General features: G+C 46.6%; 45 protein-coding genes and 1 pseudogene (1 of these 46 running past the window's edge). 33 read left to right on the forward strand and 13 right to left on the reverse strand.

Features of this window, described 5'->3' with window-relative positions; genetic code table 11:
• Positions 1-179: 179 nt before the first annotated feature.
• The 8 genes from ACESPU_RS17265 (at position 180) to leuB (ending at position 15,194) form a co-directional block, all read left to right on the forward strand.
• Positions 180-4,712, forward strand: coding sequence for a T9SS type A sorting domain-containing protein (locus tag ACESPU_RS17265; protein ID WP_373133564.1), 4,533 nt, complete (start codon positions 180-182; stop codon positions 4,710-4,712).
• 3 nt (positions 4,713-4,715) lie between these two features.
• Positions 4,716-8,198 (forward strand): hypothetical protein, encoded by a 3,483-nt coding sequence (locus ACESPU_RS17270; protein WP_373133566.1) that lies wholly within the window; start codon positions 4,716-4,718, stop codon positions 8,196-8,198.
• Positions 8,199-8,607: 409 nt separating this feature from the next.
• On the forward strand, positions 8,608-10,110 hold the full coding sequence (locus tag ACESPU_RS17275) for a 2-isopropylmalate synthase (protein ID WP_022192773.1): 1,503 nt from the start codon (positions 8,608-8,610) through the stop codon (positions 10,108-10,110).
• A gap of 14 nt (positions 10,111-10,124) precedes the next feature.
• Positions 10,125-11,522: a 3-isopropylmalate dehydratase large subunit gene (gene leuC, locus ACESPU_RS17280; protein ID WP_005864399.1), complete on the forward strand. Its 1,398-nt coding sequence runs from the start codon at positions 10,125-10,127 to the stop codon at positions 11,520-11,522.
• A gap of 26 nt (positions 11,523-11,548) precedes the next feature.
• Complete coding sequence (gene leuD / locus ACESPU_RS17285) at positions 11,549-12,136, forward strand: 3-isopropylmalate dehydratase small subunit (RefSeq protein WP_005854475.1); 588 nt, start codon at positions 11,549-11,551, stop codon at positions 12,134-12,136.
• 2 nt (positions 12,137-12,138) lie between these two features.
• Positions 12,139-13,653 (forward strand): alpha-isopropylmalate synthase regulatory domain-containing protein, encoded by a 1,515-nt coding sequence (locus ACESPU_RS17290; RefSeq protein WP_057326665.1) that lies wholly within the window; start codon positions 12,139-12,141, stop codon positions 13,651-13,653.
• Positions 13,654-13,673: 20 nt separating this feature from the next.
• On the forward strand, positions 13,674-14,117 hold the full coding sequence (locus ACESPU_RS17295) for a methylglyoxal synthase (protein WP_005854477.1): 444 nt from the start codon (positions 13,674-13,676) through the stop codon (positions 14,115-14,117).
• 15 nt (positions 14,118-14,132) lie between these two features.
• Positions 14,133-15,194: a 3-isopropylmalate dehydrogenase gene (gene leuB / locus ACESPU_RS17300; protein ID WP_122114769.1), complete on the forward strand. Its 1,062-nt coding sequence runs from the start codon at positions 14,133-14,135 to the stop codon at positions 15,192-15,194.
• 132 nt (positions 15,195-15,326) lie between these two features.
• Here the strand turns inward: leuB and ACESPU_RS17305 are convergent, their stop codons facing one another.
• Positions 15,327-16,148, reverse strand: a complete 822-nt coding sequence (locus tag ACESPU_RS17305) for a tetratricopeptide repeat protein (RefSeq protein ID WP_008780061.1) — start codon at positions 16,146-16,148, stop codon at positions 15,327-15,329.
• Between the two features lie 158 nt (positions 16,149-16,306).
• Here ACESPU_RS17305 and ACESPU_RS17310 point away from each other — a divergent pair, with 158 nt between their 5' ends.
• The 3 genes from ACESPU_RS17310 (at position 16,307) to ACESPU_RS17320 (ending at position 20,895) form a co-directional block, all read left to right on the forward strand.
• Positions 16,307-17,152 carry a mechanosensitive ion channel family protein gene (locus tag ACESPU_RS17310; RefSeq protein WP_005854480.1) on the forward strand — a complete coding sequence of 282 codons (846 nt, stop codon included), beginning with the start codon at positions 16,307-16,309 and terminating at the stop codon, positions 17,150-17,152.
• A gap of 492 nt (positions 17,153-17,644) precedes the next feature.
• Positions 17,645-17,974 (forward strand): hypothetical protein, encoded by a 330-nt coding sequence (locus ACESPU_RS17315; RefSeq protein ID WP_005854481.1) that lies wholly within the window; start codon positions 17,645-17,647, stop codon positions 17,972-17,974.
• A gap of 266 nt (positions 17,975-18,240) precedes the next feature.
• Positions 18,241-20,895 (forward strand): DUF6383 domain-containing protein, encoded by a 2,655-nt coding sequence (locus ACESPU_RS17320; RefSeq protein WP_373133567.1) that lies wholly within the window; start codon positions 18,241-18,243, stop codon positions 20,893-20,895.
• A gap of 108 nt (positions 20,896-21,003) precedes the next feature.
• Here ACESPU_RS17320 and ACESPU_RS17325 read toward each other — a convergent pair whose 3' ends face one another.
• A complete protein-coding gene (locus tag ACESPU_RS17325; protein ID WP_011966674.1) occupies positions 21,004-21,828 on the reverse strand; it encodes a hypothetical protein in 825 nt (274 codons plus the stop codon).
• Positions 21,829-21,916: 88 nt separating this feature from the next.
• Between ACESPU_RS17325 and ACESPU_RS17330 the strand changes: the two genes are divergently transcribed.
• Positions 21,917-23,347 (forward strand): CCA tRNA nucleotidyltransferase, encoded by a 1,431-nt coding sequence (locus tag ACESPU_RS17330; protein WP_005854484.1) that lies wholly within the window; start codon positions 21,917-21,919, stop codon positions 23,345-23,347.
• A 129-nt stretch (positions 23,348-23,476) separates the two neighbouring features.
• Here the strand turns inward: ACESPU_RS17330 and ACESPU_RS17335 are convergent, their stop codons facing one another.
• Positions 23,477-25,690, reverse strand: a complete 2,214-nt coding sequence (locus ACESPU_RS17335) for a bifunctional (p)ppGpp synthetase/guanosine-3',5'-bis(diphosphate) 3'-pyrophosphohydrolase (protein WP_008780065.1) — start codon at positions 25,688-25,690, stop codon at positions 23,477-23,479.
• A 176-nt stretch (positions 25,691-25,866) separates the two neighbouring features.
• Between ACESPU_RS17335 and ACESPU_RS17340 the strand changes: the two genes are divergently transcribed.
• On the forward strand, positions 25,867-27,387 hold the full coding sequence (locus tag ACESPU_RS17340) for a DUF4301 family protein (RefSeq protein WP_121962833.1): 1,521 nt from the start codon (positions 25,867-25,869) through the stop codon (positions 27,385-27,387).
• Positions 27,388-27,435: 48 nt separating this feature from the next.
• Here ACESPU_RS17340 and ACESPU_RS17345 read toward each other — a convergent pair whose 3' ends face one another.
• Complete coding sequence (locus ACESPU_RS17345) at positions 27,436-28,749, reverse strand: Gfo/Idh/MocA family protein (protein WP_011966673.1); 1,314 nt, start codon at positions 28,747-28,749, stop codon at positions 27,436-27,438.
• 310 nt (positions 28,750-29,059) lie between these two features.
• Here ACESPU_RS17345 and ACESPU_RS17350 point away from each other — a divergent pair, with 310 nt between their 5' ends.
• From ACESPU_RS17350 to ACESPU_RS17375, 6 genes are all read left to right on the forward strand, one after another.
• Entirely contained in the window at positions 29,060-30,154 is a 1,095-nt protein-coding gene (locus ACESPU_RS17350) for a PCMD domain-containing protein (RefSeq protein ID WP_005854489.1), read from the forward strand.
• 13 nt (positions 30,155-30,167) lie between these two features.
• The gene (locus ACESPU_RS17355; protein WP_036613222.1) at positions 30,168-30,950 is read left to right on the forward strand and encodes a porin family protein; all 783 of its coding nucleotides are present in this window, start codon (positions 30,168-30,170) and stop codon (positions 30,948-30,950) included.
• Between the two features lie 150 nt (positions 30,951-31,100).
• Positions 31,101-32,549, forward strand: coding sequence for a Gfo/Idh/MocA family protein (locus tag ACESPU_RS17360; protein WP_122368770.1), 1,449 nt, complete (start codon positions 31,101-31,103; stop codon positions 32,547-32,549).
• 23 nt (positions 32,550-32,572) lie between these two features.
• On the forward strand, positions 32,573-33,577 hold the full coding sequence (locus tag ACESPU_RS17365) for a sugar phosphate isomerase/epimerase (protein ID WP_057326947.1): 1,005 nt from the start codon (positions 32,573-32,575) through the stop codon (positions 33,575-33,577).
• A 131-nt stretch (positions 33,578-33,708) separates the two neighbouring features.
• The gene (locus tag ACESPU_RS17370; protein ID WP_057326946.1) at positions 33,709-36,948 is read left to right on the forward strand and encodes a hypothetical protein; all 3,240 of its coding nucleotides are present in this window, start codon (positions 33,709-33,711) and stop codon (positions 36,946-36,948) included.
• 3 nt (positions 36,949-36,951) lie between these two features.
• Positions 36,952-37,212: a GNAT family N-acetyltransferase gene (locus tag ACESPU_RS17375; RefSeq protein ID WP_005864416.1), complete on the forward strand. Its 261-nt coding sequence runs from the start codon at positions 36,952-36,954 to the stop codon at positions 37,210-37,212.
• On the opposite strand, the gene ACESPU_RS17380 is transcribed toward ACESPU_RS17375, so the two are convergent.
• On the reverse strand, positions 37,209-37,859 hold the full coding sequence (locus ACESPU_RS17380) for a pentapeptide repeat-containing protein (RefSeq protein ID WP_057326945.1): 651 nt from the start codon (positions 37,857-37,859) through the stop codon (positions 37,209-37,211). The two genes, ACESPU_RS17375 and ACESPU_RS17380, sit on opposite strands and share 4 nt — an antisense overlap.
• A 147-nt stretch (positions 37,860-38,006) precedes the next feature.
• On the opposite strand from ACESPU_RS17380, the gene ACESPU_RS17385 reads away from it, so the two are divergent.
• Positions 38,007-38,864 carry a GyrI-like domain-containing protein gene (locus ACESPU_RS17385; RefSeq protein ID WP_057326944.1) on the forward strand — a complete coding sequence of 286 codons (858 nt, stop codon included), beginning with the start codon at positions 38,007-38,009 and terminating at the stop codon, positions 38,862-38,864.
• A gap of 116 nt (positions 38,865-38,980) precedes the next feature.
• Here ACESPU_RS17385 and ACESPU_RS17390 read toward each other — a convergent pair whose 3' ends face one another.
• The 5 genes and pseudogenes from ACESPU_RS17390 to ACESPU_RS17410 form a co-directional block, all read right to left on the reverse strand.
• Positions 38,981-39,397: a pyridoxamine 5'-phosphate oxidase family protein gene (locus ACESPU_RS17390; RefSeq protein ID WP_227154481.1), complete on the reverse strand. Its 417-nt coding sequence runs from the start codon at positions 39,395-39,397 to the stop codon at positions 38,981-38,983.
• Positions 39,398-39,412: 15 nt separating this feature from the next.
• Positions 39,413-39,850: pseudogene (locus ACESPU_RS17395) on the reverse strand (GyrI-like domain-containing protein); the annotation flags it as partial.
• 110 nt (positions 39,851-39,960) lie between these two features.
• Positions 39,961-40,770 carry a helix-turn-helix domain-containing protein gene (locus ACESPU_RS17400; RefSeq protein ID WP_036613207.1) on the reverse strand — a complete coding sequence of 270 codons (810 nt, stop codon included), beginning with the start codon at positions 40,768-40,770 and terminating at the stop codon, positions 39,961-39,963.
• A gap of 36 nt (positions 40,771-40,806) precedes the next feature.
• On the reverse strand, positions 40,807-41,898 hold the full coding sequence (gene msrB, locus ACESPU_RS17405) for a peptide-methionine (R)-S-oxide reductase MsrB (protein WP_048927587.1): 1,092 nt from the start codon (positions 41,896-41,898) through the stop codon (positions 40,807-40,809).
• A gap of 93 nt (positions 41,899-41,991) precedes the next feature.
• Complete coding sequence (locus ACESPU_RS17410; protein ID WP_048927588.1) at positions 41,992-42,990, reverse strand: aldo/keto reductase; 999 nt, start codon at positions 42,988-42,990, stop codon at positions 41,992-41,994.
• A gap of 180 nt (positions 42,991-43,170) precedes the next feature.
• Between ACESPU_RS17410 and ACESPU_RS17415 the strand changes: the two genes are divergently transcribed.
• The 5 genes from ACESPU_RS17415 (at position 43,171) to ACESPU_RS17435 (ending at position 47,918) form a co-directional block, all read left to right on the forward strand.
• Positions 43,171-44,205, forward strand: coding sequence for an alpha/beta hydrolase (locus tag ACESPU_RS17415; RefSeq protein WP_057326942.1), 1,035 nt, complete (start codon positions 43,171-43,173; stop codon positions 44,203-44,205).
• A 36-nt stretch (positions 44,206-44,241) separates the two neighbouring features.
• On the forward strand, positions 44,242-45,051 hold the full coding sequence (locus ACESPU_RS17420; protein ID WP_373133569.1) for an AraC family transcriptional regulator: 810 nt from the start codon (positions 44,242-44,244) through the stop codon (positions 45,049-45,051).
• A gap of 180 nt (positions 45,052-45,231) precedes the next feature.
• Entirely contained in the window at positions 45,232-45,684 is a 453-nt protein-coding gene (locus ACESPU_RS17425) for a nuclear transport factor 2 family protein (protein WP_227154470.1), read from the forward strand.
• Positions 45,685-45,696: 12 nt separating this feature from the next.
• On the forward strand, positions 45,697-46,848 hold the full coding sequence (locus ACESPU_RS17430; RefSeq protein ID WP_121961226.1) for a carboxymuconolactone decarboxylase family protein: 1,152 nt from the start codon (positions 45,697-45,699) through the stop codon (positions 46,846-46,848).
• An 11-nt stretch (positions 46,849-46,859) separates the two neighbouring features.
• On the forward strand, positions 46,860-47,918 hold the full coding sequence (locus ACESPU_RS17435; RefSeq protein ID WP_121961240.1) for an alpha/beta fold hydrolase: 1,059 nt from the start codon (positions 46,860-46,862) through the stop codon (positions 47,916-47,918).
• Positions 47,919-47,970: 52 nt separating this feature from the next.
• On the opposite strand, the gene ACESPU_RS17440 is transcribed toward ACESPU_RS17435, so the two are convergent.
• Genes ACESPU_RS17440 through ung form a run of 3 tightly spaced genes read right to left on the reverse strand, consistent with a single transcriptional unit; the run spans position 47,971 to position 49,675 of the window.
• On the reverse strand, positions 47,971-48,282 hold the full coding sequence (locus ACESPU_RS17440; RefSeq protein ID WP_005864435.1) for an MGMT family protein: 312 nt from the start codon (positions 48,280-48,282) through the stop codon (positions 47,971-47,973).
• On the reverse strand, positions 48,272-48,985 hold the full coding sequence (locus ACESPU_RS17445; RefSeq protein WP_195205499.1) for a DUF169 domain-containing protein: 714 nt from the start codon (positions 48,983-48,985) through the stop codon (positions 48,272-48,274). Before ACESPU_RS17445 ends, ACESPU_RS17440 begins: the two co-directional genes overlap by 11 nt.
• Positions 48,986-49,012: 27 nt before the next feature.
• Positions 49,013-49,675, reverse strand: coding sequence for a uracil-DNA glycosylase (ung, locus tag ACESPU_RS17450; RefSeq protein WP_373133571.1), 663 nt, complete (start codon positions 49,673-49,675; stop codon positions 49,013-49,015).
• Between the two features lie 99 nt (positions 49,676-49,774).
• Between ung and ACESPU_RS17455 the strand changes: the two genes are divergently transcribed.
• The 8 genes from ACESPU_RS17455 to ACESPU_RS17490 form a co-directional block, all read left to right on the forward strand.
• Entirely contained in the window at positions 49,775-51,658 is a 1,884-nt protein-coding gene (locus ACESPU_RS17455) for an ABC-F family ATP-binding cassette domain-containing protein (RefSeq protein WP_158532264.1), read from the forward strand.
• A 13-nt stretch (positions 51,659-51,671) separates the two neighbouring features.
• Complete coding sequence (locus ACESPU_RS17460) at positions 51,672-52,847, forward strand: MFS transporter (RefSeq protein WP_008780086.1); 1,176 nt, start codon at positions 51,672-51,674, stop codon at positions 52,845-52,847.
• Positions 52,848-52,991: 144 nt separating this feature from the next.
• Positions 52,992-53,375, forward strand: coding sequence for a hypothetical protein (locus tag ACESPU_RS17465; protein ID WP_008773491.1), 384 nt, complete (start codon positions 52,992-52,994; stop codon positions 53,373-53,375).
• A 456-nt stretch (positions 53,376-53,831) separates the two neighbouring features.
• A complete protein-coding gene (locus tag ACESPU_RS17470) occupies positions 53,832-54,215 on the forward strand; it encodes a hypothetical protein (protein WP_005854530.1) in 384 nt (127 codons plus the stop codon).
• A 74-nt stretch (positions 54,216-54,289) separates the two neighbouring features.
• Positions 54,290-54,682 (forward strand): hypothetical protein, encoded by a 393-nt coding sequence (locus ACESPU_RS17475; RefSeq protein ID WP_373133572.1) that lies wholly within the window; start codon positions 54,290-54,292, stop codon positions 54,680-54,682.
• Positions 54,683-54,824: 142 nt separating this feature from the next.
• Complete coding sequence (locus ACESPU_RS17480) at positions 54,825-55,724, forward strand: YitT family protein (RefSeq protein WP_005864449.1); 900 nt, start codon at positions 54,825-54,827, stop codon at positions 55,722-55,724.
• Positions 55,725-55,775: 51 nt separating this feature from the next.
• Complete coding sequence (locus ACESPU_RS17485; RefSeq protein WP_005854538.1) at positions 55,776-56,975, forward strand: pyridoxal phosphate-dependent aminotransferase; 1,200 nt, start codon at positions 55,776-55,778, stop codon at positions 56,973-56,975.
• Positions 56,976-57,671 carry the 5' portion of an ABC transporter permease gene (locus tag ACESPU_RS17490; RefSeq protein ID WP_122382502.1) on the forward strand. 549 nt of this gene lie beyond the right edge of the window, so 696 of the gene's 1,245 nt are visible here — the first part of the coding sequence; it begins with the start codon at positions 56,976-56,978; its stop codon lies off the right edge, out of view.

Raw genomic sequence — 57,671 nt, forward strand, 5'->3', positions numbered from 1 at the left:
CCCCCCCCCCCCCCCCCCCCCCCCCCCCCCCCCCCCCCCCCCCCCCCCCCCCCCGGCGTGTTTGCGCTCGGCGCATGGGAAAAAGGCCATCCTACGAATACGACACGCTAAGTCGGGAATGGTGAGAGATACCGATACGTATTATGAATACAAAACACCTATTTATAAATTTATTGCTTATGAAAACAATTTTACGAGGAATTAGTATGAGGTTGTCGCTCATCGCGATGGTCTTGTGTTTATGCGCCGCATGGCCGGGGCATGGACTGGCTTGGGGTATGGCCGGGTCGGCGAGCCTGGCGGGGATGACACCCGGGGCTCCGCAGAGCCAGGCGGAAGGGGAGGTACGGTTTACCAGTACTCTGGATCCTGTAGCTTATTGCTTTATCTACGAGTGGAATCCGGTGGCTACTTGGAGCTTAAATTTCAATATCGAGAACTTCACGAAAGGCATGGCTATACGTGTACAGCTGGTGAACACCGCTAATCCGGACGGGGTAGAGTTCCGCTTTGAGGATTCTGAGCCGGCGCAAACGTTAGACAATGGCGGCTTTTGGATACCAGACGAGAAGTTGACGGACTATGGATATAGCGTTGGGCTTCGTCTGCAAATGAATAGCTCGAAGGGGTGCGAGGCTGGCTATACCGTGAAAGTGTACAGCTCGCAAGACATAAGCACGGCTGCTTTGGCCTCTACCGGGCAGACGATACGGTTTATGCTGAGTGATAAGGCTCCTGCTATGGGGGAGTTGTCGCGTACATCCGGCGATCTGAACGAGGATATCCCTTTTGCGATCAACGTGACGAAGGCGGGTTTCCTGCAGGGGCAACACGCTAAGATGAAGATTTATCTGAATGGCCCTTCTGAAGGCTTGACCCTTTCCGGGCAGAACCTAAGTAAAGAGACAGGTCTATATAATGAGCCCATATACGTATTAGATATCCCTTCCTTCTCCGCTACGCAATTCACGTTGATGGCTCACGCCACGGAGGAATGGAACGGAACGGTTCAAGTGGATATTTGTGATGCGGACGGCAATAGGATAGTATATGGCGGCCAAGCACCGTTCGTTTTTCCGGCCAATAACTCACAGGACGATATAGCCGCTTTGAAAGCGATCGCCGAGGCCAATCCGCTGAACTCGGACTTGCAGAACTTCATCTCCAACAAGGATTACTTGAAAGACAGGGGATCGAACGATGGCTACAACGTGGGCGTGACATGGAACACCGAGTCCACGAGCCGGGTGAAAAGCTTCTTCATCGATGATGGTAGGACACAGACGGTCACTACCATGGATGTATCGGCGTTGTCCGGGTTAGAGCAGTTGGACTTGCAGAATACCCGGTTGAAATCCTTGGATTTGTCCACTTTGACAAAACTTCGGAGCTTGAGTTTGTATGGTAATGATTCGCTTACTTGGTTTACGGTGAAGCTCCCGAACTCGTTACCGGAGAATTTCTGGATGAATGGTTATACTACGATCATGGCCGGTACTCCGGTAGATGGCAATAACGCTTACGCCGCAGCAGGCACGGAGATCGATCTATCCGCTTACGCTACGGTGGGTGGCGTGAAATCGGTATATCAATGGTACCTTATTGATCGGGCTACTGGTAAACGGACGAAAGCGACTATGCAGGCGGTATCTGGCAAGGACGGTGCTTTCATATTTGAAGGAAAGCCGGGCGAATATTATAAGTGCGAGATCACAAACAATAATTACAGAGATTGGTGTATGGAGACACCAAGGATCAAGGTTGCTCGTGGCTCTGCAGACTACTCCCCTGCGGACATCGCCGGATTGAAGAAGTTGGCTGCCGATAACCCGAATATCACCCAATTGAAGGAGTTCGTGGATAGCAAGGGCTGGGAGCGCGAGAATTGGAACTCTTATCAAGACAATATCCGCACGGACTGGAGCACGGGTGAGGTAGGCCGGTTGACACATTTATATATCTGGTTCGAGTGGAACTCTACGGATACGATCTCTCAATTAGACCTAAGCGCTTTCACCGAGTTGAGGCATTTCGAGTGCGAGAATCACATGAATATCTCGAAACTGGATGTATCGAAGAACACGAAGCTGGAGCACTTGCATATATATAGTAAGAATCTGTCTTCTATTGACCTATCCAAATGTCCGGAACTGCGATATTTTAGATTCGGTACGAATCGCACGTTGGAGGGACGGTACCAAGATACGAAGCTGGCGACACTGAACCTTACCGGTTGTTCGAAGCTGACGGAGCTTTACCTTGAGCATTCGCCCTTGGCTTCGCTGGATATCTCATCCTTCAAGCAATTGAGCCGTCTGGAGATCGAGTACTGCCCGAACTTGAAGTTGCAAGGTTTCGATAAGGCTACGAGCTTGACCTATTTGGCCTTGCCGCATACAGAACAGTTCGCGGATCTGGTAAAGAACCTGCCGGCGTTTATCCGTCATCTATATCTGCAAAATACGGAGTATGAGCTTCCTTCCGCACAAGTGGGAAAGAATCTGGAGTCGTTGGGATTGCCGGGATACGTGGAGAGTCTCGATCTGGCTCAGTACCCGAACTTGAGTAACTTGAATGCGGATGGATCTCTTTTGAGATATTCTACGGTGAAGAACTACCGGCAGATAAATTATAACGGTTTGGGGCACATAACGCTTACTTCCCCCTCTCATCCGGGAGATCCATACTGGTTCGAGAACGGCGATACGATCGATCTCTCCTCGGAGGCCGTGATCGATGGCATAGAGACCGTATTCCTATGGGTAAACGCCAAATATAGGACAGAGGAGAAAGAGGCATTGAAGCCGGTGCCAAACCGTCCGGGCGTATTCGTGCTGGACAGCAAGGAGGAAAAGTATGGAGACTACTATTGTAAGCTGATGAACCCGAAGTTCTGTAAGATCTCGGAGATTAATGTACGTGACGGCTGGCAGATCGAGACCTCACGCATCCATGTGGAAACCACCGTTCCCCAAGTATTCGCCGAGAGTGACGTGGCTACCTTGGCACGTATCGTAGACGCTTCCAACAACAAGGCATTGAGCGAGTGGTGGAGCAGCGGTGCATGGCAGACGGACGAGAACTCTTCGAACGCACAAGCCGTTTGGAACGACGAGAACCCGCGGCGTTTGATCCATTTATATATGTATGAGATGGGCGAAAGCTTTACGAAGAAGGTAGATCTCGCTGCCTTGGATAAGCTGGAGATCTTGTCGTTGACAGGCAATAGGGTGGAGGAACTGACCTTGCCGAAGAACAATACGGTATTGCGTTCTTTGATGCTGGGTGGAAACTATTCTTTGAAATCTTTGATCGTATCCGAGTATCCATCGCTGGAGTATCTGGATGTGTCTAGTACGGACTTGACGGCTCTCGACTTGTCTAAGAACAAAAACTTGAAGGAGTTGTTCTTGAATTGGACGATGCTTGACGGGGTAGAGAACAGCGCTTCGGCTTCGGGCCTTGCCGCTCAATTAACCGCATATGGCTTGCCTATACCCACTACCCGGATCGATTTGGCGGACTTCTCGGCCTTGATGTCTTTCAATGCCGATGGTTCGTGCTTGGAGTTCGCTAACGTGGAGAACCCGCGGCAATTGGAGGCTGCCTTCGGTGTTGTTAGGTTGCCGGTAGGTGAGGTTCGTCCGGGAGGTTTCGTGGCTTATGGGGAGACAATCGATCTTTCCTCACAAAAGATGGTAGGTACATCCGCCTCTCGCTTTACTTGGGTATTCGACGGCGATACGATCGACCATACGGACAGCCGCTATACGATTACCGAAGACTTGACCCCGAATTATCAAATTGCTGGTCTTGTAACCAATCCATTATTCCCCGGCTGGACGGTTCAGTACGATGCGTGGGTTTACACCTGCGATGGCGATGCGAACCTCGACATGCTGGTAAACGTACAAGACGTGACCGCTACCGTAAGCTACATCTTGCGGGACAAGGATAACATGATCCCCAACTTCGGTTTTGCCGAGGCGGATGTGAACTATAATAATAATGTAGAGATCGCTGACGTAATCGGTATCGTCAACCTCATCCACGGCAAGCCGGTTACCAAGGCCAGTGCACTGCGTTCTGAGGCCGAGGTTCCCGTACAAATGGAGCTCGACGCTGATAACTTCTTGACGATGAATAGCCAAGTACCGGTAGCCGGTATCTATCTGGAGTTGGTGGGAGCCATTGACGAGATCCCGTTGCTGGGCGATGCCGCCAAGTTCCTGCAGGCTTCCAGCTTGAACGGGGATACCTTGCGTGTGATAGCTTATAGCTTGGATGGCCGCACGATTCCTTCGGGCAAGAGCCGTATCCTGCGTATGCCGGCGGGCGTTACCTTGGTAGGGGCCTCCTTCTCCGACGCGAAGGCCAACAGCTTGAGGTCCGGTGGCGATGCGATCGTGACTTCCAACGCCCCGATCGAGGCGATCAGCCAATTGGCAGCCGTGTCCAACTATCCGAACCCGTTCCGTGGCAGCACGACCTTCCGTTATCAGTTGACGGAGGCGGCCGAATCCGTGACGATCCACGTATTCTCTGCGAATGGCGCTTTGGCCGCGGTATTGAACGGTCTGCCCGGCGAGGTGGGCGATAACCAATATTCGGCCACGCTAACCTTACCGGCGGGCGTTTACTACTACCGCTTGACGGCGAAGACAGGCCATGGTGTGAAGGCAAGTAATACTAACATCTTTATCTGTAAGTAAATTATGAAAGTGAATCATATAAAACAATTATTCGTAGCCCTCTTCCTGCTGTTATCGGCGGGAACGGCTACCGCCGCCCAGTGGAAATTGGCGAAGACGAACCTGAACGCCGCTGGCAGCAAGGATACGCTCACGCTCGAAGTATCCGATAATAACACCTTTAGTTTCTCCTCCTTCCAGGTGGATTTCACCCTACCCGAAGGTATCTTGCTGGATGGAACTCCGATCCTCGGCGAGTTGGCCGTTGATCATGCGCTTACGTGGAGCAAGCGCACCGATGGAAGCTTCCGCTGCGTGGTGTATAGCGCGGGAAACAACGAGATGAAAGCCCCGGAAGGCAACGTGCTCCGTATCCCGGTAGTCCTGACGGCCTCTTTTGAGGGAGGGACGTTTACGGCGAAGAACGGACTCCTGTCCAACAAGGCCTCCAATGGACAGCCGGTGACGGACTTGAGCGGGGTGGCCCTTACGGTGCATAAGGAGCTGAAACATCTGGTGGTGAACGTGTCGGGCTTGGAGCAAAAGGCCAACCCTGTGTCACCTGCAAAATTGGGTTATACGGTCATTCCTGCTAACAAGACCCTTAAGGAGGCTTACTTTACGGATGCGGATTGCACGAAACCCGCATCCGATGCGGACCGCAAGAAAGAGGGTATCCTGTATGTCAAGCTATCCTATGCGGGTGACACTGACTACGCTGAGTTCGAGGAGGTCTATGTCATGAGTCTGACGAGCAAGATCGCTATTGACGCACGTAAAATCACGAAGCCGCAAGCGACAGGTATCAAGGAGGGGCAATTGCTTTCAACCTCTTTACTGTCCGGTGGTAGCGTAAAGGATGAAGATGGATATACGATTGCCGGTACCTTCGTTTGGACGAACGGGAATGCGGTAATGCCGGCCGGGAAGCAAAGCTGTTCCGTCACTTTCTATCCGGATAACTCTTCTTATTACAATACAGCGGAGGTGTCCGTGGAGGTTGAGGTAACCCCTACGTATCTAGTCACCGCTACAGGGACAACAGGAGGTACCGTAAACGTATTGGGCAAGACCGAGGATGACGTGTACGTGAAGGGTCAAGAGATCTCCTTGGTAGCCCTGCCTCTGCCCAATTATAAGTTCGAGAGTTGGTCGGTAACGGGCGCGAGCGAGACCTTGCCGGCGAATGATTCCATCTCTGTTAAGGCGGATAATAATAAGACCTATACGGCGAACTTCTCCCCGATCATGCATACGGTATCGATCGAGACGGCAGGCAACGGCAGTCTCTCTGTTAAGGCGGAAGATGCGGAGATTGCGTCTGGAGCTTCCCTGCGACAAGGTACGGTCTTGCAAATCGTGGCTACCCCGGACGTGAACTCCCAGTTGGAATCATTGACTATAAACGGAGACTCGCTAAAGGGTAATAAGGTGACGCTAACAGGGGATTTGACGGTCAAAGCCGAATTTGGGCAAAAAGCGGGGGCACTTGTCACCATCAAAGATGTGGCGAACGGTTCTATCTTATTATATAAGGAAAATGGCAGTTTGATTGCTTCCGGCTCAACAGTTCCAATTGGTGATAAGGTGCGTGTGGTTGATCTTCCAGATGCCGGATATAGCTTGGGTGGCAGTGGTGTCACCTTATCAGGCGTGACCGGTTCTACTACGACGAACTTGTGGACCGTGACAGGCGATGTTACGGCTTCAGCTACTTTCGGTCCGAAGCCATATAATGTAGTAGCTTCTGCCGTAAGCAGCAATCCGAATGAGACTACCACCGGAAAGATTACCTTAGATAAATCCGGTGAGCAGTTTTATGGCACGGAAGTGCGTATAACCGGTATCGAAAAGAACGGAGCGAGACTGCTTTCCATCTTGGCGAACGGTAAGGAAATATCTCAAAATGATGTTTTGACCGTAACTGGCGACTTGACCGTGACAGCCGTATTCGACCATCTGGTGCCGATCAAGAGGGAATACATCTTTTGTCCGTATCAAGAATACTACTATAGTGGCGTATCCCGCCCCTTCATACCATTTGCTTCGCAGACCTATGCGGGCTTCTCATTCAATGTATCGTATATAGCCTCGGATAATAAAGAAGTTGGGAAAGCTATTGATGCTGGCAAGTATACGGTCGTGTTGAGGCGTGCTGAAGATGGTTTATATGAGGAATTTTATGAGAAGTATCCGGACCCAGAGCATCCGAATGAAGGGGAAGTAGGCTTGACAATTAAGAAGTCTAAGATTGCGGTAATGAAAGCACCCGAGGGTAATGGAAACCCGACAACCCGTCCAGCAGAAGGTACTGAGGTGAGTATTAATGTCGATCCTACTTATAATGTTTCCGGCGTGACAAAATACGTGATTAAGCCTAAGAGTGATGTGGCTAAGAAGAATTACGAAGGCACGGTTTACTATTATTCTACAAATGCCCCGGTAGAATTATCCTTTGGCACGTCCATCTGGCGTTCAGCGGAAGAGCCGAAAGGCTACGTGCATGTCACCAATGGCGGTATGTCATATCCTGAGACAGATGGAAAGGTCTCTATTCCGGCAGGTATAGAGGTGATGTTGGAGGCCGTGCCTCTTAAAGGCTATAAATTCTCCCATTGGAAAGATAACGGCGATACCAATCCTCAAAGAGAATATGTGGTAGAGAAAGGTGTTAGTGGTGTTGAACCTGTATTTGTCGGCAAGGATAATCTAGAGTTCAAGTTAGCCCAAACCTCTTCCGTATATAATGGTGCAGCGCAAACCGTATCCGTGACAGGTACGGGCAACGAGGCTTGCCAGATCACGTTCTTCTTTGATGAGGCCTGCACGCAACCGGCTGTCTTGAAGAATGCGGGTGATTATTATGTACGTATTTACCGTCCGGCTGATGCGGAGTATAATGAATATAAGACGGAAAAAGGATTGCGTTATACGATAGAGCAAGCTGAACTAGCAGAATCGAAGGTTACATGGCCTGCGGCTTCCGGTATCTTGTCCGGCCAAAAACTATCCGAGTCTGTTTTACAAGGCGGGCATGCGGGTATCGTTGCCGGAACATTCGCTTGGAGCAAACCGGAAACAGCGCCTACGTCCACCGGTCAGCAAGAGGTTGCTTTTACGCCGACCGATCCGAATTATAAGCCGGTTAGTAGCAAGATAGAGGTGAAGGTTGTTTCCGCTACCTCCTCTCCTTCCACGGATCCGGAAACACCGGTCACCCCTGTAGACCCCGTAGATCCGGAGAACCCGGATAAACCGGATCAACCGGATACGCCAACCGGCATCGAGTCCATCGAGGAAGGCATGAGCCTGTATACGGCCAATCAATCTATCTTCGTGAATATGCCTCAGCAGGTAGCCTTGAAGGTAGTCGATGTGTCCGGCATCGTTCTTTACGAAGGTTCGATTCTTGGCAAGGCTGAGATCCCGGTAGGGCATGCCGGAGTCTACTTCGTCCGCTGCGAGGCCTTCGGCGATTCGTTCGTACGGAAAGTCGTGGTTCGCTGATTCTGCCAATGCCCATCGTAAGGTGCTTATGATGGGCATTGTAAACATCTTATACTGCCCATCGTAACAACCTTACGATGGGCAGTGTTATTTCGTAAGGTATACGATCGTTTGGCTTACGGTTTATAATAAATAATAAGTAAAAAACTTCGGATTATATTTGCTGGTCTCGAAAAAGGCCGTATCTTTGCAACATTCAAACAAAAACAATAAAGACAAGAACAATGACACGCAACTTGCAAAATAGTCTCATTATTTCTCTAAACATTATTCTACTCTGGGAACGGGATAGGAAGTGAGACTGTATGCTTTGCGAGCATTACGATAGATGAAAGAGCCTTTCTCACTTCCTTGTGAGAGAGGCTTTTTTAGTTAGTATAGGATATTAGTAAATTAAGAATATAAGATTATGTCAGACAGATTATTTATTTTCGACACCACCTTACGTGATGGTGAACAGGTTCCGGGATGCCAGTTGAATACAGTGGAAAAGATTCAAGTAGCTAAGGCATTGGAACAGCTAGGTGTTGATGTGATCGAGGCTGGTTTCCCTGTCTCCAGTCCCGGGGATTTTAAGAGTGTGGTTGAGATTTCAAAGGCCGTGACTTGGCCGACCATCTGTGCCTTGACCCGTGCGGTGGAGAAAGATATCGACGTGGCAGCCGAGGCGTTGAGATTCGCTAAGCGGGGACGTATACATACCGGAATCGGCACTTCTGATTCTCATATCAAATACAAGTTTAACTCCACGAGAGAGGAGATTATAGAGCGTGCGATCGCCGCCACGAAATACGCTAAAAAGTACGTGGAGGACGTAGAATTCTACTGTGAGGATGCCGGGCGTACGGATAATGAATATCTGGCCCGTGTCGTGGAGGCCGTGATCAAGGCCGGGGCTACCGTAGTGAATATCCCGGATACGACAGGATATTGCTTGCCGGATGAGTACGGGGCGAAGATTAAGTATCTGATGGAACATGTGGATGGCGTACATAACGCGATCTTGTCCACCCATTGCCATAATGACTTGGGCATGGCTACCGCGAATACCGTACAAGGCGTGTTGAACGGAGCCCGTCAGGTGGAGGTAACCATAAACGGCATCGGTGAGCGTGCGGGTAACACGTCATTGGAAGAAGTCGCCATGGTTTTCAAGAGCCATAAAGAACGTGATATCATCACCAATATCACGACGAATAAGATCTATAGTACGAGCCGTATGGTTTCTAGCTTGATGAATATGCCGGTACAACCGAATAAGGCTATTGTCGGACGTAACGCGTTCGCTCACTCCTCTGGTATCCATCAAGATGGCGTTTTGAAGAATGCGCAAACCTACGAGATCATCGATCCGAAGGATGTGGGTATCGATGATAACGCGATCGTATTGACTGCTCGTAGCGGTCGTGCGGCGTTGAAGCATCGCCTGCATGTTTTAGGTGTGGATCTGGAGCAGGAGAAATTGGACAAGGTGTATGATGAGTTCTTGAAACTGGCCGATCGTAAGAAAGATATTAATGATGATGATGTTTTGATGTTGGTCGGAAAGGATCGTACGGCCACACACCGTATTAAATTGGAATATTTACAGGTAACTAGTGGTGTTGGAGTACAATCAGTCGCAAGTATTTGTTTAAATTTGTCGGGAGTAAGAAAATACGAGGCCGCGGCTGGTAACGGTCCGGTTGACGCGGGTATCAAGGCGGTGAAAAAAGCCATTAGTAATAGTGACATGACGATTCAGGAATTCTTGATTCAAGCCATTAATAAAGGTAGCGATGATACGGGCAAGGTGCATATGCAGGTAGAGTATAACGGGGCTACCTATTATGGGTTCTCCGCGAATACCGATATTATCGCCGCTTCCGTGGAGGCTTTCGTGGACGCCATCAATAAGTTTATAGTAGACTAAAAATAGACAAGACAATGAGCAAGACATTATTTGAGAAAATCTGGGACAAACACGTGGTGGACACGTTGCCCGACGGAACCATACAATTGTATATCGACCGTCTGTATTGTCATGAGGTGACTAGCCCGCAGGCTTTCGCCGGATTACGTGCACGTGGATTGAAGCCCTTCCGTCCCGCGCAAATCACTTGTATGCCGGACCACAATATCCCGACATTGAACCAAGATAAGCCTATCGAGGACCCTATATCCAAGAATCAAGTGGATACCTTGGAAGAGAACGCTAAGTATTTTGGCTTGACGTATTACGGTCTTCAACATCCGAAGAATGGTATCATCCATGTGGTAGGTCCGGAGACAGGCTTGACGCAGCCGGGTATGACGATCGTTTGTGGCGACTCCCATACTTCTACGCACGGTGCCATGGGCGCTATCGCCTTCGGTATCGGTACGAGCGAGGTGGAGATGACCTTGGCTACCCAATGTATCATGCAGCGTAAGCCGAAAACGATGCGTATCACGATCGATGGTGTACGTAAACCGGGCGTTACGGCGAAGGACTTTGCCTTATACATTATTAGTAAGATGAGTACCAGCGGTGCTACGGGCTATTTCGTAGAGTACGCTGGCGAGGCGATTCGTAATACGACCATGGAGGAACGTCTGACGATCTGTAACCTTTCGATCGAGATGGGTGCCCGTGGCGGTATGATCGCTCCGGATGATGTTACTTTCGATTATTTGAAAGACCGTGAGTTTGCCCCGAGAGGCGAGGAATGGGAGCGGAAGGTGAGCGAGTGGCGTCAGCTGTATAGTGATCCGGACGCTAAGTTCGATAAGGAGATCGTTTTCCACGCCGAGGATATCGACCCGATGGTTACGTACGGAACGAACCCGGGCATGGGTATGAGTATCAGCAAAGATATCCCCTCCTTAGAAAGCGTGCCCGAGGCAGGCCGTATCTCTTATAAGAAGTCTTTGGATTATATGGGCTTCAAGGCAGGCGAGTCTATGTTGGGTAAGAAAGTGGATTATGTCTTTTTAGGTAGCTGTACGAATGGCCGTATCGAGGATTTCCGTGCTTTCGCCTCTTTGGTGAAAGGAAAGAAGAAAGCGGATGATGTAACGGTTTGGCTGGTTCCCGGCAGTTGGCAGGTAGAACGGGAGATTCGTGCCGAGGGGATCGACAAGGTTTTGGCCGAGGCCGGCTTCGTCCTTCGTCAACCGGGATGTTCCGCTTGTCTGGCGATGAATGAGGATAAGGTTCCGGCGGGTAAATATGCGGTCTCCACTTCCAACCGTAATTTCGAGGGCCGCCAAGGACCGGGTGCTCGCACCATCTTGGCGGGGCCGCTTGTGGCCGCCGCCGCCGCTGTGACAGGTAAGATCACGGACCCGAGAGAACTGATGTAAAGACTAATCTAATAAAGTAGCATAAGATGAAAACAAAATTCAATATAATCACAAGCACTTGCGTGCCTCTTCCTTTAGAGAACGTGGATACCGACCAGATTATCCCAGCCCGCTTTCTGAAAGCGACTACCAAGGAAGGGTTCGGCGAGAACTTATTCCGGGATTGGCGATATGATAAGGAAGGTAATAAGATCGAATCATTCGTCTTGAACGATCCTACGTATAGCGGAAAGATATTGGTAGCAGGAAAGAACTTCGGTTCCGGTTCCAGCCGTGAGCATGCGGCTTGGGCGATCGCCGATTACGGTTTCCGTGTCGTGGTCTCCAGTTTCTTCGCCGATATCCATAAAAACAACGAGTTGAACAACTTCGTGCTGCCGGTTGTTGTGACTGAAGAGTTCCTCGCTGAATTGTTCGATTCGATTTACAAGGACCCGAAAACTGAGGTCGAGGTAAATCTACCGGAGCAAACGATCACGAACAAGGCTACGGGCAAAAGCGAGCATTTCGAGATCAACGCCTATAAAAAGGATTGCCTGATCAACGGATTGGACGATATCGACTATTTACTGGCAAATAAATCAAAGATAGAAGCCTTCGAGGCAGCACGCTGATTATGATAGAAATAATGGATACAACCCTCAGAGATGGGGAGCAAACTTCGGGCGTCTCCTTCGCCGCTCACGAGAAGCTCAGCATAGCGCAAGTGCTGCTGAGCGACTTAGGCGTGAACCGGGTGGAGATCGCCTCCGCCCGTGTGTCGGACGGAGAGTTTGAGGCCGTGAAGCGTGTAGCCGCTTGGGCCGCCCGTTCCGGAAACCTAGACAAATTGGAGGTCTTGGGTTTCGTGGATGGTACGGTCTCTCTCGACTGGATTGAATCCGCAGGTTGCCGTGTCGTGAACTTGCTTTGCAAGGGCTCTTATAAGCATGTCACCGAACAGCTTCGAAAGACTCCCGAGCAACACGTTGACGATATTCGTACGGTCGTATTGGAAGCGGCGAAACGGAAGATCGACGTGAATATCTATTTGGAGGACTGGTCGAACGGTATTAAGCATTCCCCGGATTACGTATTCTTGGTAATCGATGCGTTGAAAGGACTTCCGATCCGCCGTTTCATGCTCCCGGATACCTTGGGAGTCTTGAATCCCGGAAATACCTACGAGTATTGCAAGATGATGGTGGACCGTTACCCTGATTTACGGTTTGACTTCCATGCGCATAACGACTATGATCTTGCCGTCGCGAATGTATATTCCGCCATCCGTGCGGGTATCAAGGGAATCCATACGACCGTGAACGGTTTGGGAGAGCGTGCGGGTAACGCTCCTTTGAGTAGCGTACTTGCCGTTATCAAGGACCAGTTGGGAGAGGAGACGAGCTTGAGGGAGGAAAAGATAAACAAGGCTAGCCGTTTGGTTGAGACCTACTCCGGGGTGCATATCCCGCCCAATAAGCCGATCATCGGAGAGCATGTGTTTACGCAGTGCGCCGGTGTTCACGCAGACGGTGATAGCAAGAATAACTTGTATTGCAACGACTTGCTTCCTGAACGTTTCGGACGGGTTCGCGAGTACGCCTTGGGCAAGACCTCCGGAAAAGCGAATATCCGCAAGAATCTGGAAGCGCTCGGTATCGACATGGACGAGGGTTCGATGCGTAAGGTTACGGAACGGATCATTGAGTTAGGGGATAAGAAAGAAATGGTTACCCCGGAGGATCTTCCTTATATTATCAGCGATGTGCTTCATCATGATAATGCGCTGGAGGATCAGAAAATCCGGATCTTGAACTATTCCTTATCCTTGGCCCAAGGGCTGAAACCGGTGGCTACCTTGAAGATCGAGATCAATGGCGAGGCTTACGAGGAATCGGCTTCCGGTGATGGCCAATACGACGCTTTCGTTCGTGCCCTACGCCGGATTTATTCCCGTTTGAACCGCCCGTTCCCGATGTTGACGAACTATTCGGTATCCATCCCGCCGGGAGGACGTACGGATGCGTTTGTGCAGACGGTCATCAGCTGGAATTATGCCGGGGTCGATTTCAAGACTCGTGGCCTGGACGCTGACCAGACCGAGGCGGCGATCAAGGCGACATTGAAGATGCTGAACAAGATAGAGGATTAATAATTAAAAAGGTAAAGGGTATGAAAAAGTTAACTATCGCGCTTGTAGCGCACGACAATCGTAAGGCGGAAATGGTAGAATGGGCGGTACATAACGCTGAGTTCTTGTCTCACCACCATATTGTTTGTACGGGTACGACCGGAAATTTGGTTCGTAAAGCTCTCGAGGAAAAAGGGGTGAACGCGGATATTGCTTGCATGCATTCCGGTCCGATGGGAGGCGATGCTGAGATTGCCGCTATGGTTGTCCGTAAGGAGATCGATTTGGCGGTCTTTTTGATAGACGACTTGAATCCGCAACCGCACGAGGCCGACATCCAGATGTTGCTTCGCCAGTGCCGTGTTCATAACGTACCTATCGCTTGTAACCGTTATAGCGCCGACTTGATGATTACAAGTACCCTGTGGGATGATGACACGTATTTCCCCACGGAGCCTAAGTATGTACATTTTAACAGAGAATAATAACAAACATTTACGATGAAACTGAATATAGCAGTACTTCCCGGAGACGGGATCGGACCAGAGATTTCCGTGCAAGGCGTGGAAGTAATGAGTGCCGTTTGTGAGAAATTTGGACATGAGGTTCACTATGAGTATGCCCTTTGTGGCGCTGACGCGATCGATAAGGTAGATGATCCTTTCCCGGAGGAGACCTATCGGATTTGTAAGGATGCCGACGCTGTTCTTTTCTCGGCCGTGGGCGATCCTAAGTTTGATAATGACCCGACAGCGAAAGTACGCCCGGAGCAAGGTCTTTTGGCGATGCGTAAGAAGTTGGGCCTGTTCGCTAATATCCGTCCGGTGCAGACCTTCAAATGCCTATTGCATAAATCGCCGTTGCGTGCCGAATTGGTGGATGGCGCGGATTTCTTATGTATCCGTGAGTTGACCGGGGGTATGTATTTCGGTGAGAAATATCAAGACAACGATAAGGCATACGATACGAATATGTATACCCGCCCGGAAATTGAGCGTATCTTGAAAGTGGGCTTCGAGTATGCGATGAAACGGAATAAGCACCTGACGGTTGTTGACAAGGCGAACGTACTTGCCTCTTCCCGTCTATGGCGCCAGATCGCTCAAGAGATGGCTCCTAGCTATCCGGAAGTAACGACAGACTATATGTATGTGGACAATGCCGCTATGCGTATGATCCAAGAGCCGAAATTCTTCGACGTGATGGTAACCGAGAATACGTTTGGTGATATCTTGACGGACGAGGGTTCTTGCATCAGCGGCTCTATGGGCTTGCTGCCTTCCGCTTCTACCGGAGAGAGCACACCGGTTTTCGAGCCGATCCATGGCTCTTGGCCGCAGGCGAAAGGGCTGAATATCGCGAACCCCTTGGCGCAAATTCTTTCAGTAGCGATGTTATTCGAGTATTTCGACCTCAAAGAAGAGGGAGCCTTGATCCGTGAAGCCGTAGACGCTTCCCTCGACGCGAATGTCCGTACGCCGGAAATCCAAGTGGAAGGTGGAGCGAAATATGGAACGAAAGAAGTGGGTAGTTGGATTGTCAATTATATCACGGAAAAGTAGTATAAATAGGCCGATTTCGCACCAGTAGTGGCGCAGGCTCGCACGTATAGTGGCATCGGCTCACGCGAGTAGTGGCATTGGCCTACGCCACTACTCGCGTGAGCCGATGCCACTATACGTATAAAAACAGCCTTAACGAGCCATCTTCATCAACTCGTCGATAGTCGTTTTATCATATCCCATATCCTCAGCTTTCTTGAAGTCTAAGGCGGCCGATGCCTTCTCATATTGGGCGAGTTTTACTTTGCCTCGCAATACATATAAAGCGGCTGTCGGGGTACTTTCCACGAAAACACGATTGATATCGGCCATAGCCCGGGCGTTCTTGCCCATCATGAAGTATAGATCGGCACGGCCCTCGTATAAGATCCATTCACGGGGCATCTCGCTGATCAAGTAATTAAAGATGCGTTCGCTCTCATCGTAATTCCCCCGTAGCTTTTCGAGAATCGCGTGTCCCAGACGTCCTTTCACGGATTTCTCGTTTACTTCCAGTATCTTATCGAAATCCTGCTCGGCCAAAAGATAGTTCTTATGTTGTAAATGAAGCATTGCCCTGCAATATAACGCCTCTTGATGATGGGGGTTCAAGATTAACAGGGCATTGTAATCGTTCGTCGCTTTTTCTATCTCACCCATTTCCGTATATAAGCCGGCACGATTTTCCAGTATGGCCTCATTATTCGGATGGCGGCTTAGGGCGGCGGTATAGGAGAGAAGGGCATCTTCCAGTTTCCCTTGTCTACGCTGTATCGTCCCGAGATTCATGAGCAAGGCGTAGTTGTTGGGGTTGCCCGGTTCGAGGCGCATGGCGGCTCGTAGGCTCTCTTCGGCGGAGACTAAGTCGTTCTTGTCCAAGAAGTCAAAACTTTTCTCGACAAACTTCTCGTATGTCTGAGCGTGGCCATAGCCTATTGAAAGGAAAAGGGCGGCGAGTATCGCAAGGATTTTCATGCTGTCGAATTTAACGTGTTATTTGATTGATCGCAAAGCTACGTAATTATTTCATGGTTTTACCAGATTAAAAAAACTTTATACCTTTGCTACATTTCATAATATTTTGGAAGATCAGATTGTTATATAATTAATAGATTAATTAAAATAGAAGAGATATGGTATTATTAGCAGCTGTAGAAGCGAGTTCTAAATTAGAGGAAGCTATCAGATCCTTGGTTGAGCATGGCTCCCAATTGGGTTTTACGATTATTAAAGCCCTTATTGTCTTCTTGGTGGGACGATTGGTTATAAACTTACTTAATAAACTGGTTCGGAAGATATTGAGCAAACGGGATATCGATCCTTCTGTCAAGACTTTTGTCGGCAGTTTGGTGAATGTCAGTTTAACCATTTTATTGATTATTTCAGTCGTAGGGGCGTTAGGCGTTCAAACTACGTCGTTTGCCGCCTTGTTGGCTTCCGCCGGTGTCGCTGTCGGTATGGCATTGAGCGGTAACCTGTCAAACTTTGCCGGTGGATTGATCATCCTTCTTTTTAAGCCTTATAAGGTGGGTGATTATATTGAGGCGCAGGGCGTTGGCGGTACCGTGAAAGAGGTCCAGATGTTCCATACCGTATTAGGTACGGTTGATAATAAGGTCATTTATATACCGAACGGCTCTTTGAGCAGTGGCGTTGTGACTAATTTCAGTAACCAGACGACTCGCCGTGTAGACTGGACTTTTGGCGTGGAATACGGCAGCGATTATGAGAAAGTAAAGCAAGTGATAGAGTCTGTATTAGCGAAGGATTCCCGCATCTTGTCCGAGCCGGCCGCTCCGTTTATCGCCTTGACAGCCTTGGCGGACAGCAGCGTAAACGTGGTGGTACGTGTTTGGGTAAACAGTTCCGACTATTGGGGCGTGTATTTCGATATTAACAAGAATATCTATGCGACCTTCAATGAGGTAGGTATCGGTTTCCCATTCCCGCAACTTACCGTACACCAAGCGAAGGATTGAAGTTCGTGATAATCTATGACTTGTCCTTAAAAGGAATCTCTTTGTTCAAAAATCTTTGAGTTTCGTTAGATGTGCGGTTATTTTATAGATGGTTGAACAAAAAGATTTATCTTTGTGAATCGCAAATTAGAGATTAGACACAGAGTGTATACGATATTACGGAACTTTATTTTATTACTTTAGTATTTTTATTTGATTATATTTAAGTAGAATGATTTAAGGCTCATCCTTATATAGATTAAGGGTGGGCCTCGTTTTTTATAGTAGTGTGTAGAGATTCCACACTCTCGTGGGGAAATTTTCCACATTCCACGGTTTGTTCCACACTTTGGCAACCGAATGATTGATTCTTCGCTTTTGGTTAATTGTCGGATTTACAACTTGTTATTCTCTTGTCGTTTTTTAGGGTGAGTTTTGGCACGGAGATTGCACCCTATACTGCGAATTTATGATGTAAGAGAAAAAAGGTTTAGGTATTTAGGTTTTTAAGGTATGAAAAAGATTGTTTACGGGGTTATTGTCGCTTTATGTGGCTTATTTATTGCCCCTGATGTAGAAGCGCAAGCCGGGATGGCCGGTAGCGCTAAGGAAACAGTGGCACAGGATAAATTTTATCCGATCGAGGTAACTGATATGCCCCAAGTATTGCGTGATGCGGTAAATACTTCCTATGAGGGATGTATGGTGAAATCAGTTGAGGTGTCAAACAATAGCACGTTTGTGAAGTATAAGGTAGTATTACTTTCCAGAAATGGTAAGATATATAAGGTTTATTTCGATGACAGAGGTCATGTCGTAAAAGAACATGCTTATTTTGAGTAAGCCTGTGAAGATATTTATTGAGTAGATTAGATTTCCAGCCGTTTTGCCTGTGAAGGTGGAGCGGTTTTTCTCCAAAATATATAGTTTCATGATATTACTATATAAATACACTGTTTACATTTTTAGTAGTATAGTCGTCCTGTTCGTGAGAATAGGACGATTTTTGTTATAAGACGCTAAATCGATTGTTAATCTCATACCCCCTCAAAACCTTTTCTAAACAACCCCTGTTTAGACTGTGATTAATAAATAAAATCTATTTGATTATGGACAAAAAATGTACTCTTATTGCTGCGGCCCTGATGGTTGCGGGCGTATTCTCGGCTAATGCTCAGTCGAGTACGACCGTTCCGGAGGCTCAGTGGAAAGCCGGTAACTATTATTATTTAAAGACAGGTTCTTCCGTTTTGTCTTTAAGTGGTGAGAAAGCCGATTCAGTAATTGTTAAAACTTTGGCGTCAGACGCTACCAAAGCCGCTATTGATTCTGCCTTGTGGCAAATCACGAATGCGGGCACGACTCCTGCTGGTCCTGTGTATCAATTCAAAAACAAGAAGACACAGGCCGTTTTGTCGTTTGCGGCTTCATCTACGGCAAAGCCTGTTATCACATCGGGCGTGAATCAGTGGACATTCTCTGACGCTGCCGGTGGTAGCGCTATTCAGGCTTATTACGGAAACAATCAAATCTTGGCGTTGGATGTAGTTGGGACAGACTTGAGTTTAGGTTCTTCTGCCTCTTCTACGAAATTTACCGTAGAGGCTCCTAGCGACGCTATGTATTTGAGCGCAAGTGAGCTGGGGGATGGTTTCCAAGTCTTTCAATTGACGTTTGGAGGAAATTATCAAGGAAATATCTTCGAGGGTAAGAACTTGATAGCGAAGAATACGGCGGCTCCCGCTACAGGCGCTATTGCGAACGCTAAATATGTGACCTTGCAGATCCAAGGTGACCAAGTATTTAGTGATGGTAAAGCAAAATACTTAGGTGTCGATACATTGAAGAATGTGATAGCCGGTGCTACCGGTGTATATGGGGCTAAGTTTACGGCTGACTCCACCTATGACGCTAGTGGCTTGCATACACTGGGTAACGCTGATTTCCAGAAATTCTATTTCACGATCAACTTGAAGAACGATGCTTTGGCTATGTATGCCGCTGCCGCTCCGACCGTGAACGCAAGTCCGATGACCTCCGTTCCGAACGTACGTGTCGTATATGCCAGCGTGATCGAGACGAAAGCCTTGACCGTATCTGACTTGCAGTCGGGTTCTACTCAACCTGCTCAAGGAGCCGCTCCTGTTATTACCGTAACGAAGGGAACTCCTTCTACGATCGCTACAGGTACAGGCGTATACTTCTTGAAGAGCGCGAGCAAGGGCGATAAGGGCGGACAATACGCTGTCGCTTACGATAAGAGTGCCGCTTCCGATAAATTGGTAACTGCGGCAGGTTTCAAACCTTCTATTTATCAACCGAAGGGACAATGGTATATCAAGGAAAACAACGGAATGTATTCGGTTGTAGACCGTAATACGAATACGACTATTATCTCTAACGAGGAGATCTTCGCCGTTCAAGGTATGGCCAATACCTATACATTTGGGGGTAGCACCGATTCTATTACGGTGGAATATCAAGCGAATGTGGATTTAAAGGATAAATTCTTGGGTACTCGTCACTTCTCTGCGGAGGAACTCGCCGATAATGGTTATGTATTGAACTTGATCTCCGGTACTCCGGGTGTAGACGATCTGTATGCGTTTACTTCTGATTCCGTATTGATGATTAAATCCGGTGACGCAGCGAACGCAGCCGCTCTTCGTATCGTGGTTAGCCAAGATTCCGTACAGAATGTAACGGATGGTTTAGGTGCCCGTGCTTTAGGTGATACCTTGTATCATGCGACTTATATGTTGAAAGAACGTTTCAGTAATGATTTGGTTGCCAGCGAGAATGGTGGACCGTTGAAATTATCTGATTATACCGCTCCGTTGGAATTCGTATTCAATACGGCTACGACCGGTGGCAAATACCAGATGGCTACAAGGGTAGGCGCGACCACTCAATATGTCTTTATGAACGTGAATACGGCGAACCTGATCCTTTCCGATAAGGTTAACTACTTCGACTTTGTCGCAGTAGAGGCTCCGGAGTACGCTTCTATCGACGATTCTCACAAACGTTTCGGTACGAATGGCAAGTTCTTGACGATGAATCCGCTGAATTTCTTTGCCGAAGTGAAGAACGAAGGCCAAGATATCTTGAAGTCAACTTATGAGACTGACAACTTCTCTTTGTGGGTTCAAGAAGCCGATACCGTGATCGCTGGTAAACCGTTGTATTTCATCACGACATCGATCTATACGCCGGAGACAACTACCAAAGCTGTTTCTCCTCGCTACTATATGGTATCCTTGCGGGATTCTAACGAGACATTCGTTAGCAATGGCGCTACTTACTACCGTGTAGGCTTCAGCGATAAAGCGAATATCGTTCCGTCTTTGGATAACAACGCTTTGTTCGCCTTCAAGACAACTCAGGATGGTGGTTACTTATTGGAGAACCAGAAAGAGCTGAATCGCACCGTGGCCGCAGGCGAGTTGAAGACTCCTTATGTAGGTGTGGTAAACAATGTTGTGGTAATGTCTAATGTTGGCGTTCCATTCACGATCGAGAATGCTCCGACCCCGGTTTCCAACGAACAATTGGAAGAGGTTGCCAGCTTCACGGTAATCGCTGGCGAGGCTAGCGTTACGGTCTTGAACGCGGCAGGCAAGACGGTTACATTGTCTAACATCTTAGGTCAGACCACCGCTTCCGCTATCGCTTCTTCAGATAACTTCGTGATGCCGGCATCGAAAGGTATCGTGGTAGTTTCCGTTGATGGCGAGACCGCTCAGAAGGTAGTCGTTAAATGATGAATAACTGATAGTGGATATCAGTTTGTATACTAACACCGGGATTCCTACTGTATGGTAGGGGTCCCGGTGCTTTGTTTATAGGTAGGCCATTTGTATGGAGGAATTCTACTCCTCCAGTTTATTCTTTAGATAAGCGATCTTCTTCTCTGATTTCTCTTTCAAGGTGTTCATGCTCTTGATATCGCTTAATACGGTGGCGAGGTTGAAGGTGTTGACGATCGCTTTCTTGTCGGCGTCCGCCATATATATAATGTAAGGCTTGCCTCCCGTGTATTCCACCTTGATCCGCTCTTTCTCGTTATCGTAGATGAACTTGACGGCATCGACGCAGTGCTCCCCCTTGTAGGTCACTACCTCCGTGGTGCTTCCCATATCCTTGAAGCGGTAATTCAGTCCGCCGTCGTACGGGATGGAAGCGGTCTCGGCGAATTGGCCGTCTTTCAGGCTCAGCTTGATTCCCGTATGCTCGATGGGGCGTCCGCCGTAATATACGCTGGCCAGATACATCTCGCCCTCCTCGTTCACGCCGCAACGTACGTAACAACGTTGCACGTTGCGCTCGATCGTCTGCTGTTTCCAGATATAATTGCCGATTTCCTCGTAAACGGAATCCTTCTCGAAAGCGAAGCCTTTCTTCAATCCCTCTACTTCCTCCAGCTTGATCGGGAGTAAGCTGTCGCAGAAAGCGATATTGCGCTCCGCCTCCTTTACTTCTACTTGGCGCATAAGCGTTAATCCCTGCTTCAGTACCTTTACTTCCTTGGGATAGAGTGCCCGGATACTGTCTATCTCGTTCTTCGCCCCGAAAAACTCGTTATTCTCGTACATGGCCCGGGCCTTGTCCAAACGGGCCTGAGCCGCTTTCTCGTCTCCGTTACAGCCCGTTAAAATGGCGGCAATGAGCGTTATACAGATCGCTAACTTTTTCATATCTTTCTCGTTCAATGTATTTGATACCGCAAAAGTACATGAAATTTGATTATCTTTGCGCTCTTTATTGGATTTGGAATACATAAATATGTATATAAACGAGGAAGAGATAGTAAATCATATATCTGCGAAGCCTTTCCATTTGATATCGGAGGCGGCGGAAGAGCTAGGTGTTGAGGTATATGTAATAGGCGGATATGTGCGGGATATTTTCTTGAACCGCCCATCCAAGGATATAGACGTGGTAGCGGTAGGCAGCGGTATCGAGTTGGCCAAACGAGTGGCCAAGAAGATCGGGCGTGGCGCTTATCTTTCCGTCTTCAAGAATTTCGGGACGGCGCAGGTGAAAGCCGGCGATCTGGAGCTGGAATTCGTGGGGGCAAGGAAAGAATCCTACAGCCATGACAGCCGTAAGCCAGTCGTGGAAGATGGCACTTTGGAGGATGACCAGAACCGCCGCGATTTCACGATCAACGCTTTAGCCCTTTGCCTGAATAAGGAGCGTTACGGAGAATTGGTCGATCCCTTCGGCGGGTTGGAGGATATGGACGAGCTTACGATCCGTACGCCTTTAGACCCGGATGTTACTTTCAGCGATGATCCGCTCCGGATGATGCGTGCGGTTCGTTTCGCCACTCAATTAGGTTTCTTTATCGATCCCGATACCTTCGACGCCATCATCCGCAACCGGGAGCGTATCTCCATCATCTCCAAGGAGCGTATCGTGGATGAGTTGAACAAGATCGTCCTCTCGCCAAAGCCCTCTATCGGTTTCGACTTGCTGGATAAATGCGGACTGTTGCCATTGATTTTCCCCGAGCTTTGCGCCTTGAAGGGCGTGGAGACCAAGGAGGGGATCGGGCATAAGGATAATTTCGCCCATACCTTGATGGTGCTGGATCGTTTGAGCAAGACTTCCGATAATCTATGGCTGCGTTGGAGCGCCCTCTTCCACGATATCGCCAAGCCTGCCACGAAGCGTTTCGACCCTCGCTTGGGATGGACGTTCCATAATCATAATTTTATCGGCGAGCGGATGATCCCCGGTATTTTTAGGAAGATGAAACTCCCGATGAACGAGAAGATGAAGTACGTGCAGAAGATGGTAAGCCTGCATATGCGTCCGATCGCCTTGTCGGACGATGAGGTGACGGATTCGGCGATCCGCCGTCTGCTGTTTGATGCGGGAGATGATATTGACGATTTGATGAAACTCTGTGAGGCCGATATCACGAGCAAGAACCCGGAGAAGGTTCGCCGTTTCTTGAACAACTTCCGTAAGGTGCGCGAGAAGCTGGCTGATATAGAGGAAAAAGACCGTGTCCGTAACTTCCAGCCCCCGGTATCCGGCGAGGAGATCATGGAGACGTTTGGCTTGGCTCCCTCCAAGCCTGTCGGCGTGCTGAAGGAGGCGATCAAGAACGCCATCCTCGACGGCGTGATCCCGAACGAGTATGAGGCGGCCCGTCAATTCCTTATACAACGTGCGGAGAAGATGGGGCTGAAGCCGATTCTGTGATCCGGGTATAGTCACAAGGCCCAGTCTTACAGTTGGCCCAGTCCCCTGTACGAAGTACTGCGGTACTTCCTAGAGGGTACTGTAGTACTTCGTACAGAGTACTACGGTACTTCGTGCACAGTACACTGTCTAAGAATTTAATCGCTCTACCGCTTTCACGCCGTTTACCGCCTTGATCTTTTTCGTCAGCAAGTTTAACGCGGTCGTATCTCTTACCAATACGGTAAAGTTACCTTGGAATAATCCGTCTACCGAGTTGATGTTTAAGGAGCGAAGCGTGACGTTCGATTCTTTTCCGATCACGGAGGTGATGTTGGTGACGATCGCTATATCGTCCCGTCCGATCACCCGCAACGTAACCGTATAGCCATTGTCTCCCTTGCCACTCCATTTCGCACGGATGATCCGGTAACCGAAGCGGCTGAACATCTCTTGGGCGTTCGGGCAATCCATGCGGTGTATCTTGATACCTTGCGTGGAGACGAAACCGAAAACCTCGTCGCCATAAATCGGGTTGCAGCATTTGGCGAGTTTATATTCGATACCCGTCAGGTTCTTGTCGATCACCAAGACATCCTTGTTCGTCGATATCTCCTCCACCGGAGTCATCGTCACGAATTCCTCGGCGCTACGCACCTCGGTACGCTCGTTCGTCTCCGTCTCCTTGCGGAAAGCCTCCAGATATTCGTCGATTACTTGGTTGGGATCGAGGCGTTCTTCGGCGATCTCGATATAGAAGTCCGTGACGGTCTTGAATCCTTTCTTCTTGATATAGCGCATCATGGTCGGCTCGTCCATGTCGATCTTCCGGTTCTTGAAGCGGCGCTGCAACATCTCCTTGGCGAATTCCACGGCCTTTACGGTCTCCTCCTTCAAGGCCTGCTTGATCTTCACACGGGCCTTGGAGGTGACGACGAAGTTCAGCCAATCCCGCTTCGGGCTTTGGGCGGGCGACGTGATGACGGATACGCTATCGCCGTTGTTCAAGGTGTATTTGATCGGAACGTTCTTACCGTTCACTTTCGCCGACACGCATTTGCTTCCTAGCTTCGTGTGGATGGCAAAGGCGAAATCGAGGACCGTCGCTCCCTTGGCCAGCTTGATAAGCTCGCCGGTAGGCGTGAAGACGTAGATCTCATCCTTATATAGATCCATCTTGAAATCCTGCATCAAGTCGAGCGGATTATTCTCCTTGGCCTCCAAGGCGGCACGTACGGTATTCAAGAACTCGTCTAGCCCGCTCTCTGCTTTCACGCCCTTGTATTTCCAATGCGCCGCTAGGCCTCGCTCGGCGATCTCATCCATTCGCCTCGTACGGATCTGCACCTCTACCCATTTATTTTGCGGCCCCATAACCGTGATGTGCAAGCTCTCGTAACCGTTGCTCTTCGGGATAGAGATCCAGTCCTTCATACGCTTCGGGTTGGGCTGGTACATATCGGTGACGATGGAGTAGACTTGCCAGCATTCCGAGCGTTCCTTCTCCAGCGGCGTATCCAATACGATCCGGATAGCGAAAAGATCGTAGATACCCTCGAACTCCACCTGCTGCTTTTTCAGCTTGTTATTAATGGAATGTATGGATTTGGTACGTCCCTTGATATCGAACTTGAATCCTGCCGCTGCCAGCTTCCGCTTGATCGGGGCGATGAACTCGGCGATATAAGCGTCGCGGGAGCGTTTCGTCTCATTCAGTTTCCGCTTGATGAAGTCATACTGTTTCCTGTCCGTATATTTCAAGGAAAGGTCTTCCAGCTCGCTCTTGATCGTATATAAACCCAATCGGTGGGCGAGGGGAGCGTACAAATAAGAGGCCTCGGTAGCCAGCCGGATACGATCATCCTCTTGCATCTGTTTTCCCATACGCATGAGGCAGAGGCGGTCGGCGATCATAAGCAAGATCACACGTACGTCCTCGGCAAACGAGAAAAGCAAATGATGGAAATTCTCCGAGTTGACGGCGGTGTTCCGGGCATACAAGTCGGAGGTCTTCAAGAGGCGACGGATGATCAAGGTCACGTCCGCCCCGAATTTTTGCTCCACTTCCTCTATCGTGATCGCCTTCTTCAATACCGGGCGGTATAATAGGAGGGCGATGACCGAGGTACGTTTCAAGCCAATCTCCAAGGTGGCGATCAAGGCCGTGTCGATATTTCGCAATAAACCGTTGATACCATTCTTATCCCTGCCGTAGCAATCGAGGGCGACAACCCGCTTCATCAGCTCCTTCATCTTCCGGATATCTTCCCTCTCGAGGAAAGAGTAAAGGTTTCGTAACAGGAGCCTGTATTTGGAGAAGAACAGCTTCTTTTCCTCAGACGTAAAGAATCCAATTGTATCCATAGTTATATCATTTTTATTGCCCGGTTGAGGACAAACCGCAAAACATGCTGTAAAAATACTTTTTTCTATGGAATTTCAACACGTATCTTGCGGTTATTTTATACATTTGCGATACACATAGCGCATAAGTGCCCTGTGGCGTTACTGATGAGATTATTCACATTAAATACTATACTATGTTAAACGCGAACGATTTAGAACAGCTGAAAGCCAAAGGAATCAGCGAAAAACAGATTGAAGAGCAACTCGCTTGCTTCGTAAAAGGTTTCCCTTTCCTTGAGATAGCGGCCTCCGCTTCGGTAGAAAAAGGTATTATGGTAATATCTAAAGAGGAACAGGCTTCTTATATGGATGCTTGGGACGCTTATCTGGCTAAAAACAAGAAAATCGTAAAATTCGTACCTGCCTCCGGTGCCGCTAGCCGTATGTTTAAGAATCTGTACGAGTTCCTTTCAGCGGATTATAAGGAACCGACGAACGCTTTCGAGAAGAAATTCTTTAGCGAGATCGAGAAATTCGCTTTCTATAAGGCTTTGGACAAGAAGTGCGTGGAGAATACAGGGAAAGATATTCCTGCGTTGGTAGCCTTGGGCGAGTACAAGGAGGTGGTATCCAATTTATTGGAGCCGAAAGGCTTGAATTACGGACAGCTACCGAAAGGTTTGTTGCTTTTCCATAAATATGCCGATACGGTTCGTACGGCGATGGAGGAACATCTGGCCGAAGGCGCCATGTACGCCAAGAATAACGCCGGCGAGGTGAATATCCATTTCACGGTATCTCCGGAGCATCAGGCTTTATTCGAGCAATTGGTTGCCGATAAATCTGGCGAGTACGAGGAGAAGTTCTCTGTGAAATACGATGTCTCTTTCAGTATCCAGAAACCGAGTACCGATACGGTAGCGGCCGCTATGGATAACACGCCGTTCCGCGATAAGAATGATAAGTTATTGTTCCGCCCGGGTGGACATGGAGCCTTGATCGAGAATTTGAATGACGTGGATGCCGACGTGGTATTTATCAAGAATATAGATAACGTGGTTCCGGATAGCTTCAAATGCTCTACGGTTATCTACAAGAAGGTGATCGCCGGTGTCTTGGTAACATTGCAGGAGAAAGCCTTCAGATATCTGGAACAGATCGAGACTGGCAAATATACCCATGCCGAGGTAGAGGAGATGATCCATTTCTTGCAGGATGACTTATGTATCAAGAACCCGGATACGAAATTACTGGAAGACGCCGAGTTAATCCTGTATATCAAGAGCAAACTGCTTCGCCCGTTGCGTGTATGCGGTATGGTGAAGAATGTGGGCGAGCCGGGTGGCGGTCCGTTCTTGGCTGAGAATCCGGATGGTACGGTTTCCTTGCAGGTGCTTGAAAGCTCCCAGATTGATATGAGCGATCCGGCTAAGAAGGCGATGTTTGAAAAGGGTACTCACTTTAATCCCGTGGATTTGGTTTGCGCCGTTAAGAATTATAAGGGAGAGAAATACAACTTGCCGGATTACGTGGATAAGAATACGGGCTTCATCTCTTATAAGAGCAAGGATGGTCGCGAATTGAAAGCGCTGGAATTGCCGGGCTTGTGGAACGGTGCCATGAGCGACTGGAACACGGTATTCGTAGAAGTTCCTATCGAGACATTTAACCCCGTGAAGACGGTGAACGACCTGTTACGCCCCGAACATCAATAAATACCCAGTTGTAGAGACGGGGCGTGCCCCGTCCCTACAACTAGATCCTTATATTTTCGGTAATTCCCACGGTGCCCTGTATTCCTTGCACAATAGTTTATCCGCCTCCGTATCATGGAAACTCTTTCCATCCCACGATAATTTCTTACCCGTGCGATAGGCTATATTCCCTAATTGGGAGAACTTGGCGATATGCGCCCCGATCTCTACGCTGGCATTGCAATTCCGGTTCCGGCTCTTGATACATTCCAAATGATTCTTCGCATGCAAATTCAAGCCACCCTCTCCGTATGACTTCTTCAAGGGAACAGCCTCCATGCGGGCCTGTCCGTTTACCTTTTCCGGAATAACCTCCCAGCCGCCACGATCGATCACCAAGGTACCGTTCTCGCCAACGAATCCTAGGCCATGATTCCGTCCGTAGGCCCCGTCGTCAATGCCGATCGCATGATCCCACATAACGGTGAAGTCCTTGAATGTATAAATGGTTTGCAATAAGTCCGGGGTCTCGCAAGCGTCATCCGGATAACCAAATTTACCTCCGGAAGCCATGATAGACTCCGGTGCGGTGACGTTCATGCCATACAATGCGTAATCCAGTAAATGTACGCCCCAGTCCGTCATCAAACCTCCCGCATAATCCCAGAACCAACGGAATGTGAAATGAAAACGGTTCCGATTGAACGGACGTTTCGGGGCCGGCCCCAGCCACATATCATAGTCCACTCCGGCGGGCACCGCCTCGTCCGGCTTGACGGGGATAGAGGGGCACCAACCTTGATAAGAGAATACACGTACGGTGCGTATCTTACCCAGCTGTCCGCTATGTACGAATTGCATGGCGTCCTGCCAATGCGGATCGCTACGTTGCCATTGGCCTACCTGCACGACCCGGTTGTATTTCTGCGCCGCCCGTACCATGATGTTACATTCCTCGATACTATTTCCCAGCGGTTTCTCACAATACACATCCTTCCCGGCTTGGCAAGCGGATACCATTTGCAGGCAGTGCCAATGATCGGGAGTACCTACGATTACGAGATCGATATCCTTATTGTCTATCAATTTACGCCAGTCTTTATATAAATGCTTTACTTTCTTCCCGGTGATCTTCTCGGTCTCTGCCGCCCGATTATTCAATACGTTCTCGTCAATATCCGACAAGGCGATACACTCTACTTCCGGATTACGAAGGAACGCTTTCAGGTCTTCGAATCCCATGCCGTTACATCCGATAAGCCCGACGCCTATCTTATCGTTTGCGCCCACACCAGCGCTCCCGGCTTTAATGAAAAAAGGACTGATGGTAAGTCCGGCACCGAGCAAAGCGGTCTGCCGGAGAAAATCTCTTCGAGTTGTCATGGTATTACTATTGATTTAAAGTATTTGCAATATTAAGCGAAATCCTTTACAATCGCAAATGATAATAGCTTTTTAACTACTTACTTAGTCGATGAAGTATATATCCTATGGCACTTGAAGTATATATCCTGTGGTACTTGAAGTATATCTGTCCGGTAAGGTTGGTATTGTAAGGATATGTACCATTGCGTCTTTGTAAAAAAAGTTATTAAAAGATATAGGGATGCGATATTGGAGAATATAGTTTAACTTTGTGCATTATGTTCACCCTAAAAGGGCGATGTGTTGTATATAATATAATGTATAGAGTATGACTTTGCGAAATTTGCTTTTCTGTTTTTTTATGGTGATGATCTCTGTTTCATGTATCCGGGAGGAGGCGCCCAATGCGGAAGCGGATATCTTGTCGTGTACGGTGGATGGCGATATATTGAAAGCCGAGCCGGAGATCGACAACGAATCCGTGACACTGACCGTGAAAAGTGACGCCGATATTACAAACCTAGCCCCGGTATTCACCTTGACTCCCGGCGCTACTATCACTCCGGCTAGTGGTTCCGCTTTTGATTTTACGACGCCGAGAACCTATACGGTAACTTCCGAGGATGGTCACTGGACAAAGACTTATACGGTGCGTTGTATCGTCTCCGGCGTAAGCACGGAATATCATTTCGAGCATATAACGATGGAGCCGAAGAATGGACGTTACCAGATATTCTATGACTTTACATCGAATGGAGATTCCGTGACTTGGGCGAGCGGGAATGCCGGATTTGCCTTGACCAATAATAAATTGGAGCCTTTAGACTTCCCAACCATGCAAGACGATAACGGATATGTCGGTAAATGCGCTAAGTTGGTGACCCGCAGCACGGGTAGTTTCGGTAGCGGATTCGGTATGCCTATCGCCGCCGGAAACCTTTTCATCGGTACGTTTGATTTGCTGAACGCTATTCCGGACGCAAGGAAAGGCACGAGATTGGGACGTCCTTTCGATCATGTGCCGACTTACTTGAGTGGTTATTATAAATATAAAGCGGGTGAGTCGTATAAAGTGAATGGCGAGGAGGTAAAAGGTAAGAAAGACCAATGTGATATCTACGCCATCTTCTATGAGACGGATGAGAATGTGAAATATTTGGATGGTTTCAACGGGCTGACAAGCCCGAACCTGATATCCGTTGCCCGGATCAGCGATCAGAAAGAGACGGATGAGTGGACGCGTTTCTATATCCCGTTCGTGGCTAAGCCCGGTAAGGTGATCGATAAGGATAAGCTGGCGAAAGGTGGTTATCAGTTATCCATAGTCTTCTCTTCGAGTTTGAAAGGTGATGTCTTCGAGGGAGCGGAAGGTAGCACGCTTTGGATCGATGAGGTTGAGATAATCCAGTCCGGTGAGAACTAAAAAAACAGAGGATATGAAAAGATATATAGTATTAATAGGTATACTGTGCTTGTCGGGTGTCATTACGTTGAAGGCGCAACAGGAAAGAAACCAAGGAATCATCTGGTCTTCCCTAAGGGGATTGGAATATACGGTAAAGGCCGGTATCAATATCGGCGGAACCGCTCCGGTGCCATTGCCTCGTGAGATTCGTGCGATAGATAGTTATCGCCCTACGCTTTGTGTCTCCATAGAGGGCGATATCAAGAAATGGTTCGGCGAGAGCAAGGAATGGGGTATGATGATCGGTCTCCGTCTGGAGAATAAAGGTATGGAGACAAAAGCGACGGTTAAGAATTACAGCATGGAGATCATTGGCTCCGGTGGCGAGAAGCTGAAAGGAAACTGGACCGGCGGCGTGCAGACGAAAGTGGAGAACACTTATTTCTCGATACCGGTCGTGGCTCTTTACCAATTGAATAACCGGGTGAGTTTCTCGGCGGGACCATTTGTCTCGTTCGCTACAAACCGGAACTTCTCCGGCTACGTATACGACGGATATCTGCGTGAGATCAATCCTACCGGTACGAAGGTGGAGTTTTCTGGTGACAACCGTGCTTCCTATGATTTCTCGGATAACTTAAGAAAGTTTCAGTGGGGAGCGCAGATCGGTACAGAATGGAAAGCGTTTAAGCACCTTATCGTATACGCTGACTTGACATGGGGATTGAACGATATCTTCCAAAAGGATTTCGATACGATTACCTTCGGGATGTATCCGATCTATCTGAACGTAGGCTTCGGATATGCGTTTTAGGAATTGATATGAATCAAAATAAGGCTATCCCGGACAAGGATAGCCTTTTTTATTAAAAGATTATTATGGAAATAAATTATTTTTTATAACTTTGGGGCGATAATTCTCAGACCAAGTTACATTTTATCTTATATTATTAACAAAATTACCATGAAAGAAAACACTAAGAAGGGCGTAAGCCGTAGAGAGTTTTTGGGTCTTTCCGCACTAGGATTGGCTAGTTTAACAATTCTTCCCAGTTGGGCCATGAATGGCGTTCGTATCGCTCCGAGCGATCGAGTCGTTTTAGGTTTTATCGGCCTAGGTCAGCAAGCATTATCAGACTTTAAAGGATTTGCCGCATGTCCGGGCGTACAGGTTGCCGCATGTTGTGACGTGGACACGATGAAAACAGAGCGTTTCAGAAGACGTGTCGCTGAATGGCAAGCTTCAAAGGGAATGAACCAACGTTGTGATCAATATGAGTTTTACGAGGATTTGCTGGAGCGTAAGGATATCGATGCTATCGAGGTCGCTACCCCGGACCATTGGCATGCTTTGGCTACCATCCATTCTTGTCAATCCGGAAAAGACGTATATTGCCAGAAACCGTTGGCTTATACGATCTCCGAAGGCTTGGCTATGGTGAAGGCTGTACGTAATAACAAACGTGTGCTTCAAGTAGGTAGCCAGCAACGTTCCAGCAGAGAGTTCCAAGCTGCGATCGATATGGTTCAGAATGGAGCCATCGGTCATATAGAGAAAATATATGCACGTGTAGGTGAGCCTCCTACGCCGCTGAGCTTGCCGGAAATGCCGGTTCCCGCTAATTTGAACTTCAATCAGTGGATGGGTCCGTTGAACGATCCGAAGATCCATTATCATCCCGATTTATGTCCTCCTATTTCTCTGGACCCGGAAGAGAACGAGAAACTATGGGGTGCATGGCGTTGGTATCAAGAGACCGGTAATGGTTATACCGCTGACTGGGGCGCTCATATGTTCGATATCGCCCAAGCCGCTATCGGTATGGATGGCTCTGGTCCGGTTGAGTTTACACCTAAGGGATACAATGGCACGCAATATTCAACCATGCGCTATGCGAATGGTATCGTAATGACTGAACAACCTTATTTGGAGGATAATCCGGATGCGCAGGGTATTAAGTTTGTTGGTGATAACGGTTGGATCGAGGTAGCTCGTGGCTATATCAACTGCTCTGATCAGTCTAAGATCCCCGCCGACTTGAAGAATTTGATCGAGAAGCGCCCGAGAATGATGACTCCGGAAGAGCGTAAGAAGATGTATGAGGAATATATGAAGAAGCTGAAAGACAGCAAAAAGAAGGGTAACGATGCGGGTAATTATGAGACTAGTGCTCCGCATATGCAGAACTTCATCGACTGCGTTCGTTCACGTGAGAATCCGATCGCACCGGTTGAGGTAGGTTGCAGTACGAATACGCTTTGCTGTTTACAGAATATTGCCCGTGAGCTAGGCCGTCCGGTTAAATGGAACCCGGCTACATTAAGCTTCGGTAATGATAAGGAGGCGGCTTCCCACCGTTTGTACTGGTATCAATATCGCAACCCGTATTCATTGCCTTATTTCTGTAAATAAGCCTATTTAAATAGAATGATGTTATGAGTAACAGACGGGATTTCTTAAAAAATATCTCTCTCTTTACCGCTGGTGGATTGCTGGCTGGTAAAGCCGGTTCCGCAAATGCGGCGAACGCTGCGTTGGGAGTTGTGGATGAGGTCCATGCCGGCAAAGAGATTGGCTTGCAGATCTATTCTTTATCCCAAGAATTATATAAAGGCGACGTGGCCGCTAATCTTCGGAAGGTGAAGGATATGGGATACTCCAAGCTGGAGTTGGCGGGTTATGGTAAAGGCGCTATCGGAGGTGTTCCTATGATGGACTTCAAGAAAATGGCGGAAGACGCAGGCTTGAAGATCATTAGCTCGCACGTGAATCCAGTCGACGCATCTATCTCTGACCCTTTTAAGGCTATGATTTTCAAATACTCGAAGGAGGTTACCCCAAAGATCATGGAGTATTGGAAAGCTACGGCTGCCGATCATGCGAAACTAGGCTGTAAATATTTGATCCAGCCGATGATGCCGACGATTACTACGCACGATGAGGCTAAACTTGTTTGCGATATTTTCAATCAGGCCTCGGATGTTATCAAGGCGGAAGGTATCGCCACTGGTTTTGGCTATCATAATCATAATATGGAGTTCAATCGGGTCGCGACGAAAGAGCAACAGGAGAAGGTGAAAGGAAATCCTTTCGCCGCTTTCATGAAAGTTGGAGACCAGATTTATGACTTGATGCTGAAAGACACGGACCCGAGCAAGGTTTACTTCGAGATGGATGTTTATTGGACTGTCATGGGACAAAACGATCCTGTCGAGTATATGCAGAAACATCCGGATCGTATCAAGGTATTACATATCAAGGATCGTGCCGTATTCGGCCAAAGTGGTATGATGAACTTTAAGATGATATTCAAGCAAATGTATGCGAACGGAATCAAAGACTATTTCGTAGAGTTGGAGCAGATGCCGGACGGACGTACTCAATTTGCGGGTGTGAAGGATTGCGCCGACTATTTGATCAAGGCTCCTTTTGTAAAATGAAGTAACAATCGATAGATCGTAAGCCTCGGGGTTAATAGACTCCGGGGCTTTTTTATTAGATGAAAGGCAACATAAACGGGTCTATTTTGTTTTTATAAAAAGAAGTTTATATCGCAAAAATCAAGGAAAGGATGAGTTCTAGGATAAGGAAGATATTGAAACATACGGTGATCACTGTTTTATCGCTGGCTGTATTGTTCCTAGTTTTGAATCTTTTCCTGACAGGTCGTTTGGAGCGGTACCTGAAAAGAGAACTGATAGAGCGTACGGCGAATGCTACGGATGGTTTTTATCGCCTTTCTTTCGATAAGCTTTCTATTAGCTTCTTCAAGGGAGAGCTAAGGCTAGAGGGTATTTCATTGGAGCCGGACTCTAAGGTCTTTGAACATTGGGCCGCCTTGGATAGCTTGCCCGATACCTATGTAAGTACCCGGATTGAGGTGATAGATTTTAAGGGAATTAATTTGGTATGGCGATGGAATTACCGGCAACTCCATTTCAATACCTTTGAGATCCGCTCACCGGAGGTTCGTGTATACGGCTCTTCCGGATCAAACCCGTTAGTTTCCGGACTGGCGGCAGATACGGTAGAGCATGCCGAATCGAAGACCTTGTACGAGGTGATCTCTCCATACATAGATGCCCTGAGCGTAAAGACCTTGAACTTGGAAAATGCCAGTATTTCTTATAATGTGGAAAACCAAGTCTCGCCGATTATCTATACGTTGAATAACGTAAGTTTCCATGCGTATGGTTTTATGTTGGATTCTACCTCTTCACGGAGCGGGAAGCTGTTGTATTGCGATAACTTCGATTTTGTCACGAACCAGCCGCAAACCTTGTTGGTAAATAATGATTTTAGGTTGGAGACGGATAGTATATGCCTCAGTACCCAAGATTCCATTATCTATATCCAAAAAATCCAATTGCTTCCGCAAGAATTATTGTGGGGGGAGACCAATCGGAAACCTACGAATTATCTGGAAGGGAAAGTGCAAACCGTAGAGATACAAGGGATTCACTTTAGACGGGAAGAAGCCTTGAACTATTTGTCCGCCCGTAATTTTGAGATACAATCTTCGGATATCAAGGTGTATGACTTGACTCGGGAGAAGAAGCAGGCGAATGCCGATGCGGATTCTTTGGTGCAAGCCTTATCGTTATATGATGTGATCTCTCCGGTACTACATAGTATATCCGTGGATCAAATACGAATAGAGCGAACCGCCCTTCACTATTCCTTAGCCTTGAAAGGGCAGATAGAGGACTTCTCGATCCCTGAGTTTAATTTCCATGCGGAAGGTCTTCTGATCGACTCCTTGGTAGCTCCGGGCGAGGAACTGAATTATTTTCGTTCCATTGCGTTTGAGGCGAATGATATACAAGGGATCATGAGGGCTCGTAATCATCGGTTCGATATCAAGCGTTTGGCGATGAATACGGCCTTAGGTTCGTTTCATATAGATAGCATGCGACTACGTCCGTTGTCGGTCCGCTCCCGTAATGATTATTTGTCGGGAAGTATCGATACGATCCGGATAGACGGGTTGGCGTACGATAAAGGTATTAGCGCGGATTTACTGATGATTCGGTCGCCTCGCTTGGTTTATTATAAAACGCCTTCTGTTGAATCTCCGGATAAAGGAAAAAGCGCATCTGTAAATAGCCGTGTGGATGTGGAAAGTTTGTTAAATCCTTTCCTTCGGTATCTTTCCATCCGTAAGATCCAGATTCAGAACGCAAATGTGACATTGGAGGATCGTGAGATAAATGACACGACCCGGTACCGACTCAACGGCCTTAATTTCTTTGCTACGAATTTCTTGGTGGATGAGCAAACGAACCGGAGTGGGCAATTGTTTTTCAAGTATGATCATTTTGGTCTTAGTTTCCGGGATTTCGATAACTACTTACCGGGAAAGGATCTGCGTGTGACTATAAGAAAAGGTTCGCTATCCACTGTAAACGGCTCTTTCCGTCTACAGGATGTGACCTTGGCCGCTAAAAAGGACTCGATACGTTTTTCAACCCCATTGATTTCTTTAGCGGGAATCCGGATTCCCAAGAATAGCATCTATCAGATCGGGTTTGACCGATTTGATTTATCCGATGGTGATTTTTCTATGTCTTGGGGATCGGATACGACAATATTGCGGACTGAGAGCCAAAAGGATATCCAATTGGCTTTGGAGAATGTGTTTGTGGATTTGAAGAAGAAGACGTTTCAATTAGGTGATCTTCAGCTACAGACGAAGGATATCGATATACCGTTGGATAACGGCTTCTACCGGTTGAAGATCGGGGATCTGGATTTGAGAAAGTCAGGTTTGAGGTTGGATCACGTACATTTAGTCTCGCCTTATTCTAAAATGGAATTCGCTTATAAACAGCCTAAGCATCAAGATTGGTTTGACGTGAAGGTTGGGAACGTAAGATTGAACGACGTGGATATTCCCGGATATTTCTCAACCAAGGAATTACGTGTGGGGGGACTCTGGATAAACGATGTCTTACTACAAAACTTAAAGAACCGGAAGATCCCGGTGGAGCCTCATATCGTTCCGATGATTTATGAAGGTTTACAAAAGGCTCCGGTCCGTTTCAAGATAGATACCGCTTCCGTTGCCAATTTCTCCGTGGTTTATGAGGAATTACCCGTTAAAGGTGATAAGCCCGGTAAGCTTTATTTTACCGATATGAATGGCCAATTTTCAGGTTTGACCAATATCGTTTCCTATCCGGAGCAATTCATCAGATTGCATGCGGACGGGAACCTGATGGGATCGGGGCATTTTACGGCTACATGGCAACTCCCGGTAGATTCATTATACGACCGCTTTCTATTGGATGCCCGTTTGGATAGCCTAGACCTGCTTTCCTTGAATGAGATCGTAAAACCTCTGGCGCCGGCGGAAGTAGTGAGCGGTTGGGCACAGGATGTGGTCTTTCATATGGATGCCTCAAGCCAGAAAGGACGGATACGGTTAGACTTCCCGTACCGGAAATTGAAAGTGGCTTTATTGAAAGAGAAAGACGGAGAGACCACACAAAAAGGTTTCTTGTCGAGATTGGCGAACTTAGTTCTACGGGATAATAATCCGGCTCATCCGGAGCGAAAAGATAGTAAATTGCGTAAGGTCGATATGGAAATTGTGCGAGATCCCTATCATTCCACGTTTAACTATCTATGGCAGATGCTAAGACCAGCCTTGGTGGAATCAGTCGGAGTCTCGAAAAAAGAACAGGATGCGGCCTTGAAAGTGGCAGGTTTCTTCACGAAGGTAAAGCGCTTTTTCGGTCTCGATAAAAAGAAGGATAAGCGGGAGGAGATTGATACAAATAATAAGGAAATAGAACCTTTAAAAGAATAAATAATGGAATATACAGTAAATCACTATCCGGAGAAACATCGTTTCGAGGTAGTAGAAGACGGCTTGACAGCCTATGTGGAATATCGTTTAAGAGGAGATGCCTTGGACATTATCCATACCATTGTCCCAAAAAACTTGGAAGGGCGTGGGATTGCGGCGACTCTTGTTGAAACAGCTTATAAATACGCAAAGGAACAGGGGTTGCGCCCTTTGGCTACCTGTTCCTATGCGGTTGTGTGGTTAAAACGCCATCCGGAGTTTTAATCCTTGATCGTAATACCTAACATTCTAGCGATGTCCAGTGCTTGTAAGGAGGTTACGGTAGCACCTTTCAACTCTCCTCCGGGAATCGAGCCAATACGTATACCGGCGATCTCGGAGGAAGTAAGATCGATCCCTTTCAAAGAGGTCCGGTGAAACTCGGCCTCTACTAAATTACAATGTTCGAATTCTACGTTCGTGAATTGGCAATTGTCCAATCCGCCTCCTCGTAAAAAGCATTGATTAAAAGATACGTTCCGGAGTTTGCTCATGGAGAAGATTACATAATCTCCTTTGCAATCCCGGATGGTAGTATGATTAAAGATTGATTCGGAGAAATTCGTTCCGGTAAGTTTACACCCAATGAACTCTACCCGGTAAAAGCCACATCCGGATAAATTTATATTTGATAGGTCACAGTTCTTAAATACCACATCGCTAAACTGAGATTTACGATAATTGCAAGCAATGAAACCACAATTGGTGAATAAGCAGGAATTAACGGATAGGTTCTGTTTAGATACGTCCTCGACGCATAATCCATTGAAAGAACATTCTGTAAAATCATCCTTTTGTCTGGATATACAATCCATCCAGTCCACATCCTCCCGTAAGTTTTTTACCAATCTAGGCGCTGTTATTTTCAACATGTTATTGTTTCCTATTTTAATTTAGATGGTAAAGATAACGGATTTGGGCTAAATAAACGATATCTTTACTTTATAGTTCATTTTAGCAATATCGGAAAAGTGTGTTCGGGATAATTCTTCTACTTTTGCCTTGAAATCCTAAGAATCATGCGAATAAAGACAACGACAAAGACAGAGTATCAACAACGTATCAATGTATTGGTTGAATACATAAATAATCACTTAGGCGAGGATATCGATCTAAATAAGCTGGCGGAGATATCCGGATTCTCTCGTTGGCATTTTCATCGGATCTTCGCAGAGTTCTTAGGGGAACCGGTTGGTACGTTTATCGTTAGGATGCGGGTCGAGACGGCCGCTCGGCTTTTGCGTTATACAGAAATACCTGTCAAGGAGATCGCCTATAAGGTAGGATATGACGTACCTTCTTCTTTGTCTAAGGTTTTTCGCCAGTTTTATGGGATTTCTCCAAATGAATATAGAAACAATAAAGATTATGTAATTATGGAACCGAATAGAATAATGCCCGATATGGAATTGAAGGTCGAGGTAAAAGATTTACCCGGCAAACAAGTAGCCTACATTCGTCTAAACGGAGGGTATAAAGAAATCGATTATCTGGGAACTTGGATGCGCTTGCTCCAATTCGCCAAGAATAAAAACATCCAGCCATTGAGTTTTTCACCGATCTGCTTGTACCATGATGATCCGAAAGTGACCTCACCGGATAAGCTGCGTACCGATATTTGTATGGAAGTCGCTCCTTCGGTTTGCCCTAAAGGGGAGATTGGTACGAAAAAGGTATTGGAAGGGCGTTTTATGGTCGCTCTTTATAAGGGAACTTATCAGCAATTAGGGGCTGTGTATGATACGCTTTACGGCAAATATCTCCCCGAGATGGGTCTTTCCTTACGAGAAGTGCCTAGCGGCGAGATCTACTTGAATGATCCTCGTAATACGAAGCCGGAGGATTTATTGACTCAGATTTATGTGGCGGTAGAATAATAAGAGCTAGAGAGGTTTCTGAAGTGAATAAATGAATTAATCTTGATTGCCGTCTTGTCTAATTAGCGGCAATCAAGATTTTTAATATTTTAGATGCGATTGTATGATGTGATAACTTATATACTTGCTTTTACAAATTCATTATCGATCCAATAAGTCGCTTCTTCGGAAGTGAATTTCAATATACAATAGCTCGGATCTATTACTCCTCCAGGGAAATGGGCGAACATCCAGTCAGACCAAAGGGCTTTCTTGATTTCCATATCGGAAACGATCTCGACCTTACCTGTTAACACGATACTGTCTCCTCCTTTCATAAAGCAAACTCCGGCTTTCGGGTTGAGTTGGAATTGTATCGTCTTATCAGAGAACGTGCCTGTAGAGAACCATATTTGGGAAATACCATCCGCTTTTATTTTTCCCATAGGAACCGGACGGGGATAACCCTCTTCCGTAACAGATGCGAGCATAGCGGTATCACATTCCGTTAATATGGAAATTGCTTTTTCCTCGATTAGCTTGAGGTCTATCATCTGGACGGGTATACATAAATCGATCATACATTTATCTTGTGGATGTTGATCGAGGGGGATGCTTTGATAGATCTCGAATGATTTGCCCGCACAAGGTTTGCATTGGTGTTTGGATGTAAGCGTGTACATCAAGCTCCATGCGGCGGGTATTTCATCCGTTCCTATCTCAAAATGCCCGATCGCATAAAGTCCTCCGGATAATAATCCTTTTGAGATCTCATTTTCTCCCTCTACCTCTTGAGGCACTGTTAAACCGATATCCACACTTAACTCCTTTCCTTCGTGTTGGTAAACTGATATAAGTTTATTTGCTGGACCGTTTATAAGTCCTTTTGGCCTGGCCCATTGCATAAGCTTTCTGATAGAGCTTGGGATCATGCTCATATCTCCTTGATGATGAAGATACACGATGTGTGTAGCTTGTAATTCTTTTAGTTCAAAAGTGTAATTCATAAGATTCTTATTTGTAAAAGTTCAATAGTGCAAACATACGGAATGACTATTCTTTCTGGTTGTAAAAAAACGACTTTTTATGTGATAGATTCTTGCGATTTTATTTTTAATCAAATATAAGTAAGCGGTTCATCCGCAGGATTTGGTAAAGTCAAGAAGTAAGAGGGAACGTCTCCCGCTAAACGCTTGAATTCTTTGATAAAGTGGGAATGGTCATAGTAGCCGCAATCTAAGGCGATGCTGCTTAAGTCCGTGTGTGGGGCGTTCCTCAGTACTTCTATGGCATATTGGAATTTTATGATCCGGCTGAATTCTTTGGGAGTATATCCGGTGGCATCCTTGAACTTACGTTGGAAATGCCGCTGGCAAATGCAAATCTTGTCGATCAAGTTTTGTACGGGTAGCTGTCCGCAGGACTGTTTTATAAATGAGGTGGCGTATATAATTTGTCTGTCTACTTGAATGGATTGGGTGAGAAGGCGTATAAGATAGCCTTCGATAATGCGGATACGGACGGAATCGTCCGGCTGTTCGCAAAGCATCTCGGCAAAGGAATTATCGAATAAAAGGTTAATATCTGAAGACTGGATGCGAAGATCGGCAAACTGTCCCAAAGGCTCATTCGTGAAAGCTGCCAGCCCACAGGGTTGGAAACGAACTCCTAGCATATGTAGGGAATCTGTCGTAGCGGTAAGATTGGAATAAGACCTCATGGGACCGACAAAAAAGGAACGATAAGGCTGCATGATCATTTGATGCTCATCCGCGGGAATTGTCATATTCCCGATGGAAAAGATGAAATCCGTGCAGCCGTCCGCTAAAATCTTAAAGCGTGTTCCTATTTCCGCATAACCTTTAAACACCCAAAACTTATCGATGAAGGGTGCTAAAAGGGCGCATGGGGTAAATTCTCGATACATACGATTTTATTCAAATAGTAGATCCTATGATTTGTTTTATTTCTTTTCCAAAAGATACATATAATCGCCATAACCTTCTTCTTTCATTTTTGCTTTGGGAATAAATCTCAGGGATGCGCTGTTGATGCAGTATCGTAATCCGCCCTTATCTGTCGGACCATCATTAAATACGTGTCCCAGATGTGCGTCTCCTGTTTTACTGCGCACCTCTATCCGTTTCATGTCATGAGAATTATCGGTATTTTCCATAACAAGGTCTTTATCTATCGGTTTTGAGAAGCTAGGCCACCCACAACCGGAGTCGAACTTATCAGTCGATATGAACAAAGGCTCTCCTGTGGTGATATCTACGTAAATACCTTCACGCTTTTCGTTCCAATATTCATTTTTAAATGCTCTTTCCGTGGCATTTTCTTGTGTTACCGCATATTGCTCGGCCGTCAGTTTGGAGCGTAGTGTCGTATCATCCTGTTTCTGGAATTTCTTTTCAGAAAGGGGCTTGCCGGTCGTTTTCTCCTTATTTGCTTTACGTGCGAAATCGAATAGTTCCGGACTTATATGGCAATAACCGTCCGGATGTTTGCCTAAGTAATCTTGATGATATTCTTCTGCCGGATAGAAATTAACTAATGGCTCCACCTCGACAACGATGGGCTTGGAGTACTTTTTAGCCAATGTCTCTATAGCCTCTTTGATGATAGGCAGATCGGCGGCGTTGGTGTAATAAATGCCGGTACGGTATTGCGATCCTCTGTCATTACCTTGCCGATTGAGACTTGTAGGGTCTATGGTCTTGAAGTATAGTTCTAACAATAGTTTTAAATCGGCTTGTTGAGGATCGTAGCTTACTTCTACTGTCTCGGCAAATCCGGTATTGTCGTTACATACCTGTTCGTAGGTTGGATTTTTGATGCTTGTTTTACCGTTGGCATAACCCACTTGGGTACTAGTAACACCATTGATTTGTTTCATGAAATGTTCTGTTCCCCAGAAACATCCTCCGGCGAAATAGATTTTACTTTGTGCATTCATTTTAGTTGTTTTAGATAGTTGATCACTCATTTTTGTTTGTGCGATTACTAAACCGCTTGCCAATAGCAAAACGATAGTCAAAATTACATGTTTCATCTTATATATATATTATTATATAACCAAAATATTAAGAAAATGGTTTCAACTAAAAGTCGTATGCCTTCATGCGGAGGATTATATGCTTGGCTATTATTTGATTTTTGTCCCACCGAATACCTCGCTCATATCCATATGGTCAAGAGCCGTGTCTATCTGATTGATCTCGGCGGGATTTATCTTTATATCCACAGCCCCCGCATTCTCTTTTAGCCGGCAGAGATGACGAGTTCCGGGAATAGGAACGATCCACGGCTTTTTTTGTAGCATCCAAGCTAGGGATATTTGTGCGGGAGTAGCATGATGCTCATCGGCCAGATGGTTTATGAGATCTAGAAGAGGCTTGTTCTTCTCGAAACTTTCTTTTTTGAATTGCGGCATAGTTGCCCGGTAATCATTTTGAGGGTTGAATACGCTTTTGACATCATAGCAAGCGGAAAGTAAACCGTTTGCCAATGGCGAGAAAGCAACGAAGCCAATGCCTAATTCCTCTAGAGAGGGGAAAAGGTTTTCATGCCAACGTGCCATCATGGAATAACGATTTTGTATGGCGGTTATAGGACAGACCTTATGCGCACGGCGAATATAGTCCTCGCCCGCCTCTGATATACCCCAATGTAATACTTTGCCTTCCTTGATCAAGTAGGCCATCGTGTCAGCTACCTCTTCCGGTTCTACTTGGGGATCTATGCGATGCTGATAGTAAAGGTCAAGATGGTCTGTCTTAAGTCTCGCTAAAGAGCCTTCCACGGCTAAACGAATCGACTTCGGTTTAGAATTCGGGATAAGGGGATAAGGGCCACATTCGCTAGACTTATCAAAAGTGAGTCCAAACTTAGTAGCGATCACGATTTTATCACGAAATGGCTTTAAGGCATCGCCTAAAAGCTCCTCATTGTCATGAGGATTCGTGTTTGTACCATATACTTCGGCCGTATCGAAGAAGGTATATCCCATATCAACGGCGAGGGCAAATAATTCCGTCATCTCTTTTCTGTCGGCAGGTGCGCCATAAGCATGGCTCATACCCATGCAACCCAATCCTATAGTTGAGACCCTAAGTCCGCTTAATCCCAAAACTCTGTATTCCATATTTATTTATATTTTATCTGAGCGCAAAGTTGGGAAGAAGTATCTCCACCGGTGTAACAACAATTGCGGATATAAATACAATTATTTCGGTTTTCTGTAAAAATGGTGATACAATCCGTAATCTGTATTCATTCTGTATGATTGGGTAAATGTATCTTAGCGGTCAAAAAATAATAGAATATGAAGAGTAAAATTATTGTAGCTTTATTAATTATGAACATGGTAATAAGTGCTTCCGCACAAAATCAGAATCAGTATGGATTGGTATATCGCGATGCGGTAAGTGAAAATGTGGTTGGAAAAGTAAATATACATCCTGTCTCGTATGAGGTTGGAGGTATAGGGGTAGTGGCGAATATCTATACTCCTGCGAATTATGATTCCTCAAAAGAGTATGTAGCTATTGTTGTTGCTCATCCTAATGGGGGCGTGAAAGAACAAGTTGCGGGTCTCTATGCGCAACGGCTGGCAGAGCTTGGATATATAACTATCGCTGCCGATGCGCGTTATCAAGGAGCAAGTGGTGGTGAGCCTCGGAATACAGATCGTCCGGCCAACCGGATAGAAGATATTCATGGTATGGTGGATTTCATATCTCAATATCCGGGTGTAGATGCCAGTCGTATAGGTGCGCTTGGTATTTGTGGCGGTGGAGGTTACACGCTTGGGGCTGCACAGGGTGATAAACGGATAAAGGCGGTCGCTACACTCAGCATGTTTAATTCGGGGCGTGTACGTCGTAATGGTTTTCAGGATTCCCAGATAAATACCATACAACAACGTTTAACCCAAGCGGCTGAGGCTAGAAATGAAGAGGCCAAAGGCAAAGTTCTATACACGGGTGAGATGAATATCTCCGATGAGGAGGCGGCGAAACTACCGTTTGCCCTATATCGTGATGGTTATGAGTATTACTTTAAAACCCATGCTCATCCGAATTCGACATTTCGCTATACCATGAGCAGTTTATTGGATCTTATGACTTGGGATGCTACGGATCATATCGACTTGATCGACCAGCCTTTGCTATTGATCGCCGGAAGTGATGCCGATACAAAATATATGTCTGACGAAGCTTTTGAAAAGGCTACCGGAACAAAAGATAAAGAGATGTATCTTATTCCAGGAGCGGAGCATATCAAAACTTATTTTGTCCCGGAATATGTGAATCTAGCGGTAAATAAAATGAAAGATTTCTTCGGGATGAAATTGTAATTTGATTAAATTTGTACGATCTAAAATGGGGGTATCATGAAATATGACAAAGATAGTGTTATTATCTCTGATAGTCTGAATGGGCTTGGGACAGATATTTATAAAGAGTATCTGTCTCATGCCTTGTGTTTGGGTGGAGCATGTAAATTCGAGTTCAATGGAAATCCATTCGAGTTACGTGAAGGGGATTGTATGATTGTGCGTAAAGGAAAACTGGTTGAGAAGATCACCCCATCTGCGGATTTTAAGGTTAAAGTCATTTATGTCACTCCCCAATTCATTGAGCTTTGTACTCCCCAGAATAATTATGGAATGAAAGGCCAGTTATCTTTGTTCCTGAATCCTGTGATGCGTCTGGATCGCAAGCAACAGGATATCTGTAAGAAAGATTTCGAGAATATAGAGTATAGGTTTAACAATGAAAACCATAATTTTTATCGTGACATAATGATTAATGTGATCCAGACAATGATTCTGGATTTCTTCGATTTTCACTCACATATTTATGGGGAGGAGAAGATCTCGGCCCAATATGCCTCCATTATGAGTAAGTTCCTGCAAATGCTGGAAGATGGGGTTTATCGCCAGCATAGAGACGTTACATACTATGCCTCGGAATTATGCGTGACGCCGAAGTATTTATCGGAAGTGACGAAAAAGGTGAGTGGCTATGCGGCAAATTATTGGATTAACCGTTATACGATATTGGATATATCACGGCTTTTGCGTGATAAGTCATTATCTTTCGTTTATATTTCCGATTTGTTTGGTTTCTCTTCTCCCTCTTATTTCAGCCGTTATGTGCAGCATAATTTAGGTATAAAGTCCTCAGATTATAGGGAGTGACCTTGTAAGCTAGCTTCACTCCTTTCCTTTTCGGTAAAATTTGTAGTTGACACCGACTTTTTTGTATTGTCTCAAAACTCCTTTGGTCGTAACTTCGCAACGAAGAATAGGTATAAATAGATGATGGAAAACTATTTATATATAATGTATAATCAAATTAATAAAGCCATGCAAAAAATTATGAGATCATTATTTATCGCGACATTGTTGTTGGTATCGATGGGAATGGGTGCCTATGCGCAGGAAACAAAAAAGACATTTACTCCGGAGCAGCAGGAGATAATAGATTTGTCTAATGCGAAATGGAAATGGATGTCAGAAAAAGATGTGGATAAGCTCGACGCCCTCTTCCACGAGAACTCTATGTTTGTACATATGGGTGGTTCGTGGGGTAAGCAGCCGGAGCTTGATGTGATCCGTACGGGAAACATACATTACAAGCATGCGGAGATACATGATGTAGATGTTAAATTCGCCGGTTGCGCCGGAATCGTATATAGCCGTATTCATCTTAATTCGGTAGTTGGTGGTAGGGAGGTCAGGTTCCCTTTCATCGTGACTGAGACGTACGTGAAGGAAGACGGACAATGGAAACTTGCTACCTTAGCATTTACTCGTACGGTAGGAGAATAATGATAAATACATATGAATATGAGACAGAACTTTCTAATCCGGCTTTTCTGCCTATGTTTGTTCCCGGTTTTCATCATGGCGCAAAATATGGATAATTTCAGACAACCGTACCCCTTGGGTACTAAGTTGCCGGAAGCGTCCGCGAAGAACTTCATTGGTCAGGCGTATATCGCTCCGATTACGGCTAATAGGGAGCTGAATGTCCCAATGTCTAATGTCACTTTTGAGCCTCGTTGCCGGAATAACTGGCATTATCATAAAGGGGGGCAGATACTTGTCGCGTCAGCAGGCATAGGCTACTATCAGGAAAAGGGGAAACCGGCCAGAAGATTGTATCCGGGGGATATCGTGGAAATTGCGCCTGACGTGATTCACTGGCATGGGGCGGCTCCGGATAGCTGGTTTGCTCACGTTGCCGTAAGTTGCAATCCTCAAACGAATGAGGCGGTGTGGCTCAGTCCGGTGGGAGAGAAGGAATATCAAGAAGCGACAAGCCAAGCGGAGAATGTGTATGCCGAAGCAAACCGGGTATTGGAAGCCAGGGAACAAGCCATTGTCTCTATCGCGGCGTACACGGGCAAGGGAGACTTGGCGCATCTGAGACAGGCGCTTGTGAAAGGACTTGAATCCGGTATGACCGTTAATGAAGTAAACGAAGTACTAATACATGCCTATGCTTATTGTGGATTTCCTCGCAGCTTAAGAGCCATACAGACATTTATGCAAGTCATTGAAGAGAGAAAAAGCATGGGAATTAAAGATGTAGAGGGTCGTGAAGCCTCTGCTATCGAGGATGGTGGGAGTCGATATGAGCGGGGACGGGATATTCTGGCGGAAATATCGGGTACGTCTGCTTCTGTCCCTAAAACCGGATATGCGGTATTTGCCCCGACGATCGAACGTTTCCTCAAGGAACATCTGTTCGCGGACCTTTTTGAGCGCGACTTATTGACATATAGGGAGCGTGAATTGGCGACCGTGTCTGTATTGGCAGGCGTTGGCGGTGTTGAACCTATGGCTTACGGCCATATGTCAATTTGCTTGCATCTGGGTATTACGCCAGAGCAACTTACGGCTTTGCTAAATATCGTAGAGATAAACCTAGGGAAAAAGAGTTCAGATCCATTACGTGATGTGCTCGGACAATTAACGGATAAAAAATGAATCAGAAGAATATGAAGAAGATTTTATTATTAGCATTATTAATACCCGTGTTTGGAATGGCAGATGCCCAGGATTTAGTGATCGCTAAACAAGGGCATTTCTCAGTAGGAGGACAAACCATACAGCGTCCGGGTACGTATGACAACAGTAAGTTTGTCGGTTGGGCTACCCAAGTCGAGATCGGGCAGAGCTATCGTGCGGATCATGCTTTCGTGGATTTCCAAGTTCCGGCCCATGCGAAAAAATTGCCTTTGGTTTATGTTCATGGTTATGGTGGCTCTGGGGTATGTTGGCAAATGACACCCGATGGGCGGGATGGTTTCGCTACTCTCATGTTACGCCGGGGATATAGCAGTTACGTGATGGATCTTCCCGGTCGTGGCCGTGCCGGAAGGACATCTGCTACGACTACGGTCAAGCCGCTGGCCGATGAGATGTTCTGGTTTGACATCTGGCGTATCGGGATTTGGCCGGAATATAACAAAGGTGTGCAGTTCCCGTCTGATTCAGCCTATCTATCGCAGTTTTTCCGGGAGATGACGCCCGATATCAGTGATCACAAACAAGATGTACCGGCAATCAATGCCTTGACGGAAAAAATAGGGGACAATATCCTTGTAACACATTCGGCGGGAGGTTTCCCGGGATGGATGGCCGCTATACAAAATCCGAATGTCAAGGCTGTCGTTTCATATGAGCCGGGTGGCTATGTGTTTCCCGAGGGGGAGGTGCCCGATCCGATCGCCGGACTTACCGGTGGGGCGGCTGGAGTCGCTATTCCTATGGAACAGTTCTTGCGACTTACCCGGATTCCAATCGTAATGTATTTCGGTGATTATATTCCGGAGACTCCATCAGAGAATCTTGGTGGCGAGAATTGGCGTGTACGTCTGCAAATGGGACATAAATTGGTGGAGGCCATAAATAGGCATGGGGGAAACGCGACCTTAGTTGAGTTGCCCAAGATCGGTATTTATGGTAATACCCATTTCTTGATGCAGGATTTGAATAATGGCCAACTAGCGGATCTGCTGGGCGAATGGTTGGAAAAGAATGATCTTGGCAAATAGCATTGGGAATGGTTCTTTTAAGAACTTGCTGATTTTACATTTTGTTATCGGATTAGATAATCGGTAATATATCCTCCCAAATATGTTTCTTCAAGTCAACGCAGCCATTCTTCTTGAAGGTAATGCCTTCTTTCTCCAATAATCCCCGTTGTTCCGCCCAGTTGGGAGCTAATCTGCCTTGGCTGTTTACCACCCGGTGGCAAGGCAGGTTCAGTTCTTTCGGGACGTTGAACATTGCCTGCCCTACCATACGGGAACATTGTGGCCTTCGGGCGAGCTTGGCTAGCTGCCCGTAGGTAACCACACATCCTTCCGGTATCTCTCTGACGATGTTATAAACTTCCGTATAAAAATCAGCCTTCATTGATTCTGGTTTTTATTTTCGCCCATGCGTGTGTTTCGTATAGGGAGGAGTTACGCATTGTCTGATACATCGTCTTGAAACGTGACATCGGGATCGTGAGACTTAATAAGTTGCTTTCCACATATGGTCGGACCGAGGGATCGAAGAAACCAAGGAACGTGCGGTGACCTCCTTGTCTATTTTCGTTGACAGTGAGCGTGATGGTGGAGCTGCAACCGGAACCAAATGGTGTGGAGACGGCATCCAGATTATTGTTGTCGAAAAAGGTCCAAGTAATTAACCCTGACAAGATATCCGGAGTCGCGAGGAACAAAAGCCCCTCTACCTTTTCAAACGAGGTTAATCGATCGATCCTTGCGAAATGGAGGTATGGGAGGGAGGACCTTTGTACGTTCATGCCTTTTATACCCTCGACTACCATTTCCGGAGTTTGCTTATATCTCTCTTTTAAAGAGACAAAATTGGGGACATGCTCTGGCATAGGGGTGAATCCGGTATAAAACTTTCCACCTCCGCAGCCAACGCTATCTCCGTTCATACTGATAATCTCGCCTTGCCTGATAGCGGGAAGGGCCTTGAATAAACAGCCTTGTGTCTGCTTTAATTCTCCAAGCAGAGAATCGGAATACCAGAAAGCGATCGGCAATTCCGCCTTTAGAGAAAATGCCTCGTAATAATTGTTGATGAAAGTTTGAATATCCATATGCGATTGATTTAGGTTGATTTATACTTACCAATCGATTTCCGGGATGCCTTTACCCCGTAGGAAATCATTAGCCTTACTGAAATGCTTACAACCGAAGAAACCATATTCGGCGGAGCGGGGAGATGGATGTACGGTCGTTAGGACCAAATGCTGGCTCGTATCGATAAGGGAAATCTTGGCTTTTGCGTAACTACCCCATAACATGAATACTAGATTTTCCCGTTCGTCGCTTAATTTCTTGATAACGGCGTCCGTGAATGTTTCCCATCCCCTGTTCCGGTGCGAACCTGTTTGGTGGGCACGGACCGTGAGGACGGAATTCATCGGAAATACGCCTTGGCTTACCCAACGATCCAAATTCCCGGAGGAAGGAATCGGTTTCCCAAGATCATCGTAGATTTCTTTGAATATATTCATCAAGGAACCGGGAATCGCCACGCCATCGGGTACCGAGAAGCAGACCCCGTAGTATTGCCCCTGATTTGGATAGGGGTCTTGTCCCAAGATAACGACTTTTACCTTCTCAAACGGGCATGCGTTAAATATATGGAATATCTGGGGCCCGGGAGGAAGTACGTGCGCTTGCTTATATTCGTTTTTGACAAATGTCACCAATTGCTCGAAATAAGGCTTGTCAAATTCTTCTTGCAGACGTTTTCTCCAACTTTCATCTATTCTAACATTCATGGTGTTTTTCTTATTCTTCCACCAAAGGTACGGAGAAAAGCTTAAAATTCGAGGATTTTGTGTAAGTTTGCCTTCCGATTTGAATTTAAATAAGAAAACATGATAAGTTACCTTCAGATAGATAAGCTGACCAAGAGCTTCGGTGATTTGGTTCTTTTCGAGGATATAACGTTCGGAGTCGCGCAAGGACAGAAGATCGGGTTGATCGCTAAAAACGGGACGGGTAAGACTACCTTATTGAATATTATCGGTGGTAAGGAGGATTACGACTCGGGTGAGGTGGTTTTCCGGAAAGACCTGCGGGTCGGGTATTTGGAGCAATCACCTTCCTACCCGGAAGAACTGACCGTGCTACAGGCTTGCTTCCACTCGAAGAACGAGATTGTCCGGTTGATTGCTGAGTACGAGGAGGCGATGGCGAAAGAGGATCACTCGAATCTGGAGGACATCCTTACCCGCATGGATAGCTTCAAGGCATGGGATTATGAGCAGAAAGCGAAACAAATCCTCGGGCAGTTGAAGATTCATAACTTCAATCAGAAGATCGGGGAATTGTCCGGAGGACAGTTGAAACGGGTTGCCTTGGCGAATGTCTTGATCACGGACCCTGAATTGATTATCTTGGATGAGCCGACGAACCATTTGGATCTGGAGATGACCGAATGGCTGGAAGATTATCTGAGCCGGGCCAATATCAGTATCTTGATGGTGACGCACGACCGTTACTTCTTGGATCGTGTTTGTAGTGAGATCATCGAGATCGATAATAAGCAAATCTATTCGTATAAAGGTAATTATAGTTATTATCTGGAGAAACGCCAAGAGCGTGTCGAGGCGATGAACGCCGACGTGGAGCGCGCGAAGAATCTTCTCCGTACGGAACTGGATTGGATGCGCCGCCAGCCGCAGGCACGGGGCACGAAAGCGAAGTACCGTATCGATGCCTTTTATGAGCTGGAAAAGAAAGCGAAGCAACAACGGGATACCGGAAAGGTGAACTTGGACGTGAAGGCTTCTTACATTGGTTCGAAGATTTTCGAGGCGGTGAATGTAAGCAAACGTTTCGGTGATTTGAAGATTACGGAGGATTTCAACTATATTTTCGCCCGTTACGAGAAGATGGGTATTGTCGGGAATAACGGTACGGGCAAATCTACCTTTATCAAGATGCTGATGGGGGAGGTAGCTCCCGATAGCGGCCATTTCGATGTCGGCGAGACCGTTCGTTTCGGTTATTACAGTCAAGATGGCTTGAAGTTCGATGAGCAAATGAAAGTGATCGACGTGGTGCAGGCGATCGCCGAATACGTGGATTTGGGTAACGGACAGAAGATGGGTGTCTCCCAGTTCCTGAACTATTTCCTGTTCACGCCGGAGAAACAGCATAGTTACGTTTATAAATTGAGCGGTGGGGAGAAACGTCGTTTGTATTTATGTACGGTATTGATGCGTAGCCCGAATTTCTTGGTGCTTGATGAGCCGACCAATGATCTGGATATCGTGACCTTGAACGTATTGGAGGAATACCTTCGTAACTTCAAGGGGTGCGCTATCGTTGTTTCCCACGACCGTTACTTTATGGATAAGGTGGTAGATCACCTGCTGGTTTTCCGGGGTAACGCCGATATCAAGGATTTCCCCGGCAACTATACGCAGTACCGGGATTGGAAAGACGTGCAAGACCAACTGGAAAAAGAGGCGGAGGCTGCCTTGCAAGCGAGACAAAACCCGGCTCCGGAGAAACCGTCTCGTCCTGTCAATGAGCAAAAGAAAAAACTCACTTTCAAGGAGCGGAAAGAGTTCGAGGCCTTAGAGGAGGAGATACCGGCTTTGGAGGCGGAGAAAGCGGAGTTGGAGACCGCTATGAGCAGTGGTACTTTGTCTACGGACGAGCTCATGGCTAAATCTCAACGGATCACCCAAGTCATGGAAGAGATCGACGAGAAAACGATGCGCTGGCTGGAGTTGAGCGAGCTGGCATAAGTAATAAAGAGGAATGAGCGAGACTAAACCTGTACTTTGGAACCGGAATTTCGTCCAATGTTGTATCTCTTACTTCTTGATGAATTTCGCCTTTTATATGTTGATGCCTACTATGCCGGTCTATCTGGTGGAAGAGTTGGGCATCAGCACGTCCGAGGTGGGGATGGTCTTGTCTAGCTATACGATCGGCTTGCTGTGCGTGCGCCCGTTCTCGGGGTATCTGGTAGATTGTTTCTCCCGCAAACCGTTATATGTATTCGCCTTCACGATATTCGCCTGTCTGTTCGCCGGTTATTGGTTTGCCATGACGGTCTATACGATCATGGCGGTTCGTTTCATCCAAGGCGGGTTCATGGGACTGACCTCTGTTTCCGGCAATACGATTACGATAGACGTAATCCCTTCCAAGCGAAGGGGAGAAGGCATGGGCTTTTACGGATTGACGATCAATCTCGCCATGTCTTTGGCTCCTTTGGTGGCGGTCGGGCTGTACGATCGGCATGGTTTCTTCTGGATCATAGGGGTCGCTTTGGTGATCGCGTTGGTCGGGATCGGCTCTGTCGGGCTGATCCGTTATCCGAAACGGGAGAAAGTGCCTCGTCCGGCCTTCTCGTTGGATCGTTTTATCTTGGTGAAAGCGCTTCCTGCGGCCTTGGCCTATTTGCTGGTCGCTATACCTTATGGGATGTTGCTCTCGTTCGTGGTATTATATGGTAAAGAGATCGAGGTGCCGGACCCCGGCTACTTCTTTATATTTATGGCGATCGGTGTAGGGACGGCCCGTTTGATTTCCGGACGGTTGGTGGACCATGGCAAGATCCATGTCGTGTCCATCGTATCTTTGGTCTCTTTAGCGATCTCGTTTTCCGTGTTCGCTACCGTACATACATCGTTTGTCTTTTTCGCTTGCGCCTTGGCGATCGGTATCGGTTTTGGCGTGAGCGTACCGGCTTTTCAATGTCTTTTCGTGAATGTCGCTCCGCACCATATGCGCGGTACGGCCACTTCTACCTACTTGACCTCTTTCGATTTCGGGATGGGGATCGGGATGTTATCCGCCGGCTTTATCGCTACCCGTGCCAATCTGGCTACCGCCTACGGAGTCGGGGCGGTTTGTTGCCTTCTTTCCTTATTCGTCTATATCCGCTTGGTAAAAGCCTCGTACGAGAGGAATAAGCTGATTTCTTGATCCGCTTGATTCCCGGTTTCGTCTAAACCTACGGCGTACTTCGTCGATTCTTCCTTTTCTAGCGGGAAACCTCACCCTATATTTGTATCAAAGATCACAGAGAAATAGGTTTTTAAGGTTTAACAAATGAAAGGAATAGGTAGTATGAAACGTTTAGTAATGGCTATGTCAGCCTTGTTGGTAAGTGTGACAATGAGTTTCGCGCAGGAATCGAGCTTACATAAAGAACCGTTTGTAGTCAATGTGGGCCAATTGGTAAGCTATCTGGAATTACGTCCCAGCCAGATTAATGAGGTAGCGATGATCAACGATTATTTTAGGGAAAAGCAAAGCGAGGGCTTGAGGGGAAGTCATAAAATGCGGGATAAACGGATGCGGCAAGCCGTATTTGGCAACTTAAAGTTGATGAAAAAGGCGTTAAGCACCGATCAATATCGGAAATACGTGGCTTTGATCAACGTAACGAACAATAATAACCGGATGACGAGCGGGCTTTCCTTCCCCGATGTTTATCTAGCCGATAAATAAGTAAAGGATAGATGTAAAGTATCAAGCTATTGCATAAAAAGTATCTTGTGACTGTATCTATTCTATAAACCACGTCGTGGTCTGTATAGATCATGTCGTGGTTTTTATAGACCACGCTGTGGTTTGTATAATCCACGACGGAGATTATAGAATAGATATGGTATCGTATAAGAATACAGCTAGGCTTGTATAAGAATATATCTAGGCTTTTGTTTGTTTATAAACGGTGTCTATGATGAAATAGATAGTGTTTATCGTAATATATATTACAAAATGATTGCTATATACCTTGATGTATATCAATAACGTCAATTGTTTGCAAAAATTAACCGTATTGAAGAACAATGTTATAAAACATACTGTTATATTTGCAGTAACAAAAAGAGAAAGATAGAAGATGCGGAAACGCCGCATTTATTAGTTAAGGTCTTAGTTTAGGTTTAAATTTTAGGTATTATGAGACGTTTAGGTATGATGGTAGTCGCTTTAATGATGGTAGCGACAATGAGCTTTGCTCAAAAGGTTAGTGATTCAAAGAGTATGAGTTTCGATAAGCTAAGCAGATATTTGCAGCTTGACGCAAACCAGATCGCTGAGGTGTCAGAGATTAATACTTACTTCGAGAATCAATTAGGTCAACCCCTGTCTGCGGAAGCGCTTTGCAATAACGCAAGACCGGAAGAAACTCGCAACGCATTGTTGTGTAATTTGAAACTGATGAAACGTGCATTGACTAAAGATCAATATCGTAAATATGTAGCGTTGATTAATGTGACTCGCGCTAATCAGGAAGATAAGGTTTCTAATCCGCTTTTGGACAGCTATTTGGCTGAGAAGTAATTAAGCCAATGTGATTGGGCTATGTGTTTTTAAGGTTTTTGTTTAGGTTTAACAATTTAAGGTTTTTAGGTATTATGAAACGTTTTGGAATGGCAGTCGCAGCCTTATTGATGTGTGCGACAATGAGCTTCGCTCAGAAACCGAGTTTGAGTAGAGAACCGTTTGTGGTAAGTACAGAGAAGTTAGCGAACTATTTGCAATTGACTCCGAGTCAGTTGGACGAGGTAGCTAACATCAACGAATATTTCATCGAGATGCAGAACGCAAGTGTAAAAGCTAGCGCTAAATTGCAGGACAAGAAGATGTATCAGGCGGTTTACGGTAACTTGAAGTTGATGAAGAAGGCTTTGAACCCGGATCAATATCGTAAGTATGTTACTTTATTGAACATCACGAACAATAACAACCGTACGCTGGGTGTTAATACGTTCCCGGAAGTGTACTTAGCGGATAACGCAAGTAAGTAATTTATACTATATAAGAGTGTGTCCCCCCACTATTTCCTGTCAAAAGGTAAATAGTGGGGGTACTTTTTTTTAAGGCTTGCGTATAAATCGGAGAAGATTGTGTAAGTTTGCGGCGTTTTACAAATAACGCTTAATTCGAGTCATGACAACACAACAACTTTTAGTCCCTTCTAATGCTACTTTGAAGAGAAATGTAATGGACTACTCCTTAATCGTGGTAGGTTCATTTTTGCAGGCACTTAGTTACGTGCTTTTCCTAGCGCCTTACAAAATCGTACCGGGAGGTGTGTATGGTATCTCTATCGTAATCCACTATGTGACGAAAGATTTGTTCCCGTTCTTCCCGGATGGTTTGCCGATGGGTGCGACGGCGCTTTGCTTCAATATCCCGTTGATGATTTTGGCGATGAAAAAGATCGGATTGTCTTCCGGCCCGAAGACGATCGTCACTTTCTTGCTGATCTCTATATTTACCGACTCATTATCTTATTTCCTTACCGATCCATTGGTGGAGAACGATGCCTTTATCGCCGCCTTTTACGGGGGCGCTATTTTAGGATTGGGTGTGACTTGTATTTTCCGGGCGCAAAGTACAAGTGCCGGTACGGATGTATTGGCACGTGTGATCGCTAATGACTCCAACTTGAAGGTTAGCAATATGATCATCGTATTGGATTCCGCGGTCGTATTGTTGGGCTTGATCGTGTTTAAGGATTGGGCGGTACCTTTGTATTCTTGGTTTACTATTTTCGTATATGGAAAGATCGTGGAGATGTTCCAGACGGAGAACCCGAACCGTGCTGTCTTTATCGTTTCCCGAAAGACAAAGGAAATGCGTGATTTGATTGTCGATAAAATGGGTATGAGAGGAACATTTATCCATGGTAAAGGCATGTACGAGGGACATGAGACCGAGATTATCTTTACGATTGCCGAGCGTAAGGACATGCCCCGCTTGAAAGATGAGGTAAAAGAGATCGATCCGAATGCTTTTGTATCTACGATGCACGCTAGCAAAGATTCGCCAAGACCGGGTATTTGATTAATAATTTTACTATCTTTGTCCCTCAAAACGAATAAATATAAGATAGTAATGCCCAACATCTCACAAAGAGGAGTCGAAATGCCCGCTTCCCCGATCCGGAAGCTGGCTCCATTGGCCGATGCTGCCAAACAGAGAGGAGTTCATGTGTATCACCTGAATATCGGTCAGCCCGACCTTCCCACTCCGCGAGCGGCACTCGACGCGATCCGTAATGTCGATCGTACGGTGTTGGAATATAGCCCTAGTCAGGGATATCGCAGTTATCGCGAGAAGTTGGTTGGATATTATAAAAAGTATGATATTAATCTTACGGCTGACGATATTATCATCACTACCGGTGGTTCGGAGGCTGTTTTGTTTGCCTTCTTGAGCTGCTTGAATCCGGGTGATGAGATTATCGTACCGGAACCTGCTTATGCTAATTATATGGCATTCGCTATCTCGGCAGGAGCCGTGATCCGGACAGTGACGACTACGATAGAGGAAGGATTTTCTCTTCCGAAAGTAGAGAAATTCGAGGAGTTGATCAATGAGCGTACCAAAGCGATCCTGATCTGTAACCCGAACAATCCTACGGGTTATTTGTATACGCGTCGTGAGATGAATCAAATCCGGGATATCGTAAAGAAATATGATCTTTATCTTTTCTCGGATGAGGTATACCGGGAGTTTATCTATACCGGTTCCCCGTATATCTCGGCTTGTCATCTGGAAGGTATCGAGCAGAACGTGGTATTGATCGATTCTGTCTCCAAACGCTATTCGGAATGCGGTATCCGTATCGGTGCGTTGATTACGAAAAATGCCGAAGTGCGTAGTGCCGTCATGAAGTTCTGCCAAGCTCGTTTAAGCCCGCCTTTGATCGGACAGATCGCAGCCGAGGCCTCTTTGGATGCTTCCGAGGAGTATGCCCGTGAGACTTATGACGAGTATGTGGAACGGCGTAAATGCTTGATCGATGGCTTGAACCGTATTCCCGGCGTTTATTCTCCCATACCGATGGGCGCTTTCTATACGGTGGCTAAACTTCCGGTGGATGATGCCGATAAGTTCTGCGCTTGGTGTCTGGAAGAGTTTGAATACGAGGGTCAGACGGTCATGATGGCACCGGCGTCGGGTTTTTACACGACACCGGGACTTGGTAAGAATGAGGTCCGTATGGCCTATGTCTTGAAAAAGGAAGATCTGGCGAAAGCTTTGACGGTGCTATCAAAGGCGCTGGAAGCTTATCCGGGAAGAATGTTATAAATGAATTTAGAGCTATTTATCGCCAAAAAGATACATTTCAGTAAGGAGGGGGATCGTGAGGTTACTCCTCCCGCTGTTCGTATTGCCATGATCGGGATCGCTTTGGGATTGGCGGTGATGATCCTTTCGGTGGCGATCGTGATAGGCTTTAAGAAAGAGGTCCGGAACAAGGTGATCGGTTTCGGCTCGCATATCCAGATCACGAATTTCGATAGTAATTCTTCCTATGAGTCGCAGCCGATAGCGGTTAGCGATACTTTATTGAATGCGCTCGATGCATTCCCCGGTATTCGCCATGTCGAGAAATTTGCGACGAAGCTAGGCATCTTGAAGACTGACCAAGATTTTCAAGGTATTGTCTTGAAAGGGGTGGATACGGATTATGACTGGACTTTCTTCAAGGAAAATTTAAAAGAGGGCGAGATTTTTACGATCCAGCCGGATAAGAACTCTACGGATGTTATTATTTCCAAGTATTTGTCAGATCTGCTAGGACTAAAGGTCGGGGATTCTTTCTTGACTTATTTTGTGCAAGATGACGTGCGTGCCCGTAAGTTCACGATCACGGGGATTTATGAGACGGGTTTCCTTGATTATGACAAGATGTTCGTAATCGCTGATATTAAGCAGATACGTCGCTTGAACGGTTGGGATAAAGATCAAGTAAGCGGACTGGAGTTGCAAGTGGATGACTAT

The sequence above is a fragment of the Parabacteroides sp. 20_3 genome, assembly GCF_964238835.1.
GTDB classification, from domain to species: domain Bacteria; phylum Bacteroidota; class Bacteroidia; order Bacteroidales; family Tannerellaceae; genus Parabacteroides; species Parabacteroides distasonis.

Coding starts and splice junctions, on each gene's coding strand:
- ACESPU_RS17265 (WP_373133564.1), top strand. CDS start 180: ATGAAAACAATTTTACGAGGAATTAGTATGAGGTTGTCGCTCATCGCG.
- ACESPU_RS17270 (WP_373133566.1), top strand. CDS start 4,716: ATGAAAGTGAATCATATAAAACAATTATTCGTAGCCCTCTTCCTGCTG.
- ACESPU_RS17275 (WP_022192773.1), top strand. CDS start 8,608: ATGTCAGACAGATTATTTATTTTCGACACCACCTTACGTGATGGTGAA.
- leuC (WP_005864399.1), top strand. CDS start 10,125: ATGAGCAAGACATTATTTGAGAAAATCTGGGACAAACACGTGGTGGAC.
- leuD (WP_005854475.1), top strand. CDS start 11,549: ATGAAAACAAAATTCAATATAATCACAAGCACTTGCGTGCCTCTTCCT.
- ACESPU_RS17290 (WP_057326665.1), top strand. CDS start 12,139: ATGATAGAAATAATGGATACAACCCTCAGAGATGGGGAGCAAACTTCG.
- ACESPU_RS17295 (WP_005854477.1), top strand. CDS start 13,674: ATGAAAAAGTTAACTATCGCGCTTGTAGCGCACGACAATCGTAAGGCG.
- leuB (WP_122114769.1), top strand. CDS start 14,133: ATGAAACTGAATATAGCAGTACTTCCCGGAGACGGGATCGGACCAGAG.
- ACESPU_RS17305 (WP_008780061.1), bottom strand. CDS start 16,148: ATGAAAATCCTTGCGATACTCGCCGCCCTTTTCCTTTCAATAGGCTAT.
- ACESPU_RS17310 (WP_005854480.1), top strand. CDS start 16,307: ATGGTATTATTAGCAGCTGTAGAAGCGAGTTCTAAATTAGAGGAAGCT.
- ACESPU_RS17315 (WP_005854481.1), top strand. CDS start 17,645: ATGAAAAAGATTGTTTACGGGGTTATTGTCGCTTTATGTGGCTTATTT.
- ACESPU_RS17320 (WP_373133567.1), top strand. CDS start 18,241: ATGGACAAAAAATGTACTCTTATTGCTGCGGCCCTGATGGTTGCGGGC.
- ACESPU_RS17325 (WP_011966674.1), bottom strand. CDS start 21,828: ATGAAAAAGTTAGCGATCTGTATAACGCTCATTGCCGCCATTTTAACG.
- ACESPU_RS17330 (WP_005854484.1), top strand. CDS start 21,917: ATGTATATAAACGAGGAAGAGATAGTAAATCATATATCTGCGAAGCCT.
- ACESPU_RS17335 (WP_008780065.1), bottom strand. CDS start 25,690: ATGGATACAATTGGATTCTTTACGTCTGAGGAAAAGAAGCTGTTCTTC.
- ACESPU_RS17340 (WP_121962833.1), top strand. CDS start 25,867: ATGTTAAACGCGAACGATTTAGAACAGCTGAAAGCCAAAGGAATCAGC.
- ACESPU_RS17345 (WP_011966673.1), bottom strand. CDS start 28,749: ATGACAACTCGAAGAGATTTTCTCCGGCAGACCGCTTTGCTCGGTGCC.
- ACESPU_RS17350 (WP_005854489.1), top strand. CDS start 29,060: ATGACTTTGCGAAATTTGCTTTTCTGTTTTTTTATGGTGATGATCTCT.
- ACESPU_RS17355 (WP_036613222.1), top strand. CDS start 30,168: ATGAAAAGATATATAGTATTAATAGGTATACTGTGCTTGTCGGGTGTC.
- ACESPU_RS17360 (WP_122368770.1), top strand. CDS start 31,101: ATGAAAGAAAACACTAAGAAGGGCGTAAGCCGTAGAGAGTTTTTGGGT.
- ACESPU_RS17365 (WP_057326947.1), top strand. CDS start 32,573: ATGAGTAACAGACGGGATTTCTTAAAAAATATCTCTCTCTTTACCGCT.
- ACESPU_RS17370 (WP_057326946.1), top strand. CDS start 33,709: ATGAGTTCTAGGATAAGGAAGATATTGAAACATACGGTGATCACTGTT.
- ACESPU_RS17375 (WP_005864416.1), top strand. CDS start 36,952: ATGGAATATACAGTAAATCACTATCCGGAGAAACATCGTTTCGAGGTA.
- ACESPU_RS17380 (WP_057326945.1), bottom strand. CDS start 37,859: ATGTTGAAAATAACAGCGCCTAGATTGGTAAAAAACTTACGGGAGGAT.
- ACESPU_RS17385 (WP_057326944.1), top strand. CDS start 38,007: ATGCGAATAAAGACAACGACAAAGACAGAGTATCAACAACGTATCAAT.
- ACESPU_RS17390 (WP_227154481.1), bottom strand. CDS start 39,397: ATGATAGACCTCAAGCTAATCGAGGAAAAAGCAATTTCCATATTAACG.
- ACESPU_RS17400 (WP_036613207.1), bottom strand. CDS start 40,770: ATGTATCGAGAATTTACCCCATGCGCCCTTTTAGCACCCTTCATCGAT.
- msrB (WP_048927587.1), bottom strand. CDS start 41,898: ATGAAACATGTAATTTTGACTATCGTTTTGCTATTGGCAAGCGGTTTA.
- ACESPU_RS17410 (WP_048927588.1), bottom strand. CDS start 42,990: ATGGAATACAGAGTTTTGGGATTAAGCGGACTTAGGGTCTCAACTATA.
- ACESPU_RS17415 (WP_057326942.1), top strand. CDS start 43,171: ATGAAGAGTAAAATTATTGTAGCTTTATTAATTATGAACATGGTAATA.
- ACESPU_RS17420 (WP_373133569.1), top strand. CDS start 44,242: ATGAAATATGACAAAGATAGTGTTATTATCTCTGATAGTCTGAATGGG.
- ACESPU_RS17425 (WP_227154470.1), top strand. CDS start 45,232: ATGAGATCATTATTTATCGCGACATTGTTGTTGGTATCGATGGGAATG.
- ACESPU_RS17430 (WP_121961226.1), top strand. CDS start 45,697: ATGAATATGAGACAGAACTTTCTAATCCGGCTTTTCTGCCTATGTTTG.
- ACESPU_RS17435 (WP_121961240.1), top strand. CDS start 46,860: ATGAAGAAGATTTTATTATTAGCATTATTAATACCCGTGTTTGGAATG.
- ACESPU_RS17440 (WP_005864435.1), bottom strand. CDS start 48,282: ATGAAGGCTGATTTTTATACGGAAGTTTATAACATCGTCAGAGAGATA.
- ACESPU_RS17445 (WP_195205499.1), bottom strand. CDS start 48,985: ATGGATATTCAAACTTTCATCAACAATTATTACGAGGCATTTTCTCTA.
- ung (WP_373133571.1), bottom strand. CDS start 49,675: ATGAATGTTAGAATAGATGAAAGTTGGAGAAAACGTCTGCAAGAAGAA.
- ACESPU_RS17455 (WP_158532264.1), top strand. CDS start 49,775: ATGATAAGTTACCTTCAGATAGATAAGCTGACCAAGAGCTTCGGTGAT.
- ACESPU_RS17460 (WP_008780086.1), top strand. CDS start 51,672: ATGAGCGAGACTAAACCTGTACTTTGGAACCGGAATTTCGTCCAATGT.
- ACESPU_RS17465 (WP_008773491.1), top strand. CDS start 52,992: ATGAAACGTTTAGTAATGGCTATGTCAGCCTTGTTGGTAAGTGTGACA.
- ACESPU_RS17470 (WP_005854530.1), top strand. CDS start 53,832: ATGAGACGTTTAGGTATGATGGTAGTCGCTTTAATGATGGTAGCGACA.
- ACESPU_RS17475 (WP_373133572.1), top strand. CDS start 54,290: ATGAAACGTTTTGGAATGGCAGTCGCAGCCTTATTGATGTGTGCGACA.
- ACESPU_RS17480 (WP_005864449.1), top strand. CDS start 54,825: ATGACAACACAACAACTTTTAGTCCCTTCTAATGCTACTTTGAAGAGA.
- ACESPU_RS17485 (WP_005854538.1), top strand. CDS start 55,776: ATGCCCAACATCTCACAAAGAGGAGTCGAAATGCCCGCTTCCCCGATC.